We start from the raw sequence: 57671 nt of genomic DNA, 5'->3' as shown, positions 1-57671 counted from the left end.
GCTGGCGCTGGCGGGGGCCGTCGCGGCGGCAGCGGTGTGGACGGCGTGCGCGCTCAGCTCTCGGCGGGGGTGATCGGTTCACCTCACCCCGAGAGGGCCGCACGCCACCCCGAGAGGGCCGTGCGTCACTTCCAGAGGGCCGCGCGTCACCCCGAGCAGGCCGAGCGCTGCGCCTCCTGCCACTCGCACACCGGGCAGAGCGTGCTGCCCTTCCGCGACTCCGGGTACTCGGTCGGCGCGCGGCACAGCACGCACTCGGCGAAGGGTTCGTCGGGCGCCGGCCCGGCCGGCGCCGGCGTGTCCCGCGGTGCGGCGCCGCCGTCCGTCCCCGGCCCGGAGCGCCCCGTACCGGCCGCCGCCTCGCAGTAGTTCTCGTCCGCCATGGGGCCAGCCTAGAGCCCTCTAGCCGCGCGCTCCCGCCGCTCCCGCCGCCGCCCCCGCGGCCCCGATCTGCTCGGAGACCCGGACGAACCGGAACCCGCGCTCGCGGAGCTTCGGGATGATCGTGCGCAGGGCGCGCTCCGTGGCGGGCGCCGCACTGCGGGTGCAGTGCATGACGACGACCGAGCCGGGCCGCACCCCTTCGAGCACCTGCCGGGCCACCGCGTCGGAGTCCGTCGCGAAGGCGTCGCCGCTGACCACGTCCCACTGCACGGCGGTGACGCCGCCGGGGGCCAGCGCGCGCAGGGCCCGCTGGTCGTAACACCCGCCGGGGAAGCGGAAGTACGGCACCGAGCGCCGGACGCCCGCCGCGCGGAACGCGGCGAAGGCGCGCTCCACGTCGGCGTGCATGCGGGCGGCCGGGACGGACGGCAGGCCGTAGCAGCTGCCGGTGAAGGCGTGGTGGCTGTACGAGTGGTTGGCGACCTCGAAGAGCGGGTCGCGTCCGATGTCCTTGGCCTGCGCGGGGTACTCCTCGGCCCACCGTCCCGTCATGAAGAACGTCGCCGGCACCTTCAGGCGCCGCAGCGTGGCGACGAGCGCCGGGTTGTCGAACCGTTCACCGCCCGCCGCGCGCCGCCCCTGGTCCGAGGTCATGTCGGCGTCGAAGGTGAGGGCCACGGTGCGCCCCAGGGTCCGGGACCCGTTCTTGAACACGGGGGTGAGCCCGGCGGGTCCAGGCGCGAGGGTGGGCGGCGCGGACGGCGCGATGGTGGTCGCCGCGGGGGTCCGGGCGGGGTGACCCGGGTGACCGGGCGGGGCGGTGTCGCCGGCGCAGCCGGCCAGGGCGGCGGTCAGGGTGCCGAGGGCGCAGAGCGCGGCGCATCTCCGTACGAGAGTGATCACCGGAAGAAGATATATACGGGAATGCCGTAAATCGGGTAAATGGGCCAAGGGTCGCGCTGTCTCACCGCATCGCCGGGCCGCTGCCACCCGTCCGCACCGAGTCGCAGGGTGGCGCCACGACGAGGCGGACGGAGGGCGCGGGCCGGGGGAGTCCGGCGCCGCCGCTCACGAAGGCGGAGGTTCGTGAGGCCGAGGTTCGTGAGGGCGAGGTTCGTGAGGCCGAGGTCCGTGAGGCCGGACTCGGGGGTTCAGGACCGCGTGGGAGATCTGGGACGCCGAGTGCGGGGTGATCGAGGCGTGCAAGACCGCCGGTGCCGCCCCGGGTGCGCGCCTACACCCACCCCTCCAGTGACGCCATGAACCCGTCGAAGTCGTCGCGGTGGATGGTGTGCCCGGCGCCCAGGACCGTCCGTACCTCGAAACCGCGCCGCGTCAGCTCCTTCTTGAGCGCCTCGTCGACGACGACGCTGGGGTCCGCGACCTGGACGAGCGAGGGGACCACGGGGGCGACCGGGGTGAGGTCGCCCGCGCCGGAGAGCGACAGCGCGGTGTCCGGGTCCCAGGCGGCCAGCGTGGCGACCTCGATGTCGACGTCGGCCTCGTCCCAGCGCGGGTTGAACTTCGCTATCACCCGGCCGGGGACCCGCTGGAACTCCACGAACGTCGCGGGGTCGGCGGAGCCCTCCGTGCCGAACCTCCACGCCGGGTCCGAGTAGACGGCCCGCGCGGGCGCGAGCCGCTCGGCCGCGAGGGAGAGGGCGAGGCCACCGAGCGAGTGCCCGAGCGCCAGCTCCGCGCCGGCCGGCAGCGTGTCGACGAGGTCGTCCGCGAAGATCTGCGCGCCGTACGCGCCGCGTCCGCTCGCGCCGTGTCCACGCAGGTCGACGCCGATGACGCGGTAGCCCTTCGCGGCGAGGGCGGGCCCCACGAGCCGCCAGGTGCGGTGATCCGACATGATCCCGTGGACCAGGAGGGCGACGCGATCGCCGCTGCCCCACTCGTGGGTGTGCAACTTCATGGTGATGGTGCCTTTCTGGTTGCGGGTTGCGGGTTGCGGGTTGCGGGTTGCGGGTTGCCAGCTGCTGGCTGCGGGCTGGTGTCTGCGCTTCTTGCTCGTCGAAGCATGGCGCGAGCCGGTCCCGGCCGTCGCACCCACCCGTTCTGAATCGAGTGCTCCAAAACGTGCTAGCGTCCTCACCCGTCAGTTCTGAAGCGGTCGCTCCAAAAGAAACGGGACGGCCGTACGTCGCCATCGGGAGGACCGCTTCCATGCCGCTTGCGGTGTACATAGTCGGGCTCGGCATCTTCACCCAGGGAACATCGGAGTTCATGCTGTCCGGCCTGCTGCCGGGCATGGCCGACGACCTCGGGGTGTCCGTCCCCGACGCCGGGCTGCTCATCTCGGCCTTCGCGATCGGCATGGTCGTCGGCGCGCCGCTGCTCGCCGTCGCCACCCTGGGCTGGCCGCGCCGCACGGCGCTCGTGTCGCTCCAGGCGGCCTTCGTCGTGGCCCACGTGGTCGGCGCCCTCGCGCCCGGCTACGCGGCCCTGTTCGTCACCCGCGTCGTCAGCGCCCTCGCGTACGCCGGGTACTGGGGCGTCGCCGTGGCCACCGCGGTGGCGCTCGTCCCCGCGGACGCCAAGGCGCGGGCGGTCGCGGTGGTGGCCGGCGGTCTGACCCTCGCCACCGTCGTCGGCGTCCCCGCGGGCACGCTGCTGAGCCAGCACTCCGGCTGGCGCGCCGCGTTCTGGGCGGTGGCCGCCGCCACCGCGGTCAGCCTGGTCTGCACGCTGCTCGTCGTCCCCGGCGGCCGGGGCGCGGGTGAGCGGCCCTCCGTCAAGGCCGAACTGCGCGCCATGGCCCGGCCGCAGCTCTGGCTCTCGTACGCCGTCACCGCCTTCGCCTTCGGCGCGGTCATCGTCACCTTCAGCTATCTGGCCGCCCTGCTCACCGACGTGAGCGGGGTCCCCGAAGGGTGGGTGCCCGCGGTTCTCGCCCTGTTCGGTGTCGGCGGGATGGCGGGCATCGCGATCGGCGGCCGCACCGGCCAGACGCGGCCCCTCGGCACGCTCGGCCTGGGGCTCGGCGCGCTGGCCCTCTTCTCCGCACTGCTCGCGCTCGCGGCGCACGTGACCGCCGTGGTGATCGTCCTGGTCTTCCTGCTCGGCCTCGCCGGATACGTCACCAACCCCGCCCTGCAGTCACGGGTGTTCACCCTCGCGCCGGGCGCCCCGACGCTGGTCGGCGCGGTCAACACGGCCGCGTTCAACGTCGGCAACACCGTCGCCCCGCTGCTCGGCGGCCTCGCCGTCGACGCCGGGTACGGCTATGCCTCGGTGGCCTGGGCCGGTGCCGCGCTGGCCGCCGTGGGGGCGCTGGGCGTGCTGTGGGCCGCGCGGCTGCGGCGGGTCGAGCGGGACCGGCCGCCGCTGATCGGCATCGAGGTGGCCGGAGCCGTCGAGCAGGTTTTGTAAGACAGTTCCAAAACCTTTACTGTGGACGCATGGCCAGACCACGAGAGTTCGACGAGGACCGTGTCGTCACCGCGGCCATGGAGACGTTCTGGCGCCACGGGTACGAAGGCACCTCCACGCGGGACCTGTGCGACAGCACGGGTCTTGGCCCCTCCAGCCTCTACAACACCTTCGGCGGCAAACGGCAGCTCTACCTCCGGGCCCTGCGGCGCTACTACGACACCGCCACCGCCGAGCAGGTCGCCATCCTGCGGGGCGCGGGCCCGGCGAAGGAACGGCTGCGCGCCATGATGATCCACGCCGTGGACGCCGACCTCGACGCGACGGGCACACGCGGCTGCTTCGCGATCAACGCGGCCGTCGAGCTCGCCGGACTCGACCCCGAGGTCAGGGACGCCGTGCGGCACAGCTTCGACCGGGTCGAGAACGAGCTGTGCACGGTCGTGGAGGAGGGCCGCCGCGCGGGCGAGGTCCGCTCCACGGGTGACGCGCGGACCGTGGCCCGCCGGGTGCAGAGCACGTACTACGGCCTGCGCGTCCTCAGCCGCGTACAGGACGACCGCGCGGTCCTGCTCGCCACGGTGGACGGGGCACTCGCCGACCTGTGAGCCGCCGGCGCCCCGCCGACGCCGGATTCCTCTTCCGTGCCGCTCGCCGCGGCCGCCGCCCCGCCCGCCCCGCCGCGAGCGGAACGGACAGCTGCTCGGAGCCCTCTTCCAGGATGGGCCGAGGCGCCCCCGGGAGCAGCCGCGCCCCACACGCCGACGTTCCGCTCACGCGCGCTGTCGCGGATCGGCCCCGGCTGTCTCCGGATATGCCCGGCATGGCGTATCACCTGCTCGTTTATCAGGTGTTGATTGGACACAGAGACGCTCCGCAGGTCCCCGTCCGGCCCGGACCGACACATGGTCCGGCGCGGACTCCACGGAAGTGACGGAGGTATCCCCATGAAGGCTGTCCGTTCCCTCAAGAAGAAGATCACCGGCGAGAAGAGCCTCAAGTCCTACGCCTGGTACATCTGGTACTAGACCGGCCGGCCAGGCACCGCGCGCATCCCGCGCGGATGCACATCCCTTAGGGACGTAACGCGCCGTCGAGGCCCGCGTCCGGTGTGCCCCCACGGGCCCGCCGGGCACGGGCCTCCCGCTCTGGGAGATCCCCGATGTCCATATCCGGTACCGACCGGCTCGCGCGGACGACCGTCTTCACGCCGCGCCTCGACGCCCTGCTGCGCGACCACCGCGGCCAGGACCTGTTCCGCCTGGACGACGACACCGTCGGCGTCGCCGGGCCCGCCCTGACCGACCAGATCCTCGCCGCGCGTCTGGCCACCGACCGCGAACGCCCCACCTTCAAGCCGCTGCAGGGCCGTTCCATCCCGCGCACCGAGGCGTCCACCGTCATGCAGGCCATCGGCCGCGACGTACGGGCGGCCCTCAAGAAGCCCGTGCCGGGAGACGTCGACCTCTCGGGGGAGTGGCCCCACGTCGGCCACGTGTACCTGCGCGACCTCATCCTCGGCGCCGACCCGTACCGGCTGCGCATCCTCATGGACCGCACCCTGGAGCTGACCCCCAAGCTCACCTGGACGGTCATCGCCGCCGGCGCAGCCCTGCCCGGCAGGCCCCGCCCCGGCGCCCCCGTCACCAGCATCGCGGGCCTGACCGCGAAGGCCGCGACCTACGGCGACCGCCGCTACGCCATGGGCCTGTACCGGCGGGCCGCCGCCCCGGTCTGCTTCACCATCTCCACGCTCGTCGCCAACGCGTACTGGCTCGGGGCGCCGTTCGACGAGGACACCCCCAACGAGCACATCCTGTACGAGGCGATGCGGCTGTTGCCGCCCTCCTGGAACCTCCTGCGCAACGCGTCCCCCGAGTACTGCGCCCTCGACGACCGCATCGGCACGGCCGACGACATCCTGATCCTGCCGCTGCTCAGCCACCGCGACCCCGGACTCTGGGACGACCCCGACGACTTCCGCCCCGGACGCTGGGCCGACCTCGACCCCGACGACCACCCCGGCTACCTCCCCTTCGGCCACGCCTCCGAACGCTGCTGGGGGCGGCACATGGTGATGCCGCTCGCCGGGATGCTCCTCGACATCCTGCGCGCCGACGGGGCGACGGTCGACCCGCGTCAGACCACCGCGAAGGTGCCGCTCGCGGGGCTGCTCGGCGTCGACAAGGTGCGGCTCGTGCGGCAGCCGCGCTGACCGGGCCTCAGCCGGCCGCCGCGTCGCGACGGAACAGGGCCGTCCAGAGGAAGGGCTCGCCGAAGAGCTCCGACGCGGGCGGCTCCTCGCGCATGCGGCGCACCTCGACCTCCGTCAGGTCGGCGAAGATCCGGCGCAGCGCGTCCGCGGTGTAGGCGAGGCCGCCGTGCAGCCGTGCCTGGCGGTAGAAGTCCGCGTCGGGCAGCTCGGACCCCATGCCCGCCTCGCCGGCCGCGAAGCAGGTCAGCGCGTAGTGGCCGCCGGGCGCCAGGCACCGGTCCAGGAGCGCCAGGTAGCTGACGCGGCGGTGCGGCGGCAGGTGGTGGAAGCAGCCCGAGTCGTAGATCAGGTCGTAGGGGCCCGCCAGGGCGGTCTCCGTGAGCGCGAAGGCGTCGCCGAGGTGGAACCGTACGTCGGCCCCCGCCTCGCGGGCGCGCTCCGCGGCCCAGTCGAGGGCGGCCGGTGACAGGTCGACGGCGTCCACCTCGTGGCCGAGGGCGGCGAGGTGGAGGGCGTTGCGGCCCGGGCCGCAGCCGAGGTCGAGGGCGCGGCCCGGTGTGACGATGCCCCGGTCGGCGTACGAGACGAGGTTCTCGTCCGGCTTGGCCGCGAAGAACGGCACGGGCCTGGTGCGGTCGCTGTAGAAGCCGTCCCACCAGGAGGCCCCGTCGGCGCTCCAGCGGTCGGCCTCCGGAGCGAACAGTCCGTCCAGGAGCCGCAGTACGTCGTCGACCGTGCGGATGTCGCGATCCATCAAGTCCCCTTTCCCCAGGGGGGAATTGTAGGCTGGGGGACCTGCGAAAGCCCAGCTCAGAGGCGTTCTCCGGGTATCCCCGGGAAGCCGTCTGCGGGCTCCTGGCGGCGGCTCGCCGGGGCGCCGGACCCTGCCGTCCACCCCCTCCTCGCAGAGGCGCCCGCGCGTCGGGGAACGCCGTCAAGGGGCCGTCCGGCGTCCCGCCGACGTGACTTTGCGGGCGGGGCCGGAACGCGTGTTCACCGGAAGTATCCCCAGAAGTAATCGCGGCTGGTTTGATGTCCGAGCGTCCGAACAAGGGCCGCTCCCGCACCGGTCGGAACAGCGGTCCCGCCCCCCACCCTCCTCCACCACCAGGAGTCTCCGTGCCGCACTCAGCGCTGCGCAGGACCCACGCCGCCGCGGTCACCTCGGTGCTCGCCGCCGCCACGCTCGCCGCCGTCGCCCCCTCCGCGACCGCCGACGCCGCCGCTCCTCCCTCGCTCAAGGTGCTCACGTACAACACCTTCCTGTTCAGCAAGACGCTCTACCCCAACTGGGGCCAGGACCACCGCGCCACGGCGATACCGGCCGCGGACTTCTTCCGGGGCCAGGACGTCGTCGTGCTCCAGGAGGCGTTCGACAACTCCGCGTCCGACGCGCTGGCGGCGCGGGCCGCGGACCGCTATCCGCACCAGACGCCCGTGCTGGGCCGCGGCAAGAGCGGCTGGGACGCCACCGGCGGCGCGTACTCGGCTGTGACGCCGGAGGACGGCGGCGTGACGGTCCTGAGCAAGTGGCCGATCGTGCGCAAGGAGCAGTACGTCTACAAGGACGCGTGCGGCTCCGACTCCTACTCCAACAAGGGCTTCGTCTACGCCGTCCTCGACGTGAACGGCGCCAGGACGCACGTCGTCGGCACGCACACCCAGTCCACCGACCCCGGCTGCGGCAGCGGCGAGGCGGCCTCGACGCGCGCGCGGCAGTTCAAGGAGATGGACGCGTTCCTGGACGCCAAGAACATCCCGGCGGACGAACAGGTCATCGTCGCGGGCGACTTCAACGTCGACTCGCACAGCGCCGAGTACGCCTCGATGCTCACCGACGGCGGCCTCGCCCCCGCCGACAGCCGAACGGGCCACCCGTACTCCTTCGACACCCGGGACAACTCGATCGCCTCCGAGCGCTACCCCGACGACCCGCGCGAGGACCTCGATCACATCCTCCACCGCAAGGGCCACGCGCGCCCCGCCACGTGGCACAACGACGTGATCAAGGAACAGAGCGCCCCCTGGACGGTGTCGAGCTGGGGCAAGAAGTATACGTACACGAACCTGTCGGACCACTATCCGGTGACCGGCGGGTGAGCATGCGCGAGTTCGACGTCCACCAGGCGGAGCGCCTGGTGGACGGGCCGACGTGCTACGAGGAGCAGGCCGAGCGGACCTGACCTCGGGACCTTCGGCTTCACCGATCCGCTCGGCGAGATGACCGACGAGGAGCGGGCGGAGCGGGCGAAGGGACTCGATGGGCTCTTCCGACGGCTCGACGCGCTGTGGGACGCGGGGCGCCTGCCTCAGAGGTTCACCGTCTCCTGAAGTCGTCGGCGGTTCTCCTCGACGTCGAAGGACGCCTTCGGGTAGTGCGGGTCCAGGTCCTCCAGGTGGTCCAGGAGGAGCCTGCTGATGGCCCAGTTGCGGTACCACTTGCGGTCGGCGGGGATCACGTACCAGGGGGCCGCCGTCGTCGAGCAGCGTTCCAGGGCGATCTCGTACGCCTCCTGGTAGGCGGCCCACAGCGCGCGCTCGTCGATGTCGCCGGGGTTGAACTTCCAGTGCTTGTCGGGGTTGTCGAGGCGTTCGAGCAGGCGGCGGCGCTGTTGGTCGTAGGAGATGTGGAGGAAGCACTTGACCACGGTGACGCCGTCGTCGGCCAGGGACTTCTCGAAGCGGTTGATCTGGCCGTAGCGGCGGCCGAGTTGGCTGCGCGGGACCAGCTCGCGGACGCGGGCGATGAGCACGTCCTCGTAGTGCGAGCGGTCGAAGATGCCGATCTCGCCGGGCTGCGGGAGCGCCTTCATGATGCGCCAGAGGAAGGGGTGGTTCTGCTCCTCCGCGGTGGGTGCCTTGAAGGCCTTGATGCGGCAGCCCGACGGATTGAAGAGGCCGATGACGTGCTTGACCGTGCCGCCCTTGCCGCTGGTGTCCATGCCCTGCAGGACCAGCAGGACGCGGCGGCGGTCGCCCGCCGTGCTCGCGGCGTACAGGCGTTCCTGGAGGTCGGCGAGGCGTTCGCCCATCCGGGCGGTGTCCGCGAGCCCCGCGCGCTTGCCTGCGGGGCCCGCGGGCGTCGCGTCGGCCGGGTACGAGGCCAGGTCGACGCGCTCGCCCTCGGGGACGCGCAGCAGCTCACGAAGGGAGGCGGGAGCCTTCTTCCCGGCCTTGGCGTCGGGCTTCGGGCCGTTCTTCGGGCCGTTCTTCGGGCCGGACGTGGCGCCGGACTTCTTGGCGTGCTTCGTGCTGCCCTTGCCGTCCTTGCCGGCCTTTTCCCGCTTCTTCGTGCCCTTCTCGGACTTCGCCACCGCGCACCCCTTCCGGTCGTCTCCCCCGATCGTGCGACCAGGGCCGAGGGGGCGCTACTTGTGCCAGGGCCCCGTCACCGCGAACGTCGTGCCGGGCGTGTAGCAGTTCACGTACATCGTGTCGTGGTCCGGCGAGAAGGTGACACCCGCGAACTCGCCCCACTCGGGCTCCTCGGGGGTGCCGATGTTCTGCCGGCCGCGCGCCATCGCGTACACCTCGCCGCCCCGGGTCAGGCCGTACACGTGCTGGGCGCCGCCGCCGTCCTCGCACACCATCAGGCCGCCGCTGGGCGCGAGGCAGATGTTGTCGGGGGACTCGCCGGGCAGCTGGATGTCGGTGCTCGGGCCGAACACGATCACGAGGGTGAGGCGGCGCCTGGACGGTTCGTACCGCCAGATCTGGCCGAAGTGGTCGCCCGCCGAGCCCTCCGCGCTGTGGGCGAAGGACGACACGAAGTAGACGGACGAGCCGCCCCAGTAGCAGCCCTCCAGCTTCTGCGCGTGCGTGATGCCCTTCTTGCCGAAGTCCTGGTGACGGATGGGGGTCTGCGCGGCCAGCGGGTCCGGTACGTCGACCCACTCGATGCCGTCGAAGGACGTGCCCGTCTCCTGGACGGAGGACAGGTCGGGCACGCCGGGCACCCGCATGGCCTGCAGCCTGCCGCCCGCGCGCAGCGACCCGCGGCCGCCCTCGGGCTTCTTGGGCAGGAAGCGGTAGAAGAGGCCGAACGGCTTCTCGAAGGCGTCCTCGGTCTCGTAGACGACACCGCGCCAGGGGTCGACGGCGATCGCCTCGTGCTGGAAGCGGCCCATCGCGGTCAGCGGCACCGCTCCGGTGCGGCGCGGATCCACCGGGTCGACCTCGAAGATGAAGCCGTGGTCCTTGGTGTAGCCGTTCGTGCCGGCCTTGTCCTCGGTCTCCTCGCAGGTGAGCCAGGTGCCCCAAGGCGTGGGCCCGCCCGCGCAGTTGACGGCGGTCCCGGCGATCGCGACGCGCTCGCCCAGGACGTTGTTTCTCCGGTCGAGCGAGAGCGCCGTACAGCCGCCCTTGCCCCCCGGGTCGTACGTGAGGCCCTTCACGGTCGGCACGCCGATCTTGCCGGTGACGCGGTTCTCGTGGTTGCGCACGAGGTGGACGCCGCCGTTCCGGCCCCGGAAGGCGGCCATGCCGTCGTGGTTGCTGGGCACCTTGCCCTCGCCCGACCGCAGGTCGTCGCCCTCACGCGAGAGGACCTTGTAGCGGAACCCCTTGGGCAGGTCGAGCAGGCCCTGGGGGTCGGGGACGAGGGGGCCGTAACCGGCCTTCCCGTGCGCGGCGGCGGTGCCCGCGAAGAGTTCCGACAGCGCGCCGGTGAAGGCGATTCCGGCGCCCAGGGCACCGGTACGGGCAAGAACCTGACGTCGTGTGGCAGTCATGATGGGCAACCTCCTGCTGGCGGACAGGAATGTGACCGGATGTGTGTACCACGCGCCTTGGTGCACGGGAACCACGCGCGTAGCTTCCGTTTCGCGTGCCGTCCCGCGTCCCCGCCGCAGCGGGGCCGCCGCTCCTCCCCGGCCGGCCCTACTCGCCCACGAGCCCCTTGGCGTCCCGCGCGAGCGCCGTGAGCCGCGAGATGGCCCGGAAGTACTTCTTCCGGTACCCGCCGTTCAGCATGTCCTCACTGAAGAGCCGGTCGAAGGGCACGCCGGCGGCGAGCACTGGTACCTCTCGGTCGTACAGCCGGTCGGCGAGCACCACAAGGCGCAGAGCGGTCGACTGGTCCGGCACCGGCGTCACGTCGGTGAGGCAGACGGCGGCGAGCTGGTCGGTCAGCGCGCCGTACCGGCTGGGGTGGACCTTGGCGAGGTGGCCGAGGAGGTGCGGGAAGTCGTCGAGCGAGGCGCCCGCGGTCGCGTACGCCGCCTTGGTGACCTGCTCCTGGGAGTACGGGGCCGGCGCCTCGGGCAGACCGCGGTGGCGGTAGTCGTCGCCGTCGATCCGCAACGCCTTGAAGTGGGCGGACAGGCCCTGGATCTCGCGCATGAAGTCTGTCGCGGCGAACCGGCCCTCACCGAGCTTGCCCGGCAGCGTGTTCGAGGTCGCGGCGAGCGCCACGCCCTTCTCGACGAGCTTGGCGAGCAGCGAGGAGACCAGGACGGTGTCGCCCGGGTCGTCCAGCTCGAACTCGTCGATGCAGAGCAGCCGGTGGCCGCCGAGGGTCTGCACCGTCTGCTGGAAGCCGAGCGCGCCGACCAGGTTGGTGAGCTCGACGAAGGTGCCGAACGCCTTCTGCTCGGGCGCGGCCGGGGTCGCGTGCCAGAGGGAGGCCAGCAGGTGGGTCTTGCCGACGCCGTACCCGCCGTCGAGGTAGATCCCGCGCGGCCCCGCCGGGGCCGCGGGCTTGGACCGCGCGAACCAGCGCTTCTTGCCGGCCCCGGAGGCGTGCGCGCCGCCGAGCCCTGCCGCGAAGCCGCTCAGGACGCGGACGGCCTCGGTCTGGCTCGGCTGATTCGGGTCCGGGATGTACGTGTCGAAGCGGACCGAGTCGAAGCGCGGCGGCGGCACCATCTCGGCGACCAGACGGTCGGCGGGGACGTGGGGCTCGCGGGCGCACAGGGAAAGGGGGGCCGTTTCGGCTATGGGGCCGGGACCGGGGGTGGTGGTGGAGGGCGACACGGTTCCCCAGCTTAAGGGGCGTGCAAGACTGCGGATATGCGACGCCTGTTCCCTGTGACCGACCAGACAGCCGATCGGAAGGCCACCCGCACGGAGGACCGGACATCTGACCGGACGGACGACCGGACACCTGACCGGGGGGACCACCGGGCGGATGGGACGGCCGGCCGGGAGTGGGGCCTCGACGAGCTCGCCGAGGCCTACGCCTACCCGGCGGGGGAGGCGACCTGGCTGCGCGCCAACATGGTGTCCACCCTCGACGGCGCGGCCCACCACGAGGGCCGCACCCAGCCGATCTCCGGCGCCACCGACATGCGGATCTTCGGCACCCTGCGGGGCCTGGCCGACGCCGTCGTCGTGGGCGCCGAGACGGTCCGCAAGGAGGGGTACCGCCCGGCGCGCCCGCAGGATGCCTTCGCGCGGCGCAGGGATGCGGCCGGTCAGCCGTCGGCGCCCGCCGTCGCCGTGGTCAGTGCGAGTCTCGACCTGGATTTCTCGGTTCCGCTTTTCGCCTCGCCGGTGACGCCGACGCTCCTGGTGACGGGGGCCGCCGCGCCCGCCGACCGGATCGCCGCGGCGCGGAAGGCGGGCGCCGTCGTGGTCCTCGCGGGCGAGGGCGCGACCGTGGAGCCGGAGCGGGTGGCGCCCGCCCTGGCCGAGCGGGGGCTGACCCGGCTGCTCACGGAGGGCGGGCCCCGGCTGCTCGGCCAGTTCGTGGCCGCCGGAGCGCTGGACGAGCTCTGTCTGACGGTGTCGCCGATGCTCACCGCGGGCGACGCGCAGCGGATCACCGGGGGGCCCGCGCTCGCGGTCCCGGAACGATTCGTACTGGCATCCGTACTGGAGGAGGCCGGGTTCCTCTTCACCCGCTACCGTCGTACCTGACAATCGGCGGAATCAGCCGTTCCGTTTGGCTTCGGCTGGGCACACTAGATCTCGCAGACCCCGTGCGGCCACGGGGCAGGATGGTTTCCGCAAGGGCCTCAGCACGGCCCACGGATGAGAAGGGCGCCTGGCGTGTTCACAAGCGTATTGATGATCGAGAAGGCCCTGACGTCCGCCGACGTGGAGTTCGTCACCACCTTGCACGGGGACGAGCCCGTGGCCTTCCACGTACTGCTCCAGCCCAGGGGCGATCAGGCGGACCGGCTGCTGCGTGCCATCGACGACGTCGCCCTGGGCGAACTGGACGAGGCGGCGCGCGAGGGAGAGACCCCCGAGGGGCAGGACGCGACCGGCCCCGGCGAGCAGGCGCTGCAGGTATCGCTGAGAGCGCTGCACGTGGCGGGCTGCGAGGCACAGGGGCGGCTCATCGAGGACCATCCGCTCGACGCACTCAAGACCCTGGTCGAGGAGGCCGACGCCGACGAGGTGATCGTCCTGACCGACCCGCACTACGTGGAGGAGTTCTTCCACCGGGACTGGGCCTCACGGGCGCGCCACAAGGTGGGGGTGCCGGTCCTCAAGCTCTTCTCGCACAGCGTGGCGGACGAGGAGTAGACGCTCCGCCCGGCGGGCGGGCGCGCGGTACGGCCCCGCGCCCGCCCGCCGGGCGCGGGCCGGCCGGGCGAAGGCAATAGGCTGGGGCCTGCTCGCACGTCGTACGGACGACGTGGCACCCGTCGTCACACCAGGGGAGACACACGCATGGCACCCGGCCTGCCCCAGTCCATGGCCGACATGGACCGCCCGCACTTCATCGGCATCGGCGGCGCCGGAATGTCGGGCATCGCGAAGATCCTCGCGCAGCGCGGGGCCAAGGTCGCGGGCAGCGACGCCCGGGAGTCCGCCACCGCCGAGGCGCTGCGCGCGCTCGGCGTCACGGTCCACATCGGGCACGACGCGGCCCACCTCGCCTCCGACGCGACCTGCGTCGTCGTCTCCTCCGCGATCCGCGCGGACAACCCCGAGCTGGCCCGCGCCACCGAGCTCGGCATCCCCGTCGTGCACCGGTCGGACGCCCTGGCCGGCCTGATGGAGGGCCTGCGCCCGATCGCCGTCGCGGGTACGCACGGCAAGACCACGACGACGTCGATGCTCGCCGTCACCCTCTCCACCCTCGGCCTCGACCCGTCGTACGCGATCGGCGGCGACCTGGACGCGCCCGGCACGAACGCGCTGCACGGCGCCGGCGACATCTTCGTCGCCGAGGCCGACGAGAGCGACCGCAGCTTCCACAAGTACGCGCCCGAGGTCGCCATCGTCCTGAACGTGGAGCTCGACCACCATGCCAACTACGCGTCGATGGACGAGATCTACGAGTCGTTCGAGATCTTCGCGGGCAAGGTCGTCCCCGGCGGCACCCTGGTCATCTCGGCGGACCAGGCGGGCGCGGTCGAGCTGACCCGGCGCCTGCGCGAGGTGTCCAGCCTGAAGGTCGTCACGTACGGCGAGTCCGAGGGCGCCGACCTGCGCATCCACAAGATCACCGCGCGCGGCCTGACCAGCGAGGTCACCGTGATGCTCGACGGCAAGCTGCTCACCTTCACGGTGTCGGTCCCCGGCCGCCACTACGCGAACAACGCGGTCGCGGCTCTCGCGGCGGGCGTCGCGCTCGGCATTCCGTCCCGGCAGCTGGCCGCGGCCCTGAAGTCGTACACCGGCGTCAAGCGCCGCCTGCAGCTCAAGGGCGAGGCCGCGGGCGCCCAGGTCATCGACTCCTACGCGCACCACCCCACCGAGATGACGGCCGACCTGGAGGCGATGCGCTCCGCAGCGGGCGACTCCCGCATCCTCGTCCTCTTCCAGCCCCACCTCTTCTCGCGCACCCAGGAGCTGGGCAAGGAGATGGGCCAGGCCCTCGCCCTCGCCGACTCCTCCGTGGTCCTGGACATCTATCCGGCCCGCGAGGACCCGATCCCCGGCATCACCAGCGCCCTGATCATCGACGCGGCCCGCGAGGCGGGCGCCGAGGTGACGGCCGCGCAGGACAAGGCGCAGGCCGTGCGGACCATCGCGGGAATGGCGAAGCCCGGTGATCTCGTTCTCACCATGGGAGCGGGCGACGTCACGGACCTCGGCCCGCAGATCTTGGCCCACCTGTCGAAGTAAGGGGATCTCACCCATGTCGTACGACGTCGAGAAGCCGGACGAGCAGTGGCGCGCGGAACTGACCCCCGCGGAGTACCAGGTCCTGCGCCAAGCCGGCACGGAACCGGCCTTCGTGGGTGAGTACACGGACACCAAGACCAAGGGTGTCTACTCCTGCCGCGCGTGCGGCGCCGAGCTCTTCACCTCCGGCGAGAAGTTCGAGTCGCACTGCGGCTGGCCGAGCTTCTTCGACCCGAAGGACACGGACGCGGTCGAGCTGATCGAGGACACCTCGCACGGCATGGTGCGCACGGAGGTGCGCTGCGCCCGCTGCGGCTCACACCTCGGCCACGTGTTCGAGGGCGAGGGGTACGCCACCCCGACCGACCAGCGGTACTGCATCAACAGCATCTCGCTGCGGTTGGCGGCGGACGAGGGCTGAGGCAGCCCTTCCTCCCTGTGGGCACGGCGGCGGGGTCGCCGTCGCCGTGCCGAAATACGTCAGGCGCGTAATGCTCCGGAGTGGGGAGTTGCGGCCCGATAGGTGCCCTTAGAGGCTATGGTCTCCGCAGCCGAGCCGAACGACGATGGCATACATATGAGTGCGCCCATGGCGGTGGCAGCAAGGGTGACCATAAGGAGCGGCGAGACGGTCTTCTGGTCTCCCGCGTTGTGCTTTCGTGCCATTTACTAGCGTGCTCCTTGTTGCTGAGTGGACGGAGGGGCGGCTTTGTGTCGCCCCGCCGGGATCCTGTCCCACTGGTAATCCTGGGCGCAACCGATTCGCCGAGTTCTCCGTCCGGAAATTTCCGAGCGCCCGATCTGATGGAGCGCCGATCCTCAAGCGGAGCGTCCCGCGTTCGGTTGTGGAGCCTGGGATTCCGATTCGATACCGGCGAGAGTCGCTCGCGCCCGCGCCGCTTCGTCGGCCGCTCCCGCGCTGTCGGCGGCGGCCACCGCCGCCGCGAGATGCCGGGCAGCGGCGGCCGGCCGGCCGAGCCGGTGCTCGGCCGCCCCCAACCCGTGCAGGGCCAGCGCCTCTTCGTGGGTCGCGCCGATGCTCCTGGCCAGTTCCAGCGCACGCGTGTGATGTTCGGCGGCCTCGTGGAAGCGGGCTGCCGAGCTCAGGGCGCTGCCCATTCCGTGCAGCGTGATCGAGGCGTTGCGTCGATCCCCGAGGCGGCGGAAAGAGGCAAGAGAATCCCGATACACCTCGAGCATTTCGCCGAGTTCTGAAAGTGCGTCCATGGTGTTGGCCAGATTTACTTGCGCCATGGCGTGTTCGGCGGTGGTTCCCGAGGTTGCGAGTATCTCTCGTGCTTCCTGCAAAGGATTCCGTGCGGATTCTCTGTCCCCTGTGTGCAGAAAGAGATCCGAGATGTTGTTCAGTACGTGTGCCTCTTCGTGTGTGTCGCCGACGGAACGGAATCGCTGGAGAGCGGAATTGAAATGCTCGTGGGCGGCCTTGAAGTTTCCCAGATAGAGATGCGTGATGCCCAGGTTGTTTTCCGAGCGCGCCATGCTCCATGGGTCCCCGGAGCGAGAGCGCAGTACCAGCGATTCCTGTTGATCTGCGAGGGCCTGCGGAAGGCGGCCGAGGTTCCATCGCAGTACGCCTCGCGCGTGCAACACCTCGGCCACCGCGGTGTGGTCGACTGTCCGTGCCGTCCGCAGTGCCTGTCCGAGCGCGGCGAGGGCCCCGTCGTGGTGTCCGCTGCGTGACAGGGCGGCTCCCCTGTTGATCAGCGCGTACACCTCGGCCTCCGGCTCGTCGGCGGTCCGCCAGTACTCCGCGGCGGCCAGATGCATGCTCGGTGCGTCACCCGAGTGTCTCTCCTCGTGGAGGAAGCCCGCCAGTGAGCCGGCGAGCAGTGCCGCTTCGTGCGGTCGGTCGTGCACCCGACAGTCGCGCTCCGCCGCGATGAGACCGGAACACTCCGCCGTGAGCCAGCGCCGCGCGTCGGCAGGGCTGTTCCATGCTGGTATCCGGTATCCGGAATCACGCCTGGGGGAGCTTCTGCGGGGGCGGCGCGGGGCGATGAGCCGGTCCGCCGCGTCCGACGCCTGTACATAGAAATCGATCAGTCGGCGAACCGCCTGATCCCGCTCTGCGGGCGTCAGTTCGGATGCCGCCAACATGCGCGAATATTCGCCGAGCAGATCATGAGTGGTGTACCGCTCGGGGCTGGGTTCCTGAATGAGGTGGGCATCCAGGAGGCCTTCGAGGGCACGTTCCGTGCGGTCGAGCGGAAGATCCGCGAGGGCGGCCGTCGTGAATGCGTCGTAATGCTGGCCTAGGTGGAGCCCGAGAAAACGGAATATGGATCTTCGGTCGCTGCTGAGTGCGTCGTACGAGACCTCGAATGCCCGGGCTATCTCCTCGGTTCCGTCCCTGATCTCCCGCAGCCTCCCGTGTCCGTGAGTGAGGCGATGCAGCAGATGCCCGGTTGTCCACGAGGTGCGGGAGGCCAGGCGTCTCGCAGTGATCTCCACAGCGAGCGGGAGGTAGCCGCAGAGCTGAACGATGGCCCTGACCTCATGGACGCGTGTGGTGCGGTGCTCGCCGGCCAGATTCCGGAACAGTGCGACGGCGTCCTCCTGCGGGAGCACGTCGAGCAGGACCGGTTGTACGCCCGGCAGTCCGGAAAGCCGACGGCGGCTGGTGACGATCATCAGTGACGGGGACGGGCCGGGCAGGAGCGGACGGAGATGGTCTGGATCGGTCACGTCGTCCAAGACGATGACGGCGCGTCGGCGGCTGAGCAACGTGCGCCACAGACCGACGAGGTCGTCGAGTTCATCGGGCACGTCTGCTGAGGGGATGCCCAGCATCCGCAGCAGCGTCGTGAGAGCGGCCTTGGCCGTGAGGGGTGCCTGGCCGGGTGAGTGCGCGCGCAGGTCCAGGTGGAGCTGACCGTCGGGGAAGAGTGATTCCAGGGTTCGTGCGGCGTGCAGGGCCAGCAGCGTCTTTCCGACGCCGGCCATGCCCGAGATGGTCTGCAGTGCGATGACGGTGCTGGCAGGGCGCCTCGCCGCCTGCAGGATGGCCGCCAGCTCCTCCCGGCGCCCGACGAGTTCCGCGTGCCGGGGCAGGGTGTGCGGGGTGGGGGCCTGCGGCTCCCTGCGGGGAAGCAGCTCGCTCAGAGGGGCTCCTTTCAGGACGAGGCGGTGCAGGTGGGTGAGGGTCTCGCCGGGATCGGTACCGAGGTGCTCACGCAGGTGACCGCGGACCGACTCGTACACGTGCAGGGCGTCGGCCTGCCGACCGCAGCCGTACGTCGCGGTCATGAGCTGTGCTGCCAGAGTCTCGTCACCGGGGTGCCGGTCGAGGAGGGCGGCCACCTCCGGCACCAGTTCGGCGAATCGACCGCGGCGGAGTTCGACTCCGAACCGTGTCACGTGGGCGGCCAACTGCTTCAGGGAGAGGGCTGAGCGGACGTTCTCCGCCCATACGCCGCTCAGCCCGGCGAGCGGCTCGCCGCGCCACAGGCCGGCCGCCTCCCGCAACAGGTCCAGAGCCGCGACGTCGTCCGTTCCGTCGGCGAGCGCCCGTGCGCGGAGGGCGAGTTGCTCGAAGCGGTGGCAGTCCACTCGCTCCGGGCTGATGTCGAGCAGGTAGGTGTGGGCTCGCTGCACGAGCATTCCGCTGCTGCCCGCGGCCCGGAGACGCCGGCGGATGCGGGCGGCATAGGTGTGCAGCCCTGCGCGCGGCTTGGCCGGTGGGGAGTCCTCCCACAGCCGGTGCACCAGGGTGTCCAGCGAGACCGGGCGGCCTGCGTCCAGGGCCAGTGCGGCAAGGACCAGGCGTTCTTTCGTGGAACCGAGGAGATCGACACGCCCGTCGCATTCCAGCGCGACGGTTCCCAGGACACGAATGTCGATCTCCACCAGTGCCCCCGTCCGTCGTCGGTCGGCCTGTGTTCCGAATAGGCGTCAAAGAATCGCATGAGGTCAATATCGTTCAAATAGCAACGCAAGTTGGTTCGTCTTATTGGCTTGTTCTGATGTGAATGTTCAGATCGGTGCGACGTTCGGTCTGACGCGAACACGGGGTGGGTAGGCCTCCTTGCGACGTGGGGCCGGGCACTGAACAGGGGGGGGTGGCGTGATGGACCAGGTGACGGCCCTGGAGCTGAGGGCTGCCCTGGCGGTGGCGGTTGCGAGGCCGGAGGCGGTGCGCGGGCTTCTGGAGGCGGCACGTACCGCGGCCGACCCCGGTACGGCGGAACTTGTCCGCGCGTGGGCCACGGCACTGCCGGGGGCCGACATCGGAGAGCTGCTGGGTTCTCTCTCCGTCTCCCTGGCCGAACAGGCGGCGCAGCAGCCCGCTCTGGCCGGCCAGCTCCGCGAGTGGCTCGGTGGCACGTCTCCCACCATGGCGCAGGCGGAAGTCGCCAACTCCATCGCAGGCACTGCCCAGGTGCAGGGGCCCGTCATCCAGGCGCGAGGGGTGCACGGCAGTGTCCACATCCATGCCGCAGCATCGCCCGCAGTGCAACGCGCTCGCGCGGCGCCTCGTCAATTGCCGCCTGTGCCGGGTCACTTCACCAATCGGGCACGGGAGCTGGCAGCGCTTGACCGCACGGTGGCCACCCAGCGCGGCGGCCCGGTGCTCGCCGTCATCAGCGGCCCGGCCGGCGTGGGGAAGACTGCCCTGGCCCGCCGCTGGCTGCTGGGACTGGCCGATTCCTTCCCCGACGGGCAGCTCTACGCCGATCTGCGCGGCCACTCCGACGGTGAGCCTGCGCGGCCGGGAGAACTCCTCGGACAGCTCCTGCGCGCCATGGGAGAGGAGCGGCTCCCCGCGGACCTCGGGGAGCAGTCGGCCCTCTGGCGATCGGCCACAGCAGGGGCGCGGGTCGCCCTGCTCCTCGACAACGCCCTCAGCGCGGCCCAGGTCCGCCCCTTGCTGCCGAGCGGCGCCGGAGCATTGACGGCGGTGACTAGTAGAGGCCTGTTGAGCGGCCTGGGCATGGACGGCGCGGCCTTCCATCCGCTGGAGGTCTTCGGGACCCGGGACGCAGTGGAACTGCTCCGTCGCCGGATCGGCCCGGAGCGGGTCTCTCGCGAGCCCGACGCCGCTCTGAAGGTCGCAAGGGCCTGCGCAGGACTGCCCCTCGCCGTGTGTGTCGCCGCGGCACGCGTGGCAGCGCGGCCACGACAGCCGCTCGCGGCCATGGCGGGAGCACTGGGAGCCAGGGGGGCCAGTGCTTTGGACGTGCTGAGAGTAGAAGGGGAATATGCGGTGCGCAGCGCCCTCGACGCGTCATACCGCCTGCTGCTTCCTGAACACGCGCGCGGCTACAGAAGACTGGGCCTAGCGCCGGTACCCGTGCTCAGTGTCGAGGTCGCAGCCGAGGCCTGTGCCCTGGCGCGGGACGAGGCGGACCGGCTCCTCGACGAGCTGACGGAGGTCAACCTCATCGAGGATCTCGGCCCCGACCCGGGCAGTGGTGCGGGAAGGTATCGATTCCACGACTTGGTGAAGGCTCACGCGGCACAGCTCGCCGACGCCGAGGGGCGTGCCGTTGCCGAGGCGGCGGTGCGGCGCGTGGTCGACTACTACCTGCTCGCCGCGACCGAGGCGGAGAGCCTGCTCACGCCCAGCCACCGGATCCTCCCGCGCGCCTACGCCCACCACCCCGCCGGGCACGCGCCGTTCGCTGACGCGCCCGGCGCACTCAGCTGGCTCGACGCCGAACGGGCCAATCTGATGGCCGTGTTGCGCACTGCCGCCGAGCGTGGCTGGGACGACGCGGCCTGGATGCTCACCGACGCCATGTGGCCGCTCTTTCTGCGGCTGCGCCCCTACGAGCTGTGGATCGAGGCTCATGAGATCGGCCTCGCGGCGGCCCGCCGAGTGGGAGACACGAGGGGCGAGAGCCAGATGCTCACCTCCGGCGGCGCCGGGCTGCGCAACGCGGGACGTCACGACGAGGCCGTCGACTGGTTCGGCCAAGCGCTGGAGGTGGCCAGGGAGCGGGCGGCGGCTGCGGAGGAAGGCCGGGACCGTGCTGCCGGCCAGGCGGATCCGGCGGAACGCACGGCCGCTCTCCGGGCCGAGGCCCAGGCTCTGCACGGTCTGGGGCAGTCGCACCGGCTGGCCGGACGGCTGTCGACGGCCGCAGGGTACTTCCGGCTGGCGCTGCCGTTACGTGAGGCGATCGGCTATCGGCGTGGCGCCGCCCTGACCCGAATCTGTCTGGGCGATGTCGCGGTGGCCGAGGGGCGACCTGCTGAGGCAGTGCCCCACCTGGCTGCCGCCCGGGCCGCGCTGCTGGGCGAGAACGACCCCTATGACGCGGCCCGAGCACTGGCCCTGCTCGGTCAGGCGGAACTGCGGTGCGCGGGTGAGGACGCGGCCGCAGTCGAGCGGGCGGAAGAACAACTGCTGGGGGCGAAAGCCGAGTTCGAGGCCACCGGGTCCTTGCACTGGCAGGGCCGAGTCCTGGAGATCCTCGGAGAGTCCGCCGAGGAACGAGGCGAGCCCGACCGAGCCAGAGCCTGGTACGCCCAGTCCCTGGCCCGCTACCGGACTGTCAGCGCCCCTGACGCGCATCGACTGGAGGGGCGCTTGCGGGCCGAGGGCTGAGGCCCGGTTCATCGGTCACAGCGGATTCACCTGCCCACCGCGCGGGCCGGTCCACCGCCAATGCTGCGTACCATTCGCGCACGAGACCGACAGCATCACGGTGTGTCAGTCCCGTTCCGCCCATCGGCGGCACGATCTGCGTATCGCCCCGGCGAGCGAGGGACGCCCAGTCACCGCACGTGCGGCGCACCACCACCAGTACGCACCCGGGGTAGCGCTCCAGAATCCTTATGGCCAGACGTGTCGCCAGTGGGCACGGGCGCGGACGGTCCGCGTAGAGAACGTCGGCGCACTGCCGCCAGGTCTCACCCGTACATAAGCCGGTGACCGGGCAGCGGCGAGGGCAGTCGAGGCAGACGATCACGGGTTCCTCCGGTCCCACGGCCGTGCTCATGCGGGTAACTCTCCGGTGGCGTCGACCTTCGTCCAGGGATCGGGGACGGGCAAGGGCGGCAACGCCGCCTCGAAGGCGGGCTCGCCGAGTCCGAGGATCCGGTACATCAGCCGCCGCATCCTGCGGGCGAACCGCCCGGGCTCCGAGGAGATGCGTCTCCCTATCCGTTCGTACTCCGTGTCGGGGTACTCGGCCCGCGCATAGGCGAGCTGTTCCGGCAGAGGATGGGCGGGGGAGAGAGCCGGCGCGACCTTGGCCAACTCGGCTGCAGGCGAATCGGGGTTGACGTCGCTGTGGGGGAAACGTGCCAACAGGACGGCCGCGCGGGTGAGCGTGGCGTACAGCGTGACCGAACCGTGGTCGCCGATCACCCAGTCGGCCGCGATCAGCGGCACACGCCAGTCGGTGTCCGGTGGCAGCACGATGATTCCCCGTCGTGCGGCGGCTGCCAGCCATGACCGCACTTGCCAGATGCCGTGACAGGCCCAGACGTTGGGGTGCACCAGGACTGCCACGAGGTGACGCTCCGGGTCGAGTTCCGTCACGAGGCGCGGCAGGAGGGTGTCCAGGCGGTTGAACGACGAGCCCGGCCCCCAGGTTGAGGAGACGAGAACCAGGCGCTGGCCGGGGTGCAGGCCGAGGGCGGCCCGGTAGCTTGCCCGCCGCGGGAGGCTCGCCACCAGGCGGTCGTGACAGGCGTCTCCCACGACCTCGCTGATGGGCAGCGCCTCCGGGCAGGTGCGGGCCAAGGTGGCCAGTTCTTCGTGATGAGCCAGCGCCAGCGCCTTTGGGATCACCTTTCCCTGCCATGTCAGGTACTGGCGGCCCAGCTCCCCGACCGTCCGGGGTGCCCCGGGGTCGCGGTCGTCCGTGGTGCGCGACAGCTTGATGTGTCCCGCGCCGTGGGGCATGCGCAGCAGCGGGCCGCGCAACCGTTCGATCCCCTGGGAGCCGGCCGCGAGCACGAGGTCGAACTCCGTTCCCTGTGCCTCCTGCCACGGCAACACCGTGCCGCCGAGCGTGCGCAGCAGGCGCTCCGCCCCGGCGTTGAAGGCGTGGGGTGCGATCGTGAAGTGCGTCTGGACCCGCAGGTCCGACTCCAGCAACGGGAGCAGATCCCGCAGTCGGCTGCCGTACACCTCGGTGTGTACGACGACGAGAACACGCTTGCAGCCGACCAGGGTCAGCCACTGCGGGGCATACCCGGATCCAGGGCGGACCCCGGATCCGGGTAACGCTGTCACTGACGTCGAGGTACTCTCAGCCGCCATTGTTTCCCCCATGGTTGTCGAGCGGTGATGGGCAGGACGTGCCAGGTCGGGGGATGCCCAGGAACGTCGGCGGAAAGCTTGCCCGCTGCTTGCGGAATCCTTGCACCGGTGTGCACCGGGCAGGGAGACAAGGTCAGAACGTCAGCTTCCAGCTGTTGATGTAACCCGTGTCCTGCGCCGCCACGTCCTGGACCCGCAGTTTCCAGGCGCCGTTGGCCGTTTCGGTGGACGCGTTGACCGTGTACGTCGCGATGACGTTGTCCGCCGAGTCGCTGCTGCTGGAGTTCTTCAGGCGGTACGCCGTGCCGTCGGGTGCGAGCAGGTCGACGACCACGTCTCCGCGCCAGGTGTGGCGGATGTCGACGTCCACCTTGAGGGTCGCGGGGGCGTTGCCCGTGCGGCCCGTCACGTTGACGGTCGAGGTCACCGCGGCGCCGTTGTCCGGGATGGTGACGTCCGTGGTGTTCTCGTAGGAGTCGCCGGGCGGGACCGGGGTGTCGTCCGTGCCGAGGGCCCAGACCGCGTGGGCGATGGCGTCGCTGTTGCGGTCCAGGGCGGTGTCGTTGATGTTCGACGTCGAGTCGCACGACGAGTGGTAGCAGCGGTCGAAGGCCTGGCCCGACGTGCCGCCCCACTTCTGGGCCTGCGCGCTGGACTTGGCGCGCTCGGCGCCGGAGAACAGGCCGCCGACCGGGATGCCCACGTTCTTGAACGGGGAGTGGTCCGAGCGGCCGTCGCCCTCGGTCTCGATCTCGGTGGGGACGCCGAGGCCCGCGTAGTAGTCCTTGAAGGTCTTCTCGATCGTGGGGTCGTCGTCGTAGACGAAGTAGCCCGGGTTCGGCGAGGCGATCATGTCGAAGTTCAGATAGCCGCTGACCTTCGAACGCTCCGCCGTTGGCAGGTTGTTGACGTAGTACCGCGAGCCGACCATGCCGAGCTCCTCGGCGCCCCACCAGGCGAACCGCAGGTGCTTGGCCGGCTTGAGCTGGGCGCGCGAGACGGCGAGCGCGGTCTCCAGGATGCCGGCCGAGCCCGAGCCGTTGTCGTTGATGCCGGGGCCCGCGGACACGCTGTCGAGGTGCGCGCCCGCCATCAGGACCTTGTTCGGGTCGCCGCCGGGCCAGTCCGCGACGAGGTTGTAGCCGGTCGCGCCGCTGGAGGTGAACTGCTGGACGCTCGTGGTGAATCCGGCCGCGTCCAGCTTGGCCTTCACGTAGTCGATGGAGGCCTTGTAGCCGGGCCGTCCGTGGGCGCGGTTGCCGCCGTTGGCCGAGGCGATGGACTGGAGCTGGGTCAGGTGCGCCTTGACGTTGGCGACCGGGATGTCGGGCGCCGCGAGCGTGGGTGAGGGAGCGGCGGCGGGGGAGGCGAGCGCCGTGGGCGCGGCGGTGGCGAGCAGCCCGGCCGCGGCGAGGACGGCGAGGCCGGCGGTGGTGCGTCCGAGGGCCCCGGGCATGCCGGGTCGGGCGGGTCTGGAGAGTCTCATGTGGGGCTCCGTATTCCGAACAGCGAGAGGGACGGAACGTGCGAGGCGCCCTGCGACGCGGGTGTCGCGGGGCGCCTTTGGAGCTGTGCGTTGCCTGATGTTGAAGCCGGGCCGACCCACCGTCAAGAGCGGAAACCGGTCACAATGCGGTCAGCCATGTTCGTATTGCGGACGGCTCTCCTTCGCCCGCCGGCGTCAGAAGAAGACCCCGCACCTCAGCAGCACATTGGCGTACGGCCGCGCCTCGCCGGTGCGCACCACCAGACGGGCCGCGGCCGAGCGGGCCTTGAGGTCCTCGTGCGGCACGAGGTCGAGCGCGGGCAGGCTCTCCCGCAGCAGCCGCGCCACCGCCGCATTGGCCTCCCGCACCTCCTGCGCCGCCGTGCCGCCCTCCACCACCAGCTCGGCCAGCAGACCGTCGAGGACCTCCGCGAAGGAGGGGACCCCGGCGCGGAACGCCAGGTCCACCACGCGCGGGCCGGGCGGGATCGGCATGCCCGCGTCGCAGATGAGCACGGTGTCTCCGTGCCCCAACTCGGCCAGCGCGCCCGCGAGATGGCGGTTCAGGATGCCGGACCTCTTCACGAGGACGAGCCCTCCGGCGCGAGCTTCGCCAGCTCCGCCGCGGTCGGGTAGGAGTCCTGCGCGCCCTTGCGGGTGACCGCCGCCGAGCCCACCCGTACCGCGTAGGCCGCCGCCGTCGCCAGGTCCTCGCCGAGGCCCAGGCGCCAGCCGAGCGCGGCGGTGAAGGCGTCGCCCGCGCCCGTCGTGTCCACCGCGTCGACGCGCGGGCTGGGGACCCGGACGAAGGACGCCGAGGGGTCCGACGACTCCGGCGCGCCCTCCGCGGTGAGCGCGCCCTCGGCGCCCAGCGTGATCACGACCGAGCGGGGGCCGAGTGCGAGCAGCCCGCGCGCCCACTCCTCGGGCGACTCGCCCGCCGTGTCGCCGAGGATGACCCGGGCCTCGTGCTCGTTGACCACGAGCGGGTCGCAGGCCGCGAGGACCTCGTCCGGCAGCGGGGCGGGCGGCGAGGGGTTGAGGACGAAGCGCGCTCCGGGCCGCAGACCGCGCGCCACCTCGGCGACCGTTTCCAGGGGAATCTCCAGTTGGCTGGAGACCACCCGCGCCGCCGCGAGCAGGCTGCCCGCCGCCCGGATGTCCTCGGGCGTGAGGCGGGCGTTCGCGCCGGGCGCCACCACGATGCTGTTGTCGCCCGACGGGTCGACCGTGATCAGCGCGACGCCGGTCGGCGCGCCGCCCACCAGGACGCCGACGGTGTCCACGCCGGCCGCGCGCTGCGCGTCGAGCAGCAGTGCGCCGTGGGCGTCGTCGCCGACCCGGGCGAGCAGCGCGGTGCGGGCGCCGAGCCGGGCCGCGGCGACGGCCTGGTTGCCGCCCTTGCCGCCGGGGTGGGTGGCCAGGTCGGAGCCGAGGACCGTCTCGCCCGCGGCGGGGCGGCGCTCCACGCCGACCACCAGGTCGGCGTTGGCTGAGCCCACGACCAGCAGCTCGTAGTCGTCGTTCATGTGCTGTTCCCTGCTTTCGTACGGTGCTGACGTGGCGCGCGGGCCGGGGGCCGTTACGGTCGGCCGGGCGGGCCCCGGGGCGGGCCGTGGTCCGGGCCGGGGTCCGGGCCGGGGTCAGGAGAAGTCCTTCACGTTCTTCGCCGTGACGACCTTCACCGGGACCTTCACCATCTCCTGGACCTTCTTGTCCTGCGAGGCCCGCACCGCGTTGCGCACCGCGATCCTGCCGAGCTCCTTGGGCTGCTGCGCCACCGACGCGTACAGCGTGCCCGACTCGACCGCCTTGAGGCCGTCCGGGGTGCCGTCGAAGCCGACCACGGGGACGCTCTTGCCGGCCTTGCCGCCGAGCGCCTTGACCGCGCCGAGCGCCATCTCGTCGTTCTCGGCGAAGACGCCGTTCACGCCCTTGTTGGACTGCAGCAGGTTCGTCATGACGTCCAGGCCCTTGGTGCGGTCGAAGTCCGCGGGCTGCTTGGCGACGACGTCGATGTCCGGGTACGCCTTGATGCCCTCGGCGAAGCCCTGCCCGCGCTCGCGGCTCGCGGAGGTGCCGGGCGTGCCCTGCAGGACGACGACCTTGCCCTTGCCGCCCAGCTTCTCGGCCAGCGCCTTCGCCGCCAGCTTGCCGCCGGCGACGTTGTCGGAGGCGACGAGCGTCGCGGTCTTCGCCTTGTTCACCCCTCGGTCCGCGGCGACCACCGGGATGTCCTGCTGGTTGGCGCCGCGCACGGCGGGGCCCGCCGCGTCGGAGTCCACCGGGTTCACGATGATGGACTGCACGCCCTCGCCGGTGAAGTTCTGCAGTTGGTTGGTCTGCTGGGACGCGTCGTTCTGCGCGTCCGTGACCGTCAGGTCGATGCCGGACTTCCTGGCCTCGGCCTGCGCGCCCTCCTTCATCTGGACGAAGAAGGGGTTGTTCAGGGTCGAGAGCGACATGCCGATCTTCGGATTCGTGCCGGAGGAGCCCGAGTTGAAGAAGGACACCGCGCCGACCACGGCCGCCACGACCACGGCGGCGAGCGCGTACCTGACCGCCTGCGGACCCTTGCCCCCGGCCCCCGCCGTTCCCGACGAGGCCCCGGGCGTCGCCCCGGCCCGCCGCCGCAGTGTGTCCAGGAGGACGGCGAGCGCGATGACGACGCCGATGACGACCTGCTGCCAGAAGGCGGACACGGACAGGAGGTTGAGGCCGTTGCGCAGCACCGCGAGGATCAGCGCGCCGATCAGCGTGCCGGACGCCTTGCCGACACCGCCGGCCAGGCTCGCGCCGCCGATGACGACCGCGGCGATCGCGTCCAGCTCGTACCCCTGGGCGGCCTGCGGCTGCGCGGAGACGAGGCGGGAGGCGAGGACGACGCCCGCGACGGCCGCGAAGAGTCCGGAGAGCGCGTAGATGACGATCTTCTGGCGCTTGACCCGCAGCCCGGACAGGCGCGCGGCCTCTTCGTTGCCGCCGATCGCGTACATGGAGCGGCCGATGAACGTACGTCCGAGGACGAGCGCCGTGACGAGACCCATCGCGACCATCACGATCACCGGAACCGGCAGCCAGCCGCCGATGGTGTCACCCAGGTGCGAGACCGAGTCGGGGAACGCGATCGGGCTGCCCTGCGAGATCACCAGGGAGAGGCCGCGGGCCACCGACAGCATCGCGAGCGTCGCGATGAACGGCGGGAGCTTGCCGTACGAGACGAGCAGGCCGTTGACGAACCCGCAGGCTATGCCGGTCGCGACGGCGAGCACGATCGCCAGCCAGACCGGCAGGCCCTGCGAAGTCGCCGTCCAGGCGAGGACGGTGGCCGACAGCGCGGCCACCGAGCCGACCGACAGGTCGATGCCCGCCGAGACGATCACGAACGTGACGCCGAACGCGAGGATCGCGGTGACCGCGGCCTGCACGCCCACGTTGAGGAGGTTCTGGGTGGTGAGGAAGTCGCCGGAGAGCAGCGACATCGCCACGACCAGGACGATCAGGGCGCTGAGCGCGCCGTTGTCGAGCAGGACACGGCGGAGCGTCGGTGCGCCACCCGCGTCGCGCTTCAGGGTTTCAGTGGCCACGGGAGCCCTCCGCTGTCTCGTCTTCCACTTGCTGTACTGCTGTGTCGCCGACGGCCTCGCCGTCTGTGTCGCCGGCCGTGCCGTCGGCCGTATCGTCGGCTGTGTTGCTGACCGCGAGGGCCATCACCGCGTCCTGGGTGGCTTCGTCCGCCGTCAGCTCGCCGGCGATCCGGCCCTGCGCCATGACCAGGACCCGGTCGCTCATGCCGAGCACCTCGGGCAGATCGCTGGAGATCATCAGGACCGCGTGCCCGGAGGCCGTGAGTTCGTTGATCAGCTGGTAGATCTCGACCTTCGCGCCCACGTCGATGCCGCGCGTCGGCTCGTCGAGGATCAGCACCTTGATGTCGGCGAGCAGCCACTTGCCGATGACGACCTTCTGCTGGTTGCCGCCGGACAGGGTGCGCACGTGCTGACCGAGCCCGGCCATCCGCACGCCCAGCTGCTCCGCGATCCGCGCGGCCGCCCGCTGCTGCCCCTTGAGGTCCACGAGCCCGGCCCGGGTCGCCGAACGCAGCGTCACCAGCCCCAGGTTCTCCCGCACGGACGCGTCCAGGACCAGCCCCTGCCCCTTGCGGTCCTCGGGCACCAGGCCGATGCCCGCGCCCATCGCCGCGTTCACGTCGTGCCGCGGCAGCCGTTCGCCGTGCACGTCGACGGTGCCCGCGTCGTAGGGATCGGCGCCGAAGACGGCGCGCGCCACCTCGGTGCGCCCCGCGCCGACCAGGCCCGCGAGGCCGACGACCTCGCCGGCCCGCACCTCGAAGCCGACGTCGTGGAAGACGCCGTCGCGGGTGAGGCCCGCCACGCGGAGCAACGGCGGTCCCGTGTCCGGGCGTTCGCGTGGATACTGCTGCTCGATGCTGCGTCCCACCATCAGGCGGACCAGCTCGTCCTGCGGGGTCGAGGCGGGCACCTGGTCGACGCTGCGGCCGTCGCGCAGGACGGTGACGCGGTCGCCGAGTGCCGCGATCTCCTCCAGGTGGTGGGTGATGAAGACGATGCCGACGCCGTCCGCGCGCAGCGTGCGCACGATCCCGAAGAGCTTGTCGACCTCCTCGGAGGTGAGCACGGCGGTCGGCTCGTCCATGATGAGCACACGCGCGTCCAGGCTCAGCGCCTTGGCGATCTCGACCATCTGCAGCCGGGCGATGCCCAGTTCGCGGACCTTGGCGCGCGGCGACACCCGGACGCCGACCCGCCGCAGCAGCGCCTCGGCGTCGGCCTCCATCTTCTTCCGGTCGACCAGGCCGAAGCGGCGCGGCTGACGGCCCAGGAAGATGTTCTCGGCGACGGTGAGGTCGGGGACGAGGTTGAACTCCTGGTAGATGGTGGCGATGCCGAGCCGCTCCGCGTCCTGCGCGCCGTGGATGCGGACCTCGCGGCCCTCGGCGAGGATCCGTCCGCTGTCGGGGCGGTAGGCGCCGGAGAGCATCTTGATGAGGGTGCTCTTGCCCGCGCCGTTCTCGCCGAGCAGGACGTGCACCTCACCTCGGCGCAGGTCGAAGTCGACGGAGTCGAGCGCGACGACGCCGGGGAACGTCTTGCGTATTCCCTCGATGCGCAGCAACTCGTCCTGGTTGCTCACGGGTTGCTCCTTCGTACGGAGGTGTCCTCGCCGCAGGAACGCCGGACGACGAGACGGGCGGGCAGGGTCACGGACCGCGGGCTTCTGCCCTCGATCCGGTCGATCAGCGCGTGCACGGCGGCCCGGCCGAGGTCGGCGGTGGGCTGGGCGATCGCGGTGACCGGCGGGTCGGTGTGCACGAACCACGGGATGTCGTCGAAGGCCGCGAGCCCGATGTCGTGCGGGACGCGCAGGCCGTGCGCGCGGATCGCGTCGAGGGCGCCGAGCGCCATCAGGTTGTCGGCGGCGAAGACGACCTCGGGCGGCTCGGGCAGGGCGAGGAAGCGCTCGGTGGCGCGTCGCCCGCTGTCGGCCTGGAAGTCGCCCTGCCCGATGTACGCGTCGGGCAGCGCGATGCCGTACGCGTGCAGCGCGTCCCGGAAGGCCTCGACGCGCTCGCTGCCGGTGGTCGTGGCGGCCGGGCCCGCGATGATGGCGAGCCTTCGGTGGCCGAGCCCGTGCAGGTGCGCGACCAGGTCGCGCACCGCCCGCCGCCCGTCGGAGCGGACCACGGGCACGTCGACGCCGGGGATCCACCGGTCCACGAAGACCATCGGGGTGCCGGTCCGCACGGCGTCGAGCATCAGCGGGGAGCCGCCGTCGGTGGGGGAGACCAGGAGGCCGTCGATCCGCCGGTCGAGCAGGGTCCGTACGTGGTGGTCCTGGAGTTCGGGGCGCTCGTCGGCGTTGCCGATGATCACGCTGTAGCCGAGCGCGCGGGCGGCCTCCTCGACGGAGCGGGCCAGCTCGGTGAAGTACGGGTTGAGCACGTCGCTGATGACGAGGCCCAGGGTGCGGGTCTGGTCGGTGCGCAGGGAACGGGCGACGGCGTTGGGCCGGTAGCCGAGTGCCTCGACTGCGGCGAGGACGCGGGTGCGGGACGCGGGGCTGACGGAGGGGTGACTGTTCAGGACGCGCGACACGGTGGCAACGGACACGCCGGCCTCGGCCGCGACGTCCTTGATGCTCGCCGAGCTCGGGGTCATCGTCGGTCCACCTCCTTGTGGAATCGATTACACGAGGGATTGGAAACGATTACACGGGCCGTGACAAGAGGGGTCGGGCAACTGCGGGCCGAGTGAGATCCGATCGTGATGTTCTGCGGGGACGCTTCGGGGACGCGGCGCGGTGCGTGGCTTGGTGCGGTGCGGTGCGGTGCGGTGCCTGGCTTGGTGCGGTGCGTGGTGCATGGCTTCGTGCGCGGTCGGTGCGCGGTTGCTGAGCGTCGGTGAGGGGCGGTCGGGGCCGGGTGCGGTCGCGCGCGCTCGGTCGAAGGCGGCGGGAGGCGGCGTCGGGCGCCCGGACGGCCGCCGTAGGCTGGCGCACGGATCCACGACGGCGCGGGGCACCGGTACGGGTGACGGCGCGGGACACCGGGACGCATACGGACACGGGAGAGCGTGGGGGGCCATGCAGGAGAACGAGCTTCGTTACGCACTGCTGGGGCCGGTCAAGGTGCACGCGGCCGGCCGGGAGCCGATCCGGCTCGCGCCCCAGCAGCGCGCGATCCTGGCCATGCTGCTGGCCCGCGGCGGCCGGGTCGTCACCGCCGGCGAACTCGTCGAAGGCGTCTGGGGCGGCCCGGCGCCGGCCCGCGCCCTGTCCACCCTGCGGACCCAGATCGGCCAGCTGCGGCGCAGGCTGGAGCCCGGCCGCCCGTCCCGCGCGCCCGCGGCGGTCCTGCTCTCCGCGCCCGGCGGTTACCGGCTGCGGGTCGCCGACGGCGCCTGCGACCTGGACCTCTTCCACCAGTACGTCACGGACGCCGAGCGTGCGGTCCGTGCCGACGACCCGTGGGGCGCGCGCCGCCTGCTCGGCGCGGGCCTCGACCTGTGGCGGGGCGAGCCCCTCGCCGGTGTGCCCGGACCGCACGCCGACCTGCTGCGCGCCGCGCTCACCGAACGGCGGCTCACCGCCCTGGAGACCAGGGTCCGCCTCGACCTGGAACTGGGCGCGCAGGCCGAGAGCATCCCCGAGCTGACCCTTCTCGTCGCCGAGCACCCGCTGCGCGAGGCGCTGCGGGCCCACCTGATGCTCGCCCTCTACCGCGGCGGCCGTCAGAGCGAGGCGCTCGCCGCGTACGCCGACGTGCGCCGCGTGCTCGACGAGGAGCTCGGCGTGGAGCCGGGGCCCGAACTGCGGGAGCTGCATGGGCGTGTCCTGCGGGCCGACCCGTCGCTGGGCGCCGCCTCGTACGGTCCGCTGCGCCAGGACCCGGTGCGGGCCACGGCCCCGACCGCCGCGGCCGGTACGCCCGATGGGCCCGGGCCCGCCGCGTACCGCGTCCCCACCCCGGCCCAACTGCCCGCGCCGCCCGCCGACTTCACCGGCCGCACCGAGGCGACCGACCGGCTCGTCGCCGCCCTGGGCACCGAGGCGCCGCAGGTCGTCGTCTCCGCGGTGGCCGGGCTCGGCGGGGTCGGCAAGACCGTGCTCGCCCTGCACGCCGGGCACCGGATCCGCGACGGCTACCCGGACGGGCAGCTGTACGTGGACCTGGGCGGCGCGTCGGCCGTGCCGGTCGAACCCACCGAGGTGCTCGCCCGGTTCCTGCGCGCCCTCGGCATCGGCTCCGTGCCGGACGGGCTCGACGAACGGGCCGCCCTCTACCGCTCCGTGCTCGCCGGGCGGCGTGTCCTCGTCCTCCTCGACAACGCGGCGAGCGCGCGGCAGGTCGCCCCGCTGCTGCCCGGCATGCCGGGCTGTGCGGTCCTCGTGACCAGCCGGGCCCGCCTCCCCCTGCCGACGGCCGAGTCCTTCGAACTCGACGTCTTCACCGAGGAAGAGGCCCTCGCGCTGCTCGCCGGGATCGTGGGCGAGGAACGGATCGCCGCCGAGCCCGGGGCCGCCGCCGCGCTGGTCGCCGCCTGCGGGCGCCTGCCCCTCGCGGTACGCATCGTGGGCGCCCGGCTCGGGCAGCGGCCGTCCTGGTCGATCGCCTCCCTCGCGGACCGGCTCGCCGACGAGCGGCGCAGGCTCGCCGAGCTCAAGGTCGGCAGCATGGCGGTCGAGGCGAGCTTCCGGCTCAGCTACGACCAGTTGCCACCGGCCCTGGCCAGGGCCTTCCGCCTGACCGCGCTCATCGAGGGCCCGGTGTTCCCGCTGCCGATGGCCGCGGCCGTACTCGACCGCTCCGAGCGGGAGACCGAGTCCCTGCTCGAGGAACTGGTCGACGCGGGCCTGCTGGAGGCCCCGGCCGCGGGCGGCTACCGCTACCACGACCTGCTGCGCCTGTTCGCACGGGCGCGGGCGGAGGAGGCGGGGGCCGGTGGTGACGGTGACGGCGGGGCTTTGGATGCCGGTGGGGAAGCGGGTGCCGGTGGGGAATTGGGTGCTGGTGGGGGATTGGGTGCCGGCGGGGCTGCGGGTGCCGACGGGGCTTCGGGCGCCGGGGGCGCGGGGGTCGGGCCTGAGGGTGGGATGTCCGGTGGTGGTGGCGGGGCGTCGCGTATCGGTTCGGGGGACTCGGGCGGCGAGGGTGCGGGGGTCGGGCCTGAGGGTGGGATGTCCGGTGGTGGGGCCGGGGCGGTCGGTGGTGGTGGCGGCGAGTGGGGTGGTGGGGCAGCGGCTTCGGGGCGTGGGGGTGCGGAGCCGGGCCGTGGTGGCGGGGGGCTGCGACCCGGTGGCGGTGGCGTAGACGCAGACGGTCCTGGTGAGGTCGAGCGGGCGTTCGGGCGGCTGGTCGACCACTGTGTGGCCGTGGTCCGAGGGGCCTATCGGCTCGCCCGGCCCGGCAGCACCACCCCCGACGAACTGAGGGCCACCCGCGCGGACGGCCTCGCCTTCGCGGATGCCGCCGCCGGTCAGGAGTGGGTGCGGCGCGAGCTCGACACCCTGCTCGCCGTGTTGCGCGAAGCCGTGGCCAGGCCCGGCGTGCCGATCGCGCCCGCCGTGGACCTGCTGCTCGCCCTCGACCCGTTCGGGGAGGCCGACTTCCTCTGGCCCCGGCTGAACGGCCCCGCCGCCGCGCTCGCCGAAGCGGCCGCCGCCAGTGGCGACACGGCCGCCGAGATCCGCGCCCGGTACATGCTGGGCGGCGGGCTCTGGCAGGTCGGCGACGAGGACCGGGGCCTCGCCGAGGTGAACCGGGCGCTGGAGCTCAGCCGGGCCACCGGCGACGAGGTGCTGCTCGGCCAACTCCTCAACGTCGCGGGCCTGGTGACCGACCAGGGACCCGAGGCCGGGCTCGCCCTCTTCCTGGAGAGCGCCGCCGTTCACGCCCGGCGCGGCAACCTCTGGGGCGAACTGGAGACGCAGGCCAACACCGCCTCGGTGCTGCGGGCCCTGGGGCGCGTGCCCGAGGCGCTGGACCGCCTCACCGCGGCGCTGGCCCGCGCGAGGCCGCTGGGCTGGACCGTCGTCCGCGTCTACTTGCAGGGCAGCCACGCCCGCACGCTGGCCCAGCTCGGCCGCCCCGCCGAAGCCGTGGCCAGTTACACCGAGGCCCTGACCGGGTGCCGCCTGACCGGGTCCGGGTACCTCGAACTGCTGGTGGAGCAGGGCCTCGCCGAGGCCGAGCAGGCGCTCGGACACACCGGCCCGGCCGCCGCCCACCTGGAGCGCAGCCTGGCCGCCGCCCAGCGGCTCGGCAGCGACCGGCTGCAGGCCGACGCGCTGCTCCAGCTGGGCCGCACCCTGGCCTCGGCCGGCCACACGGGGCGTGCCGAGGTGTGCCTGCGGACCGCGGGCGACCTGTTCGCACGCCTCGGGCTGCCGGTGCCCGGGGCGGACGCCTGACGCGGCAAAGCCCGGGCGCGGGTCACCCGAGCGTCTCCAGGCGCAGCGACTTGAGGCCGTTGATGAAGTGCGAGGCCAGGCGCCGGGGCGGTGCCGCGAGCCGCAGTTCCGGCAGGGCGCGGACCGATTCCTCGTAGAAGACGCGCAGTTGGAGCCGGGCGAAGTGGGCGCCCAGGCAGACGTGCGGCCCGTCGCCGAACGCCACGTGCGGATTGGGGGAGCGCGAGAGGTCCAGGCGGTGCGGGTCGGTGAAGACCCGCTCGTCCCGGTGGGCGGAGGCGTGGAAGACGACGACCTTGTCCCCGGCGGCGATGCGCGTCCCCGCGAGTTCCGTGTCGCGGGCCGCCGTCCGACGGAAGCTGAGCACCGGCGGGTGGGCGCGCAGCAGTTCGTCCACGGCGCCCGCGACGCCGACCGCGCCGGCGCGCAGCCGCGCGTACTCGCCGGGGCTTCCGGCGAGCGCGAGCAGGCCGCCGGGTGCCGCGCCGCGCACGGTGTCGTTGCCCGCGACGGTGAGGAGGAAGAAGAACATCTCCAGTTCGGGTCCGGTGAGTTCGGGGTCGGTGGCGAGGGCCGTCAGCACGTCGTCCGCGGGGGGTCCCGCGTGCCGGCGCTTGTGTGCGGCCAGCGTCTGCGCGTACGCGAACATGTCGCGCAGCATCGCGGGCGAGCGCGGATTCAGCGGCTCGCCGTCGGGTCCGAGTACGGGAGCGGCGGCCTCGTCCGGGTCCTGGTAGCCGATCACCCGCCGTGTCCAGTGCAGCAGGAGACCCCGGTCGGCCGGCGGGACGCCGAGCAGGTCGGCGAGGTTGAGCAGCGCGTAGTCGTCGGTGACGTCGGTGACGACGTCGAAGGTGCCGTCACCGGCGCGCCCTCGCGCCACGGCGTCCGCGAGGAGCGTACGGGCCCGCTCGCGCGCCCGCGCCTCGAAGCGCTCGATCCGGCGCGGCGTGAACGCGCGGCTGACCAGCCTGCGCAGCCGCCCGTGGTCGGCGGGACCCGCGCCGTCCGCCCCGGCCGGGTCCTGGTTGAGCATCATGCGCCGGATGAACGGCAGGTCGTCGGGGGCGGGATCGCGGATCTGGGTGGCGCCCAGGCAGGAGGAGTACGTCGACGCGTCCTTGAGGACGCGCACCACGTCCGCGTGCCGGGTGACCGCCCAGAAGCCGGGACCGGCGGGCCAGCCGAGGATCCCGGGCTCCTCCTGCCACGCCACGGGGTGGTGATCGCGCAGCACGCGGTAGCGGTCGTACGGGACGCCTTCGGCGTACAGGCGGGGGTCGAAGACGTCGGGCACGGGGACACCGGGCACGGGCGGTGTGCGCGGGGGCGCGTCGCGCAGGCTCACGCGGCGCCGCCCAGGGAGCCCCCGGCGAGCCCGCCCATGTCCGTGGCGTCGTCGCCGATCGCACAGTCGGCGCGCAGGAAGTCCTCCACCGTACGGATCAGTTCGAGGGGCACCTCGTCCATCGCGTAGTGCCCGGACCCCGGCAGCTCGGCGAGTTCGCCCTGGGGGTACCAGCGCAGCCACGTGCCGCGCATCAGGTCGGCGGAGAGCGCCGGGTCGAGCGCCCCGGTGACGGCGAGCGCGGCCACGGGCGAGCCGTCGACCTCGGTGTGGAAGTCCTCGCCCGCCCAGGAGTCCAGCCAGGCCCGGAAGGCCTTCGCGTCGCTGACCGCCAGCGAGCGGCGCACCATCCGGTCGAGCCAGGCCCTCGGCCGTACGCCGCCCGTGGTGATGTCGAGGATGGTGCGGCGGTTCTCCGGGGCGTGCGCGGCGGCGGCGAACAGTTCCCACTGGTCGGCGGGCAGCGGAAGCCCGGAGGCGGGCACCGGGGAGACGCCCACGAGGCGGCGCACCCGGTGCGGTGCCGCGGCCAGCACGCGCTGGGCGACCGCGGCCCCCATGGAGTGCCCGATCAGCGAGAACCGCTCCCAGCCGAGCCGGTCGGCGAGGTCGAGCACGTCGGCGCCGCCCTCACTGGTGGTGTACGAGCCGACGGCGTCCCTGGCCTCGCCGTACCCGCGCAGATCCACCAGCGCGTACTGGAACGCGTCGAGGTCGAGGTCCGCGAGCACCGGCCCGTACGCCGACCGGTCCGCGAACCAGCCGTGGACCGCGACCACCTTGTGCGGTCCCTCGCCGAGCAGGGTGTGGGGGAGCAGGAAAGGGCTCACGTCGACTCCGATCGCCGGCCGGGTCCGGGCCGCCGCCGTGCGGTGCGCGGCCCTGCTGTGCGAAACCGTGACCACGGTGTCCCCAACCACGGGCCCGCGCAAGGGCGCACGCCGGGCGCTCCGCGCCCGACCGGTGCGGATGAGGCGCGTCGGGACGGGGGTGAACTTGGCGGACGGCCTGCGGCCGGGTGCCGCGGGTGGTCAGAATGTGGCATGGCCATCCGACGCCTCAGCTACCGGCTCGGCCAGGAGCCGAACACCGGAATCCTCCGTCCGACCCCCGCGGACACCGACGTGTCCGAGCAGCAACGGCACGACATCACCGGCGAGTTGAGCGACGTCGTCGCGCGCGTCATGGGAGCGGGGACCGAGCTGAGCTACAGCCTGCTGCCGGACGGCGGCCGGCTCCTGTGCGCCGCCCTCCCGGGACAGCGCCTGGAGGCACTGCACCTGAGCGCCGACACCCCGGGTCCCGGGCCCGTGTGGCCCATCGACACCTGGCGCTCCACGGCCTGGGAACCGCCGACCGGCGAGGCGGGCGGGGCGGATGAGGCCGGTGAGAGGCTCGGCGCCGGATTCGTCGAGTCCGAACTTCCGGTGCCGGAGGCGCACTTCGACCGCGAGATCCTCGTCGAGTTCGCGCGGGCGCGCGCCGATCGCGTCGCGCCCTTCCTCGCCGATGTGCGCCGCCTCTTCGACGACCCCGCCGGGCGGCAGATCGTCCTGGTGGAGGAGGACTCCGAGGCCGTGGCCCGCTGGGTGGCGCTCGCCTGCGCCTCACTGCCCGAGGCGTACGTGCCCGCACTGACATTCACCACCTGGACCACCGACCCGTGCCGGGCCCCGCAGCAACTCATCGGCATCGGCCCCGACGCGGAGTTCGACCGCTCCGACGACGCGACGCTCGAGTATCTGTACCGCGTGCACGACAGCACGGGCGGTCCCGAGAGCCCGCCCGTGGAGCCCGACGCCTGGGCCAGACTGACCGCCGAACGCTGGCTCGCGGGCAATCCGCCGCGCCCCGCACCCGGCGGGACGGCCCGGCCGGAAGGCCCCTTCGCGCTCATCCCGCTGATCTCCGGAGGCGCCACGGAGAGAACCGGTACGGGCACGCTCTCCGGCGCCGAACTCGCGGGACTCGGCGGCGCGTCCCTGCGCGCCGTCATCGACGCCCTCACCACCACCGTGCGCAGGGGCGAGGCCGACGCCCGCACCCTCGACGAGCTCGACCGGCTCTGCCGCGGACTAGACGGCGACCACGCCCTCGCCGCCCGGCCCCTCGCCCTCGCCCTCGTCAAACACCGGCTCGACGCGTCCCGCGGCCGCGGCACCCTGCCCGACCTGGCCGCCTTCGAAGGGCTTCCGCTCGGCCAGGACGCCTGGCGGGAGCTGCGCGAGGAGTACGGCGGCCGCGCCGACGACGCCCTGCGCGCCCGGCTCCGCGACCCCATCGACACCTGGACGGAGCCACTGCGCCTCGCCCTCGCCGTCGGGGCCGACGACGGCCCCGGGCTCGCCGACGCCATGAACCGTCTCGCGGACGCCCTGCTCCACCCCGAGCGGGCCCGCGACTGCGCGCGGGCCACCCAGGTCCTGACCGAGCTCGACCAGGTCCCCTTCACCCGACGCGTACTGCGGCTGCTCATCGCCGAGTTCACCGAGCGCAAACTCGACCGGCTGCGGGACCTCGCCAACTCCCCCCAGGGCGACTGGCTGCGCCACCACATCGAGGACGCGCCCCTCACCGTCCGCCTGGCGGCCGCCGCCGCGCACTGGAGCGGCCCCCCGGACCGGCTGCGGGGCGCCCAACTCTTCCGGCGGCTCACCGAACTCCTCGGCACCCAGAAGGTCGAGGACGTCAGGACGCTGAGGCTGCTGTGGCGCATCGTGTGGCGCAACGACCCGCCGGACCGCGCCGAACAGTCGTGGGTGGCCCGCACCTGCACGCCCCGCCTCATCGTCGAGGCGGACCTCGGCCGCCGGGTCATGGGCTGGCTCAAGGAACCGGACCACTGCGACCTCGAACTCGTCGACTTCGCACGCAAGATGCGCGACGACGGCAAGCTGGGCGCCCAGGACCGCGACACCGCCGACCTCCTCGTCACCGCCCAGGACCTCGCCGACGGCAGGCTGCCGCTGAGCAGGGCCTCGGTGGGCCGCCTCAGGGAACTGAACCGCAAGGTGTCACCGCTCGGCCTCGCCCTGCGCAAGGGCGTCGACGAGCGGGTGGGCCGCGCCCTCGCCGGGGCCAACCCGCTCGACCTGTGCGAGGCGCACGGCCTGCAGATCCTCGTCGCCGCGGGCCCCGACCTGCTCGGCACCTACCGCGCCCAGGTCCTCGACGCGGGACGGTGCGACCGCATGGTCCACGAACTGCCGGGAAAACCCGCCGAGCTGGCCGCGTACTACCACATCTGGCGGCCCCGGAGACGGCACAACGTCACCGCGGAATGGCGCACCGTCGCCGCCGAACTGCTCGACCAGGCCCTCGCGCCCGTCCTCGCGCACCTCGACCACCACCACCTCGGACAGGTGGCCACCGTCCTGCAGCGCGAGGGACAGGACGTGCAGGAATGGACCGCTTGGCGCCACCGGGTCGCCGAGCGGGGGGCCCACTGACCGCCGCACACCACCGTCGTCAACCACCGGGACGCGGGCACGCCGACCGTGGCCGCCCGCCCCTCCCCACGAAAGGACCAGCGTGAGCGACACCAGCGAGACCGTCGTCGACAACTTCCCCGGCGGCAGTATGGCGAGCCGCCCCGTGCACTTCATCTGGATGCTCGACTGCTCGGGGTCCATGGGCGTGAACGGCAAGATCGGCGAGCTGAACTTCGCCATCCGCGAGGCCATCCCCGAAATGCAGCAGGCCGCCCAGTCCAACCCCGCCGCGTCCCTGCTGGTGCGCGCCATCACCTTCGCCAGCGGGGCGAGCTGGCACGTCAGCGACCCCACCCCGGTCGACCAGTTCTCCTGGGAGGACGTGCACATCTACGGCGGCACCGACATGGGCGCCGCGTTCAAGCTGGCGGCCGGCGCCCTGCAGACCCCGCCGATGCCGCAGCGCGCCCTGCCCCCGGTGCTCGCCCTCGCCTCCGACGGCCAGCCCACCGACGACTGGCGGGCCGGGCTTCGCGCCATCGACGGTACGCCGTGGGGCAAGCGCGCCGTCCGCGTCGCCGTCGCCATCGGCGACGACGCGGACAAGAGCATGCTCAAGGAGTTCCTCGGCAACCCCGAGCTGGAGCCCCTGCAGGCGAAGAACCCCCGCCAGCTCGCCGCCGCCATCCGCTGGATGTCCACCGCGGTCGTCAAGGACGCCTCCACCCCGAAGGTCGACGACGGCACGAAGCCCGCGACACCGATCGACGTGCCGTCGCTGACCAAGGGCGAAGACGACATCTGGTGACCGGACCGGAGACGACGACCAGATCCGGCCCCGCGGCGCCCACGCCGTGGGAGCTGCTCAGCGGCGCGGTCAAGGGAGTGGCGAAGAAGTACAGCCAGGACCGCAGCGTGGCCCTGTCCGTGGCCGGGGGCCGCGCGGTCGTCCTCGCCGTCGCCGACGGGCACGGCAGCGCCGCGCACTTCCGCAGCGACCTCGGGGCGCGCTGGGCGGTCGAGGAGTTCGCCGCGTACGCGCTGGCGTTCGCCGTCGAGGCCGCGCGCGTCGGCGACGACGCGGCGGGCTGGCCCGCGCTGCGCGAGGAGGCACGCCGCCTGCCCCAGCAGGTGGGCCACCGCTGGCACGAGCGCGCCCTGCTGCACGAGGCCAACTCGCCCGCCCACGGTGCGCGTTCCCTCGCCACAGCGCCCCGCACCGGCCCCCGCGAGCGCCCGGCGGCCCCGGACCTCGCCGCCTACGGCAGCACCCTCATCGGCGTCGTGCTGACCGAACACACGCTGTTCTGCTGGCAGTTGGGCGACGGCGACATCGTGCTCGTCGACGGCCGCGGCACCCCGCACACCCCGCTCTCCACCGGACCCGACATGGGCGACGAGACCGACTCGCTCTGCGAGCCCGAGCCCTGGCGCAAGATGCGGGCGCACTGGCAGCCCTTCACCGGCGGCGCGCCGCCGTGCGTGCTGCTCTCCACCGACGGGCTCTCCAAGAGCTTCGCCGACCACCAGGGCTTCCTGGACTTCGCCACCGGCCTCGGCGACCGCGCCGCCGACCAGGGGGTGGCGGCCGTACAGGCCCAGCTTCCCGACTGGCTGGCGCGGGCCGCCAAGTTCTCCGGGGACGACACGACCCTCGTGGGCGCCATAGCGGTGCCCCCACCGAGCAGCGACGAACGTTAGGGCAGAGAGGAACAGAATGGTGAACGGCATGCTCGCCGCCGGAAAGACCCTGGTGGCCGAGTCGGGGGAGAAGCTCAAGGTCGCCGAGCTCTTCGGCTCCGGCGGCCAGGGCGAGGTCTACCGCGTCCAGACACCGACCGGGGACCGCGCGGTCAAGTGGTACTACCCCCAGCTCGCGGACGCCCGCCAGCGGGAGATCCTCGAAGGCCTGATCGCCAAGGGGTGGGACGACCCCCGCTTCCTGTGGCCCCGCTCCATCGTGATGGACCCGCAGGGCAAGCAGCCCGGCTTCGGCTACCTCATGGACGTGCGGCCCGCACGCTTCTGCGACCTGCCCGCGCTCTTCCGCCGCGACCCGTCGGTGGCCTCCGCGACGATGCGCACCCTGGTGACCGTGGCGCTGCACACCGTGGAGGCCTACCGCGCCCTGCACTCCCGGGGCATCGCCTACCGCGACATCAACTGGGGCAACATCTTCTTCGACCCGGTCACCGGCGACGTCCTGGTCTGCGACAACGACAACGCGGTCGTGGAGGGCGCCGAGGCCGCCGTCGCGGGCACCATGGACTTCATGGCGCCCGAGCTGGTCCGCGGCGACAAGGGCAAGGAGCCCGGCACCCAGAGCGACCTGCACTCCCTGGCCGTACTGCTCTTCCTGCTCCTGATGAACGACCACCCGTTCAACGGCGCCCAGGCCCTCAGCATCCGCTGCATGGACGAGGCCGCCAAGCGCAGGCTGTACGGCACCGACCCGGTGTTCGTCTACGACCCCACGGACACCCGCAACCGCCCGGTGCCCGGCGAACAGCCCACCGTCGAGGCGACCTGGGGCGCGCTGCCGCAGATCCTGCGCGACCTGTTCGTCCGCACGTTCACGGACGGCCTGCGCAATCCCGCGCTCAGGGTGCGCGAGTCGCAGTGGCGCGACGCGCTGAGCCAGGTGCTCGACGCCATCACCCAGTGCGGCAAGTGCGGCAAGCAGAACCTGACCCAGCCCGACGGCGCGCCCCCCAACTGCTGGAAGTGCCGCACCCTCCTGACCCTGCCGCCCCGCCTCGAACTGGTCACCGGCACCGGCACGCTCCGCACCCGGCGCGGCATCCGGCTCGCCCCGAGCGCCCGCGTCTACGCCCACCACCTGCGCGACGACCCCGACCGCCACGACTTCACCGCCGTGGTCGGCGAAGTCACCGAACACCCGCAGCAGCGCGGCAGGTTCGGGCTCACCAACCGCACCACGACCGTGTGGACGGCACGCAAGGACGACGGGACCGTGCGCGACGTGGACCCGGGCAAGACGATCGCACTGCGGTCGGGGCTGCTGATCGAGTTCGGCGGCGGGACGGAGGCCGTGGTCAAGGAGTAGCCACAGGGCCGCGGTGGGGGCGCGCGGATGCCGATTGACGCGACGGGTGGCCTGTGCGAGCCTCCCGGTGATCCATCGCAGGGGAGTCCGCCGGGAGGGCGCCATGTCCAGCACGGCAGCGCCACCGGGGGTGCTCTCCGCCCGCTACCGGGCCTGCACGCTCGCACTGAGCAGCACCTTCGTCCTGGTCGCGTTCGCCGGACTCGCGCTGAGCACGGTGATGCCGATCGCCGTCCAAGACCTCGACGGGCTCGACCTGTACGCCCTCGCGTTCGGCGGATTCCTCACCACCGGCGTCATCGGCACCGTACTGGCGGGCGGCTGGGCCGACCGGCGCGGCCCCGCGCCCGCCCTCTGCGCGGGGCTGCTCTGCTTCTCGGGCGGCGCCCTGCTGTCCGGGGCGGCGGCCACCACGGCCGTCTTCCTGCTGGGCCGTTACGTCCAGGGGCTCGGGGGCGGCGCGGTGACCGTGGCGCTCTATGTGGTCGTCGGCCGCGCCTACCCCGCCGTGCTGCGGCCGCGCATGTTCTCGCTGATCACCGCGTGCTGGATCCTGCCGTCCATGGTGGGCCCGCCGGTCGCGGGAGCCGTCGCCGAACGCTTCTCGTGGCACTGGGTGTTCCACGGGATCGCCGCCCTCGGCGTGCTCGCCCTCGTCCTGCTCGCCCGCCCGCTGTCACGGCTGCGGCCCGGCGGCGGGGAGGAGGACACCGAGGGGGGTGAGGGCGAGGGGAGTGCCGGTCCCGCGGCCGGGCTGCGGCTCGTGCCCGCGCTCGCGGTGGCGCTCGGCGCGGGTCTCCTGCAGTACGCGGGCACCCCGTCGGCCCCCTTCCGGCTGCCGGCGGCGGCCCTCGGGCTTGTCCTCCTGGCCGCCCGGCTGCGGACGCTGTTGCCCCCGGGCACCCTGCGCGCACGGCGCGGCATCCCGGCGCTGGTGCTGCTGCGCGGCGTCGCGGCGGGCGCGTACTTCACCGTCGAGACCTACATCCCGCTGATGCTCGTCAACGAACGCCGGTGGTCGCCGGGGACGGCGGGCATGTCGCTCACCGGGGCGGCGCTCACCTGGTTCGCCGCCTCCTGGCTGCAGGGCCGCCCGCGACTGCGGTGGCCGCGCGAGCGGGTCGTCCTCGCCGGCGCGCTGATCCACGGCGCGGGTGCGGCCCTGACGCTGAGCGGCACCCTGCGCGCCATGCCCGCGGTGACCGTCGCCGCCGGCCTGGTGGTGGCCGGCTTCGGGATGGGGCTGCTGCTCCCGGGCGTCGGGGTCCTCACCCTCGAACACTCGCCGACCGACGAACAGGGCCGCAACTCCGCCTCGTTGCAGCTGTCCGACAGCCTGGCCAGCGTGCTGCTCGTCGTCCTGTGCGGCGCCCTGTTCAACCTGGCGCACGTACGCGCCGGGGAGGACACCGCGGCCTTCGCCGCCGTGTTCGCCACCGCCTTCGCGGTGGCCGCCGCGGCAGGTCCGATAGCCCGCAGGATCGCGCTGCCGCAGACGGAGGAGAAGAAGAACCTCGCGCCTCTGTGAGCGGCTCCGAGGCCTCGGGTGACTTGGGTGTCTCAGGCGCCTCGGGTGCCTCGGGCGCCTCAGACAGTCACACCGGCGAACTTGTCCGGATCGCCGTACCCGTGATCGCGGGTCCAACTCCCCAGCTCGATGTGGGCGTTGAAGGGCTCACCGTCGTCCCGCGTCATCTCCGGCCGGGGGTGGTCGAGATGCAGCAGCGCGTCGTCGTAACGGCGGAACGGCGCGGCGGCGCCGAGCCGGGCGACCACGTCGTCGTCCTCGCCGCCCCAGCCCTCGTACCGCTCGTCGAAGCCGCCCACCGCGTGGAAGACGTCGGTGCGCAGCCAGACGCAGCCGCCGGGCGGCTCCCGCAGCAGCAGGCCGCGCAGCACCGACGGGGGCACGTCGGCGGCGCCCGCGTCGTTGCGCAGCCCGACGGCGCACAGCGTGGACGGCGCGTCGAGCGAGAGCGACCAGCGGAACGGCAGATGGGAGCCGTGCCCGTCGTCGCGAAGGCGTGCCGTGTTGCGGGCGACGAAGTGCCGGTCGACGAGGATGTCGGCGTCCAGGACGCACACGTACGCGGCCTCGCCCCCCGCGTCCCGCGTCGCCTCGACCACGCCGACGTTGACCGCCCACGCCTTGTTGAACAGGCCGTCCTTGCGGGCGAAGACATACCGGTCCGCGACGCCCGCCAGGGCCTCGCGGGTGCGGGGCTCGCTGTCGGTCTCCACCACCGTGACCCGGTGGCCGGGCCCGCCCTCCTGGTCGGCCAGGGCGCGCAGGCAGGCGAGCAGGTTGCGGGTCCGTGTCCCGCCCGCCCGGTCCCGGAAGGGGATCACCACCTGGACGCCCGCGGCGTCGGTCCGCGACCGGGCGACGGGTGCCGCGGACGGGGTGGGCGGCGCCGGGGTGTAGTCGGCGCCGAGGTGGTAGTCGATCCAGATGTGCCGGTCGGCCTCCGTCACCGCGGTCGCCAACGCCGCCCGCCGCACGGGGTGTTCGCCGAGAGACGCGGACAGTTCCGCGCGCAGGGCGAGCTGCGCCCCGGCGTGGGTGGGGTCGGTGAGGACCTTCTCGTACGCGGCCCCGGCGGCCCCGGCGGCCCGGGCCGTACCGGTGTCCCCGGCGACGAAGGCGGCGAGCGCGGCGTCGACCGTGCGGTAGTGGTGCTCGCTCTTGGCCCAGTAGTCGGCGGCGATGGCGGGCACGGCCGGGTCGTGGGCCAGCACGGCGTAGGCGGTGAGGCGTTCGGCGAGCCGGTCGATGGCGTCGGGTTCGGTGGACTCGGTCGGTGTCGGCACAGGTCTGCTCCTGTCGGCGGCGGTCGGTGAGGTCGTACTCCGTCGTCCGCTGTTCGCGGACACCATGGTGCGGGGCGCCGATGAGGCTGGTCGGGAGCATCGGAACCGAAGGGGCGGATCCGTTTGCCGAATCCCCCCAGTGCCGCTGTTCCAGGATGTCGCCGAATTCGCTGTGACCCTAGGAACGGGTTTACCGGGCTGTCAATGGACGGGAAGGAACGGCCCGCTGCCGGAACTTCTCGTAAAGAGAGCCGAGCTCTTTTCCTTGGGGATTCCGGGCGTGCGAGTGACCCGGGTGACGGACTGCCGGACTCCGTGTGGAGCGGCGGGCCGTCACCCGGGGATTCCCGTGGTCCGCTCAGTGGCGTCGGTCGAGCGAGCCGCGGCCACGCGTCCGTGAGGCCCCGTTCATCCGCTCCTCGACGACTCCGTTCGCACGCCGCCCCGCCGCCTTCACCGGAGAGCCGGTGAGCACCTCGGTGAGGAGCGTCTTGAGCGGGTTCGGCTCGGCCTCCACCAGCGGCCAGCGCGGGTCGACCGGAGTGGTGTGCCCGTTCGCGGCGGCCTGCGCCTGGACCTTGACGACCGGGCTGGCGATGTCCTGCACCAGCGAGAGCCGGTTGGGCAGCATGCCGTTGGTCTCCGCGATGAGCTTCTGGGCCGTGGGGCCGCTGATCCGGGACACCCAGTCCGTCGCGAGTTCCGGCTGCTCGCTGCGGGCCGACACCGCGACGTTCGAACCGCCGAGGAAGACACTGCCCGGCCGGTCCTTCGAGAGGCCCGGCACCGGGAACATGCCCAGCTTCCCCTTGAGCTCCGGATTGATCCGCTCGGCGTCGGCCAGCTCCCAGGGCAGCCCGACCAACTGCCCGACCTGCCCCTTCGCCAGCTCCTCGTACTGCAGCGGGTGCGCCTCGTCCTGGTCCTTCGGGGCCTGCGAGAGCGACTGGAGCGTGCGGTAGTACTTCAGCGCCGACGCGGCGCCGGAGCCGGTGAGCCCGCCGTGCCAGCGCCCGCCGTCGTACGTGGCGAGCCGGCCGCCCCGGTCGTGCAGCAGGCCGGAGAGCACGTACCAGTTCTGGCCCGGCAGGTAGAGCGGCTGGAAGCCGGGATCGCGCCGCTGCGACCGGTCGAGGGCCCGCGTGGTGCGCAGCCACTCCCGCTGGTCACGGGGCACCTTGAGCTTGGCCTTCGCGAACAGGTCCTTGCGGTAGATCACGACGCGGGACGCGGCGTACAGCGGCACCCCGTACTGCCGCTCCTGCCAGCTGCCCGACTCGCGCAGCGACGGGATCCACTCCTTGGAGCCCAGCTCGTCGGCGCGCGCGCTGAGGTCCTCGAGCAGGTCCGCGGAGGCGAGCGAGGGCGTCGTGGTGGTGCCGGCCTCCACCACGTCGGGCGTCTCGTCGGAGGCGAGCGCGGTTTCGAGACGCTCCTGGATGCCGACCCAGCTCTGCAGCTCGACGTCCACCTCGACACCGGGGTGCGCGGCCTCGAACTCGTCGACGAGCCGGTCCACCACGGGGGCCGGCACCGAGCCCCACATCAGCCACACCCGCAGGCGCTGGGGTGCCTCGTCCGCCGGTGCGGCCGACGCGTTCGGGGCGAGGAGGGTCAGCAGCACGGAGGCCGCGAGCGCTCCCACGTATCGGACACGTCTGGTACGTCTGGTACGTCTGATCATTCGGTTCCTTGTCGAAAGAGGGCAAGGGGGCCTCGAGGGGCCGTCAGGAGGCCGGCTTCTCCGCCCGGAGCGTGAGGTACATGGGGACGGCCCTTCGCGCCGAACAGACCGCGGGGTCCTGGAAGTTGTCCGGCACGGGACGCCCCTCGGACAGCCCGGTGAGGGTGAGCCCGGCCGCCAGCAGGTCACGGACGTACGACTCGACGGTCCGGTGCACCTTGCGCACCGAGGAGTCGAGCCACTCGCAGGCGCGCGCCCCCTCGTCGAAGTAGCCGCGCACCCGCATCTCGGACGGCACGCCGTCGCGGAAGTCACCGTCGTAGGCGCAGGTCACCACCGGATGCTCGGCGGACAGGACGAACCGCCCGCCGGGCGCCAGGGCCGTGCGGACCTCCCGCAGCAGCGCCGGGAGGTCGTCCAGGTAGTGCACCACCATGCGGGCGGTGACCAGGTCCCACGCCCCCGGCTCACGGCACGTCCAGGTGCTGAGGTCGGCGCGCTCCAGCGTGTCCGGGGCCAGCCGTTCCGCCGCTGCCGCGAGCATCCGCTCACTGCCGTCGATGCCGTGGTAGCGGGCCGCGCCGGCCCGCAGCGCCGACTGGCCGAACGTGCCGTCCCCGCAGCCGAGGTCGAGCAGCGCACGCCCCCGCAGATCACCGAGGAAGGACAGGACGTACGGCGCTTCGAGGGTGGCGTTCCCCTCGTCGGTGACGGTCCGGGTCTCCTGGTAGCGCGGGAAGACCTCGGCCGCGTCGTAGAAATCGGGTCCGTAGTCGAAGGCCGCGGTGGACATGGGTATCTGCCTCTTCCTGTTCTGCCCGGCGGATGCGGTTCGTCGTCCGGCGGACGCGGTTCAGTGGGACACGTGGTAGACGCGGCCGTCGTACGAGCCGGCCAGGAAGCGCTCCGAGGCGGCGTCGTGGAACAGCGAGGAGATGCCCGCGGTGGTGACCCGGGTGATCGTGCTCCAGGACTCCTCCACCACGTCGTAGACCGCGACCAGGCCGTGGTACGAACCGGTGGCGACGTACCGTCCGTCGGAGGAGGCGGCGACGCACTTGATGGAGTGGTCGTGCGGCGTGGCGACCACCGTGGGCTCGAAGCCGCGCCACAGCCGCAGCTTGTAGTCGCGGCTCACGCTGGCGAAGTCGCCGCCGGACAGCGGCGCGCAGCCGTTGGCGATGCGGTCGTGCGCCTCGGGGACGTGGTGGACCTGGGTCAGGTCGTCGATGGAGAACCAGGTGGTGCTCGCGTCGGCGCACACGGAGAAGATCCGGCCGTCGGAGACGGAGACGCCCTTGACGGCGTTCTGGTGCAGCTGGAGCGTCGCCTCGTGCCGGACGGAGCCGTCGGCGGCGACGGAGAGGACGATGCCCTCACCGGTGTACGCACCGATGACGACGTGCGGGACGCCGTTCCGTTCGAAGGCGGCGCCGCAGTTCAGCGGCGAGCGGTGCTGGTACAGCACCTCGCCGGTCAGCGCGTCGAAGACCTTGCCCATCTGCCCGCCGGTGAACACCCGCCCGGCGGCCGGGGTGAGGAAGTTGCACAGGCTGCCCGTCTCGCTGTGCCGCACCCCGTCGATCCACAGCACGCCGGCGTCGCCGATGGTCAGCGTCCGGCCCTCGGCCACGGTGACCGCGTTGACGCAGGGGGTCTGCTCCACGCCGTCGAGGTCCCACTCGCCGGCGCCGATGCGGTACGTCGCGTACGAGGAGCCGAACGTGGCGAAGGCGAGGGTGTCGCTGTCGAGGAAGGCGCAGGAGCGCGGCCAGACGTCGGAGGGCAGCGAGGCCTCGGCGACCTGGGTGAGGTCCTGGGAGGTGTCCCACACCCGCAGGGTGCGGTCGTAGCTGAGGCTCACGAGGAGGTCGCGCTCGGCGTTGTAGACCAGGCGCTTGATGCCGGCCTCGTGGGCGGGGCGGGTCTCGGTCCGCTCACCGGTGATGACGATGATCTCGCCCTCGTCGTTGCCCGCGTAGATCACCCCCGCGCGGGTGATGGCGACGGTGTCGGTCTCGACGCCCGCCAGGTCGACGTCGCCGATCATGCCGCCGCTCCCCAGGGACCAGCGCTTGATGGTTCCGTCGTCGCTCGACGACACCAACTCGTCGGCGCCCGCGACCCATTCGACCGAGATGACGTCCGCGGTGTGCCCCTCGAACGTGGTGACCAGCGTGCCGGTGAAGTCGTACACGCGGACGTTGTGGTCGCGGGACGCGGTGGCGATCAGCTCCTTCGTCGGGTGGAACACCGACATCTCGACGTCGTCCTTGTGGTCGGAGAGCACCGCGACCAGGTTCAGGTCGGGGAGCGACCACAGGCGGGCCGAGTAGTCGCTGGACGAGCTGACGAGGAAGCGGCCGTCGGGGCTGAACGACGTCTGGTTGACCAGGTGGTCGTGGTTGACCCGGGTGAGCGGCTGCTTGGTCGCCGCGTCCCAGAGGATCAGCTGGTTGTCGTAGCCGGCCGTCGCGACGTACCGCGTGCCGTGGGTGGCGACGCCGCTGATGGGACCGTAGTGGCGAATCATGGGTTGTTCCTCTTCCTCGTACGGGGCGGCTGATGCAGGGCGCAGAGGTGCGGGAGATGGGTCAGGAGACGGTGCGGTCAGGAGGTGGTGAGTTCTTGGGCGCGCGGGCTGCCGAGCAGGTCGGGCGCCAGCCGTCCGGTGAACCGGTAGCCGAGCCCGCCCAGCGCGACGAGCGCCGCGAGGACGGCCCACAGGACCGCGGTGTGCCGCTCGACCAGGGCCCCGACGAGCGCGGGCCCGGTCACCGCGGACAGCGTCCAGGTGAGGTTGAACAGGGCGAGGAACCGGCCGCGCGCCCGCGGCGGTCCCGCGGTCGCGGACAGCGCGACGGCGGCCGGGGTCGCGGTCATCTGGCCCGCGGTGAACAGCGCGACCGCCACGATCACGATCGCGATCACCGTCCGCCCGCCGGCGGCAGGCACCGCGGCGAGCAGCGCGACGGCGCCCAGGATCAGGACCGCCGCCCAGGAGATGACCCGGCCGCGCCCGACGGCGACGAGCCGGCTGGTGACGTACGTCTGGCCCCCGACGATGAGCAGCGAGCTGAGCATCAGGGTGGTGGACGGCAGCCAGGCGGGCAGGTCCTGCACCTCCACCAGGTAGACCGGCAGGATGACGGTGGGGATGAGCCAGCCGAAGGTGAGCGCGGCCTGGGAGGCGAGCAGGCAGAGCAGCACCCGGTCACGGAGGATCGTTCCCCAGCCCGCCTCCTCGGCCTCAGTGGGGGTCGGGCGGGCGTCCGGTTCGGCGGGTGGCCGCGGTGCCGCCTCCGCCTCGTCCGCGTGCGGCCGCGGCCGACGCGGCTCCGCGGGCCGCAGGAACAGCAGGGCCGTGAGCACGCTCGTGCCCGCGTTGAGGACGACGATGAGCACGGGCGCCCCGGACCAGCCGGTGGCCAGGACGGAACCGCCGACCGCGCCGCCGAGCGCGATGCTCGCGTTCTTGCCCGCCGCGGTGAAGGCGTACCAGCGGTCCAGCTCGGCGCCCTGGGCGAGGTCGGCGACGAAGGCCGGCCAGGACGCCCAGTACAGGCGCTCCGCGGCGAGCACCACGAGCATGCTCGCCACCAGGGCGGGCAGCGAGTCGACCAGGAGGTAGCAGAGGTAACCGACGGCGGCCAGCACGTTGTTGGCGACGAGGCAGGCGCGCGGACCCCAGCGGTCCACGGCGCTCCCCGCCACCGGCGCGAAGGGGATCGACAGGAGCGTGGCCACGCTCGTCCCCCAGCCCACCTGCGCCACCGTGAGGTCGGTGCTGAGCAGGAAGAAGAGGAACGACAGCGGGATGAACATCCCCACGCCGAAGGTGTCCAGGGACGTGGCCACCACGATGCGCCCGTGCCCTGTCAGGTCAGGGAGCCCCAGCCGTCGGCGCCACTGCCCGGCCGCGCTGTCCGGGGGCGCTGGGGACGTCATGCCTTGGCCGCGCCCGTCAGTACGATGCGGTGGCCCGCCTGGACCTTGGCCTCGATGTAGCGCCGGTTGCTGTTGTGCAGGAAGACCCCGGTGGGGATCGACTCCTTCACGGAAATGCCGCTCGCGGTCAACTGCAGAGCTTTGTCGGGGTTGTTGGTGAGGAGGCGGATGGCGGGGACGTCGAGCGCCTTGAGCATCTGGGCGGCGACCCGGTAGTCCCGCAGGTCCGCCTCGAAGCTCAGCTCGCGGTTGGCCTCGAAGGTGTCCAGGCCCCCGTCCTGCAACAGGTAGGCATCGAGCTTGTTGTACAGGCCGATGCCCCGGCCCTCCTGCCGCAGATACAGCAGGATGCCGCCGTTCTCCGCCAACAGGGTGATGGCTTCCTGGAGTTGGGGGCCGCAGTCACAGCGTCCTGACCCGAAGACGTCCCCGGTGAGGCACTCGGAGTGCACCCGCACCATCGGGGCGGGCGTGGGGGCGTCGCCGAAGATCAGCGCCAGGTGCTCGCGGCCGTCGTGCAGGCCGGAGAAGGTCGTCATGCGGGCCGTCACGGGACCGGCGCCGGTGTCCACCGGCACGGTCACTTCGGCACGGACCGCGCAGTGCGGCACGTCGGTCCGGGGGGTCTCGCCGGCAGGTACAGCAGTGGTCATCGCATTCTCCATACGGTGTCGTGCTGGTCATGTGCGGGGAACCGTCCGGTCACGCGGCGTCCGCGAGTGACGGGTCCTGCCAGATCCGGTGGGCCGCGGGAAGGGAGGCGAGCCGATCGGCAGGGAGCGGGCGCGGCGGCCCGCCGGTGCGGCGGTCGTCGAGGCCCGCGGTGAAACCACGTCCGGCCAGGGTCGTCAGCATGGCCGCGTGCTGCTCGGTCCACCGGCGCTGCGAGGCGGGCAGCGCCGTGCCACCGAGGACCAGGCTGCGCAGTGCCACCCGTACGAGCCGGGGCGGCGGCGGGCCGTGGAGGTGGGTGGTGTGTGCCCCCAACAGGTAGGCGCAGTACCAGATTTCCTCGCACAGCCAGAACAGGCCGTCGGGGGTCTGCACCGCGGTGCGCGCCGCGTTCCAGTGCGCGAGGCTGCGCTCGGCCATGCCGGTCTCTTCGAGGTACGTCCGCAGGGGGACGAAGCGCGGCTCGCCGTCCGGGAGCTCGTGGGCCCCTCCGGCCCCTCCCCGGCCGGTGAGGACGACGTGGGCCCGCCCGCGCAGCCGGTGGACGAGGACGTCGGGCAGCCGGATCCGGCCGTCCGCCGGACCGGTTCCGGCACCCCCCGCCCCGGTCCTGACGGCGCTCGTACGGTGCCCCGGACCGGCCACGTCGTCGGCGAAACACGCCGAGTGCCGGGGCCCGTAGGCGTCGTTGCCGATGAGGCTGGGCTGTCCCGCGTGCTCGACCAGGTGCGGCACGGAGATCAGCACCTGCCGTCCCCGCGCGGCCAGTTCGCGGGCGAGGACCACGTCGTCGGGTTCGGGCCGCGCCTCGTCGGTGTGCGTGGCCGACAGCAGGGCCGTCACGTCCCGCCTCGGCAGGAGCAGGGCAAGCGTCGGTATCCACTCGCCGGGCACGGCGGGCACCCAGCGTTCGGCGCCGAGCGCGGCGGCCCGGGTCGCCGCCCCGTTCCACGAGTCCCAGTTCGCGTAGAACGCCAGGGGCGTGTCCGGGTGTTCGCGGACCGCCGACTCGACGCGCTCGACGAAGTCCTGGCACAGCTCCACGTCGTCCTGGAGCACCAGGTGGTGGGTCGCATCGGGGCGGATCGCGCCCCAGGCGGCCCACGCGGTGCGCAAGGTGGTGGGCGGGCCGTCCGGGCGCGGGTCGTGGGCGACGTCGGTCCGCCACCGGCGCAGCGCGTGCGCCAGCTCCGCGGCCTCGGCCTTCCTGCGGGGATGGGCCATCACCGCGGCACTGATCACGACGCGGGACGCGGTGGGCGCGGCATCGGTGAGCTCACCGGTCATGGGGGCGCACCTCCGGTCCCGCGCTCCCGGCCTCCGTGACGGCGCGGACGCTGTGCCAGCCCCGCTCGCCCCGCGCCCACTCCCAGAGCGCGCGGTACACCGACACGGAACCGACGAGGTGCCAGGGCACGACCAGCGCCCAGGCGAGGCCGTCCGCGCGGTCGCGGTACTCGGCGCTTCGGCGTGCGCCCAGGACGCACAGCGCGTCCGCGAGCAGCAGGCCCGCGGCCGCCTTGCGGGCCCGCGGGGACACCGCGGAGGCGGCGACGAGAGCCGGCAGCGCGGCCCTGGCGGCGAGGCTGCCGACGGTGACCGCGCCCAGGACCCGTCCGCGTGCGGAGAGTCCGGGCCAGTTCACGGCGACGGCCCGCAGTTGTCCGCGCGTCCAACGGGCCCGCTGGCGCAGGGCCGCGCCGACGTCGTCGGTGGCGCTGACGCCGGACGGCGTGCGCAGGAAGCCGGTGCGGACGCCGTGGGCCATCAGCTGCAGCGACCAGTGGTAGGACTCCTCGACGTCGTCCGAGCGGATGGGACGCACCCGGTCCCAGGTGGACGCCCAGGCGTAGACGGAACTTCCGGCGACCACGTGCACCCCGGCCGCCCGGGCCAGTCCGCGCACGGAGGCCTGCCACACCGCGTCCTCGGCCGCCTTGACGCGGGCGGCGAGCCGGTCCCCGCGCTCGCTGACCTCGTCGGCCTGCACCAGCGCGTGGTCCTGCTCCAACGCCCAGACGGCTTCGGCGGGTTGGCCGGGTCCGGGGACGACATCCGCGTCCACGATGGCGATGACCTCGCCGTCGGCGTGCGGAAAGGCGTGGTTGAGCGCGGTGCCCTTGGGACTCATGCTCGCAAGGCGCAGGATGTCCCAGTCGAGGTCGGGCCGGTCCACGGCCGCCCGTACCCGTACCGCCCGTTCGAAGTCCTCGGCGCCGCCGGGCCCGTCCTCGACGAGCCACCGCACCTGGAGCAGTTCCGGGGGGTAGTCCAGCGCCGCGACGGCGCGCGCCGAGCGGGTGAGCGTGGCTTCCGTCTCGCGGTAGAAGGGCATCAGCAGCGTCAGCCGCCGGGTGGGCCGCCACCGCGCGGGCGGCCGGTCCGCCGCGTACGGGGACACCGGCCAGGTGGGCACCAGGATGTCGGTCATACGCGCGCCGGCTTCACGTACGCGGGCAGGGCCCGTGTCGCCCGCACCGTCGGCACCGGAAAGTCCACAGAAGGACTTCTGCGTAAGCGAGAAGAAGGCACTTTCATTTCCTTCCGCGAGAGAAGAAATGCTTCGCCGACAAAAAGAATAGAAATGCGAAGGGGGTCGTGAAAGAACCGGCGCGACCCATGAAAAGGCAAAGCCGTCCCCCAGTGCCTCGGCAATCTAGCACCACGGTTCAACTTCCTGTCAACCATGAATGCGGGGCGGAGGGGCACCTCGACCTGGCCGCCTGAACGGCAAGTTGGGCAACTGCGGCGGAAGTCGGGCGGCCGCCCCGCTATTTCGCAACAACAGTTCAAAAAGAATCTGCTTCACTGTGTCCGAGGCGCGACCGTGCAAGGCGAAGTTAAACGTGCCTATGTTTTCCGTTTTGTTGCTCCCGTGCCGGTCGACCTCCAAGGAGCCCGCGCCATGCCCCTGCCTCATGTGCTGCTCTCGGCCGCCGTGTCGTTGGACGGATACCTCGACACACGCCCCGGTGAACCCCGGTTGCTGCTGTCCGGGGACGAGGACTTCGAGCGGGTCGCGGAGGAACGCGCCTCCAGTGACGCCGTTCTGGTGGGGGCGGGAACACTGCGCGCCGACAACCCCCGTCTGCGGGTGCGCGCTCGAGATGCGCACAAGCATCCCTTGAAGGTCACCCTCACCCGCGGTGGAGACCTCGACCCGGCGTGGCGGTTCTGGCACCACGGCGGACGCAAGGCCGTGTACGCGGTCGGGGCCCGGGCGCGGGCGCGGGCCGAGGCGGCCCTCGGCGATCTCGCCGAGGTGTACGAGGTGCCGGACACCGGCACCTGGGAAGCGGTTCTCGGCCATCTCCGCACGAGCGGAGTGCGGCGCCTGATGGTCGAGGGCGGCGGGCAGGTGCACACCGAGCTGCTGCGGCAAGGTCTGGCCGACGAACTCCAACTCGCCGTCGCACCCCTCATCGTGGGCCAGACGGACGCGCCGCGCATGCTGGGGCCCGGGCCCTATCCGGGCGGCCCGCTGCACCGGCTCACCCTGGCCGAGACCCGGCGGATCGACGACGTGGTCCTGCTCAGGTACGCGCTGAACCGGCGCCCCGGCACCGACGCCAGGGCGACCGCGGCGGATCTGGCCTGGCTCGCGGAGGCCTGCGAACTGGCCACCCGGTGTCCGCCCTCGCGTACCGCGTTCTCCGTCGGAGCGGTCGTCGTCGCGGCCGACGGGGAAGAACTGGCCCGTGGACACTCCCGGGAGGGCGGCGACGCCCACGTGCACGCCGAGGAAGCCGCGCTCGCCAAGCTCACGGACGGCCCGCGACTGCGCGGTGCGACGGTCTACAGCAGCCTGGAACCCTGTGCCAGGCGGGCGTCGCGTCCCCGCTCGTGCACACGGCTCATCCTCGACGCCGGGATCCGGCGGGTGGTGACGGCCTGGCGCGAGCCCGACACGTTCGTCGTCGCGGCCGACGGCGCCGAACTGCTGCAGGCGTCCGGTGTGGTCGTGGCGGAGGTCGCGCGGCAGGCCGGGGCCGCGATGGCGCCCAACGCGCACCTCTTGGCACGGGAGACCGCCTGACCATGAAGTCTGTCCGATCGAGCGGAGGAGAAGCGATGTCTGTGGAACCGGTGGACTGGGTCGAGGTCCCGGCCGGGCTGTTGCTGCGGGGCACGTCGGCACAGGACGTGGCGGAAGTCGCCCGCCGCTATGCGGACACCGGGGTTCCGGAGGAGTGGTACCGGAAGGAGGCGCCGAGAGCGGAGATCCGCGTGCCGGCGTTCCGCATCGCCCGTACCCAGGTCACGGTCGGTCAGTGGGCGCTCTTCGCGGCGGCCACGGGCCGGCCCGCCCCCCAAGGTTCCTCTGACCACCCGGTCATCGGCGTCAGCTGGGAGGCGGCGACGGAGTACTGCCGGTGGCTGGGCAAGGAGCTGGGCGAGCCGGAGGTGCGGCTGCCCACGGAGGACGAGTGGGAGCGGGCCGCCCGGGGCGACGACGGCCGGGAATTCCCGTGGGGCTCGGAGTACCGCACCGGCCTCGCCAACATGTTCGACCTCGGCGTCGGCACCACGATGCCGGTCGGCTCGTTCCCCGAGGGCGCGAGCCCGTTCGGCGTCCTGGACATGGCGGGCAACGCCGACGAGTGGACCGCCACGCTCTACGCCCCCTACCCCGGCGCGCCCGCCGGGGTGCCCGGCACCGAGGACTGGGCGTTCGACCCGCATGTCACCCGGGGCGGCGCCTTCCGCCACGACCGCGACCTGGCCCGCTGCGCCCGCCGGCACGGCGCCTACGAGGAGGACTTGACGGCAATCGGCGTCGGCCTCCGCGTGGCGGCACCGGCGGGGCGGGCGGAGGGAGGCGGCGCCTGACGCCGCCGACCGGTGGAGCGTCGCCGGGGACACGCCCGCGCAGGCGCGTGTCCCCGGCTTCGGAACCGGCTCGGCGCCGTACGCGTCCGCGCCGCCCCGGTCGTCGCGGGACGTGCTGCCCACCCCCGCCCGAGACGTCCCGCGCTACCCACCCCGCGGGCGTCGTCGCCAGCGTCGCCACCACGCTCGCCACCACGTCGGCGCGGGCGGTGCGGGGGGCGGCGGGGGCGGTGGGGCCGCGGGGAGGACCGCGCGGGCCGGGTCCGTGTCGATGGACACGGCGTCGGGGCGGGGCAGCGGTGTCACGGTGATGACGCACTCCGCCGCGGACACCGGCAGGTCGACGGTCCGGCCCGCCCGGTGCTCGCTGCGGGCCACGCGCCGCTCGCCGCCGCGCTGTCCGTCGGTCCAGACCGCGTGGACCAGGACCGCGGGCTCCGGCCAGTCGAAGAGCAGCTCGGCGCGGTCCGCCGCGACCCTTCGTACCGTCAGTTCCCTTATGGCGGCGGGGTGTTCGATGACCACGCTCGGCCCCGACACGGCCCGCTCGCCGAGCACGCTCACCGCCGTGACCCGCACACGCCGCTCGGGCTCCGGCGTCAGTTCGGCGAGCGACTCGGCGCCGGCCGCCGTCGCGGGGATGCGGTCCAGATGGCGCACCAGAGCGGAGACGTCCGTGCCCGGCGCGACCGGGCCCGCCGTCCACGGCAGGAGCAGGCCGTCACCCAGCTCGGGGCGCCGCCACGCGATGGTCACCCGGCCGCCGTCCGGGTGCCGGCGCACGGCGAGTTCCTCCACCGGAGAAGGCCACTGCTCGGCGCGGGCGGTGACGGCGACCCCGCGGGACCACACCAGGTCGCCGTCCGGATCGCGGTATCCGCAGCGCACTTCGTACGAGTACGTCCCCGGGGCGAGCGGCACGTCGACCGCCCGGTCGTGCGCGCAGGGTACCCGCACCAGGGAGGACGCCCCCCAGCCGCCGGATTCGGCGCCGGTCCCCGACCGGGTCACCCGCACCTCGGCCGCCGTCGGGTCCGTCCGCCAGTCGAGCCGCACCCCGCCCGGCACGACGGTGCCGCGCAGCTCCGTCACCACCGGCGTGAGCAGTACGGGAGCGGTCACGCGGGGCACTCCGGCGATGTGTTCGCCGCGCAGCGGGACGACGGCGTAACGCAGGGCGCGGCCGACGGGGGCGTCCGCGTCGAC

At 72.7% G+C, this 57671-nt stretch carries 45 protein-coding genes (2 of these 45 cut by a window edge); 19 read left to right on the top strand and 26 right to left on the bottom strand.

What is annotated here, in order from left to right:
- Positions 1-73, top strand: the final stretch of a protein-coding gene (locus tag ACZ592_RS16685; RefSeq protein ID WP_471582269.1) for an ABC transporter. It extends 596 nt beyond the left edge of the window; only the last 73 of its 669 coding nucleotides appear in the window; its start codon lies off the left edge, out of view; it ends in the stop codon at positions 71-73.
- Positions 74-146: 73 nt separating this feature from the next.
- Here the strand turns inward: ACZ592_RS16685 and ACZ592_RS16680 are convergent, their stop codons facing one another.
- The 3 genes from ACZ592_RS16680 to ACZ592_RS16670 all read right to left on the bottom strand — a co-directional run bounded on the left by ACZ592_RS16680 (position 147) and on the right by ACZ592_RS16670 (position 2305).
- On the bottom strand, positions 147-383 hold the full coding sequence (locus tag ACZ592_RS16680; protein ID WP_471582268.1) for a hypothetical protein: 237 nt from the start codon (positions 381-383) through the stop codon (positions 147-149).
- Positions 384-402: 19 nt separating this feature from the next.
- Positions 403-1287 (bottom strand): polysaccharide deacetylase family protein, encoded by an 885-nt coding sequence (locus tag ACZ592_RS16675; protein WP_471582267.1) that lies wholly within the window; start codon positions 1285-1287, stop codon positions 403-405.
- A gap of 331 nt (positions 1288-1618) precedes the next feature.
- Positions 1619-2305, bottom strand: a complete 687-nt coding sequence (locus ACZ592_RS16670; RefSeq protein ID WP_471582266.1) for an alpha/beta fold hydrolase — start codon at positions 2303-2305, stop codon at positions 1619-1621.
- 251 nt (positions 2306-2556) lie between these two features.
- Here ACZ592_RS16670 and ACZ592_RS16665 point away from each other — a divergent pair, with 251 nt between their 5' ends.
- From ACZ592_RS16665 to ACZ592_RS16650, 4 genes are all read left to right on the top strand, one after another.
- Entirely contained in the window at positions 2557-3762 is a 1206-nt protein-coding gene (locus ACZ592_RS16665; protein WP_471582265.1) for a Cmx/CmrA family chloramphenicol efflux MFS transporter, read from the top strand.
- A 29-nt stretch (positions 3763-3791) separates the two neighbouring features.
- The gene (locus ACZ592_RS16660; RefSeq protein WP_471582264.1) at positions 3792-4370 is read left to right on the top strand and encodes a TetR/AcrR family transcriptional regulator; all 579 of its coding nucleotides are present in this window, start codon (positions 3792-3794) and stop codon (positions 4368-4370) included.
- A gap of 297 nt (positions 4371-4667) precedes the next feature.
- On the top strand, positions 4668-4790 hold the full coding sequence (locus ACZ592_RS16655; RefSeq protein WP_471582263.1) for a tryptorubin family RiPP precursor: 123 nt from the start codon (positions 4668-4670) through the stop codon (positions 4788-4790).
- Positions 4791-4924: 134 nt separating this feature from the next.
- The gene (locus ACZ592_RS16650) at positions 4925-5977 is read left to right on the top strand and encodes a cytochrome P450 (RefSeq protein ID WP_471582262.1); all 1053 of its coding nucleotides are present in this window, start codon (positions 4925-4927) and stop codon (positions 5975-5977) included.
- A gap of 7 nt (positions 5978-5984) precedes the next feature.
- Here ACZ592_RS16650 and ACZ592_RS16645 read toward each other — a convergent pair whose 3' ends face one another.
- Positions 5985-6731, bottom strand: coding sequence for a class I SAM-dependent methyltransferase (locus tag ACZ592_RS16645; RefSeq protein ID WP_471582261.1), 747 nt, complete (start codon positions 6729-6731; stop codon positions 5985-5987).
- 365 nt (positions 6732-7096) lie between these two features.
- Here ACZ592_RS16645 and sph point away from each other — a divergent pair, with 365 nt between their 5' ends.
- On the top strand, positions 7097-8077 hold the full coding sequence (sph, locus tag ACZ592_RS16640) for a sphingomyelin phosphodiesterase (protein ID WP_471582260.1): 981 nt from the start codon (positions 7097-7099) through the stop codon (positions 8075-8077).
- 209 nt (positions 8078-8286) lie between these two features.
- On the opposite strand, the gene ACZ592_RS16635 is transcribed toward sph, so the two are convergent.
- The 3 genes from ACZ592_RS16635 to zapE form a co-directional block, all read right to left on the bottom strand.
- Entirely contained in the window at positions 8287-9117 is an 831-nt protein-coding gene (locus tag ACZ592_RS16635) for a PPK2 family polyphosphate kinase (protein WP_471582469.1), read from the bottom strand.
- A 228-nt stretch (positions 9118-9345) separates the two neighbouring features.
- Entirely contained in the window at positions 9346-10707 is a 1362-nt protein-coding gene (locus ACZ592_RS16630; RefSeq protein WP_471582259.1) for a PhoX family protein, read from the bottom strand.
- Positions 10708-10855: 148 nt separating this feature from the next.
- Positions 10856-11950 carry a cell division protein ZapE gene (gene zapE, locus ACZ592_RS16625; RefSeq protein WP_471582258.1) on the bottom strand — a complete coding sequence of 365 codons (1095 nt, stop codon included), beginning with the start codon at positions 11948-11950 and terminating at the stop codon, positions 10856-10858.
- A gap of 36 nt (positions 11951-11986) precedes the next feature.
- Between zapE and ACZ592_RS16620 the strand changes: the two genes are divergently transcribed.
- The 4 genes from ACZ592_RS16620 (at position 11987) to msrB (ending at position 15422) form a co-directional block, all read left to right on the top strand.
- A complete protein-coding gene (locus ACZ592_RS16620; RefSeq protein ID WP_471582257.1) occupies positions 11987-12835 on the top strand; it encodes a pyrimidine reductase family protein in 849 nt (282 codons plus the stop codon).
- A gap of 132 nt (positions 12836-12967) precedes the next feature.
- Complete coding sequence (locus ACZ592_RS16615) at positions 12968-13450, top strand: indole-3-glycerol phosphate synthase (protein WP_471582256.1); 483 nt, start codon at positions 12968-12970, stop codon at positions 13448-13450.
- 147 nt (positions 13451-13597) lie between these two features.
- Complete coding sequence (murC, locus tag ACZ592_RS16610; protein ID WP_471582255.1) at positions 13598-15001, top strand: UDP-N-acetylmuramate--L-alanine ligase; 1404 nt, start codon at positions 13598-13600, stop codon at positions 14999-15001.
- A gap of 13 nt (positions 15002-15014) precedes the next feature.
- The gene (gene msrB, locus ACZ592_RS16605) at positions 15015-15422 is read left to right on the top strand and encodes a peptide-methionine (R)-S-oxide reductase MsrB (protein ID WP_471582254.1); all 408 of its coding nucleotides are present in this window, start codon (positions 15015-15017) and stop codon (positions 15420-15422) included.
- 398 nt (positions 15423-15820) lie between these two features.
- Here msrB and ACZ592_RS16600 read toward each other — a convergent pair whose 3' ends face one another.
- The gene (locus ACZ592_RS16600) at positions 15821-18868 is read right to left on the bottom strand and encodes an AfsR/SARP family transcriptional regulator (RefSeq protein WP_471582253.1); all 3048 of its coding nucleotides are present in this window, start codon (positions 18866-18868) and stop codon (positions 15821-15823) included.
- A 220-nt stretch (positions 18869-19088) separates the two neighbouring features.
- Between ACZ592_RS16600 and ACZ592_RS16595 the strand changes: the two genes are divergently transcribed.
- A complete protein-coding gene (locus ACZ592_RS16595; protein ID WP_471582252.1) occupies positions 19089-21572 on the top strand; it encodes an ATP-binding protein in 2484 nt (827 codons plus the stop codon).
- 390 nt (positions 21573-21962) lie between these two features.
- Here the strand turns inward: ACZ592_RS16595 and ACZ592_RS16590 are convergent, their stop codons facing one another.
- From ACZ592_RS16590 to ACZ592_RS16560, 7 genes are all read right to left on the bottom strand, one after another.
- Positions 21963-23210: a hypothetical protein gene (locus ACZ592_RS16590; RefSeq protein WP_471582251.1), complete on the bottom strand. Its 1248-nt coding sequence runs from the start codon at positions 23208-23210 to the stop codon at positions 21963-21965.
- 160 nt (positions 23211-23370) lie between these two features.
- Positions 23371-24693: a M28 family peptidase gene (locus tag ACZ592_RS16585; RefSeq protein ID WP_471582468.1), complete on the bottom strand. Its 1323-nt coding sequence runs from the start codon at positions 24691-24693 to the stop codon at positions 23371-23373.
- A gap of 225 nt (positions 24694-24918) precedes the next feature.
- On the bottom strand, positions 24919-25308 hold the full coding sequence (gene rbsD / locus ACZ592_RS16580) for a D-ribose pyranase (protein WP_471582250.1): 390 nt from the start codon (positions 25306-25308) through the stop codon (positions 24919-24921).
- On the bottom strand, positions 25305-26252 hold the full coding sequence (locus ACZ592_RS16575; RefSeq protein ID WP_471582249.1) for a ribokinase: 948 nt from the start codon (positions 26250-26252) through the stop codon (positions 25305-25307). The genes rbsD and ACZ592_RS16575 overlap by 4 nt, the downstream gene beginning before the upstream one ends.
- 114 nt (positions 26253-26366) lie before the next feature.
- Positions 26367-28310 (bottom strand): ABC transporter permease/substrate-binding protein, encoded by a 1944-nt coding sequence (locus tag ACZ592_RS16570; protein ID WP_471582248.1) that lies wholly within the window; start codon positions 28308-28310, stop codon positions 26367-26369.
- Positions 28300-29898 (bottom strand): sugar ABC transporter ATP-binding protein, encoded by a 1599-nt coding sequence (locus tag ACZ592_RS16565; protein WP_471582247.1) that lies wholly within the window; start codon positions 29896-29898, stop codon positions 28300-28302. Before ACZ592_RS16565 ends, ACZ592_RS16570 begins: the two co-directional genes overlap by 11 nt.
- A complete protein-coding gene (locus ACZ592_RS16560; RefSeq protein ID WP_471582246.1) occupies positions 29895-30923 on the bottom strand; it encodes a LacI family DNA-binding transcriptional regulator in 1029 nt (342 codons plus the stop codon). Before ACZ592_RS16560 ends, ACZ592_RS16565 begins: the two co-directional genes overlap by 4 nt.
- A gap of 424 nt (positions 30924-31347) precedes the next feature.
- Between ACZ592_RS16560 and ACZ592_RS16555 the strand changes: the two genes are divergently transcribed.
- The gene (locus ACZ592_RS16555) at positions 31348-34674 is read left to right on the top strand and encodes an AfsR/SARP family transcriptional regulator (RefSeq protein ID WP_471582245.1); all 3327 of its coding nucleotides are present in this window, start codon (positions 31348-31350) and stop codon (positions 34672-34674) included.
- Between the two features lie 22 nt (positions 34675-34696).
- On the opposite strand, the gene ACZ592_RS16550 is transcribed toward ACZ592_RS16555, so the two are convergent.
- Positions 34697-36022, bottom strand: coding sequence for a cytochrome P450 (locus tag ACZ592_RS16550; protein WP_471582244.1), 1326 nt, complete (start codon positions 36020-36022; stop codon positions 34697-34699).
- Positions 36019-36852, bottom strand: a complete 834-nt coding sequence (locus ACZ592_RS16545; RefSeq protein ID WP_471582243.1) for an alpha/beta fold hydrolase — start codon at positions 36850-36852, stop codon at positions 36019-36021. The genes ACZ592_RS16550 and ACZ592_RS16545 overlap by 4 nt, the downstream gene beginning before the upstream one ends.
- A 213-nt stretch (positions 36853-37065) precedes the next feature.
- On the opposite strand from ACZ592_RS16545, the gene ACZ592_RS16540 reads away from it, so the two are divergent.
- From ACZ592_RS16540 to ACZ592_RS16520, 5 genes are all read left to right on the top strand, one after another.
- The gene (locus ACZ592_RS16540; RefSeq protein WP_471582242.1) at positions 37066-39471 is read left to right on the top strand and encodes a GTPase-associated protein 1-related protein; all 2406 of its coding nucleotides are present in this window, start codon (positions 37066-37068) and stop codon (positions 39469-39471) included.
- A 130-nt stretch (positions 39472-39601) separates the two neighbouring features.
- Complete coding sequence (locus tag ACZ592_RS16535; protein ID WP_471582467.1) at positions 39602-40261, top strand: vWA domain-containing protein; 660 nt, start codon at positions 39602-39604, stop codon at positions 40259-40261.
- On the top strand, positions 40258-41154 hold the full coding sequence (locus ACZ592_RS16530; protein ID WP_471582241.1) for a protein phosphatase 2C domain-containing protein: 897 nt from the start codon (positions 40258-40260) through the stop codon (positions 41152-41154). The genes ACZ592_RS16535 and ACZ592_RS16530 overlap by 4 nt, the downstream gene beginning before the upstream one ends.
- Before the next feature lie 16 nt (positions 41155-41170).
- Positions 41171-42520 carry a protein kinase domain-containing protein gene (locus ACZ592_RS16525; protein ID WP_471582240.1) on the top strand — a complete coding sequence of 450 codons (1350 nt, stop codon included), beginning with the start codon at positions 41171-41173 and terminating at the stop codon, positions 42518-42520.
- 103 nt (positions 42521-42623) lie between these two features.
- Positions 42624-44048 (top strand): MFS transporter, encoded by a 1425-nt coding sequence (locus tag ACZ592_RS16520; protein ID WP_471582239.1) that lies wholly within the window; start codon positions 42624-42626, stop codon positions 44046-44048.
- Positions 44049-44107: 59 nt separating this feature from the next.
- Here the strand turns inward: ACZ592_RS16520 and ACZ592_RS16515 are convergent, their stop codons facing one another.
- The 8 genes from ACZ592_RS16515 to ACZ592_RS16480 form a co-directional block, all read right to left on the bottom strand.
- On the bottom strand, positions 44108-45331 hold the full coding sequence (locus tag ACZ592_RS16515) for a glycosyltransferase family 2 protein (protein WP_471582238.1): 1224 nt from the start codon (positions 45329-45331) through the stop codon (positions 44108-44110).
- Between the two features lie 358 nt (positions 45332-45689).
- Positions 45690-46976: an extracellular solute-binding protein gene (locus ACZ592_RS16510; RefSeq protein WP_471582237.1), complete on the bottom strand. Its 1287-nt coding sequence runs from the start codon at positions 46974-46976 to the stop codon at positions 45690-45692.
- An 82-nt stretch (positions 46977-47058) separates the two neighbouring features.
- Entirely contained in the window at positions 47059-47808 is a 750-nt protein-coding gene (locus tag ACZ592_RS16505) for a class I SAM-dependent DNA methyltransferase (protein ID WP_471582236.1), read from the bottom strand.
- A 60-nt stretch (positions 47809-47868) separates the two neighbouring features.
- Positions 47869-49548, bottom strand: a complete 1680-nt coding sequence (locus ACZ592_RS16500; protein WP_471582235.1) for a WD40 repeat domain-containing protein — start codon at positions 49546-49548, stop codon at positions 47869-47871.
- Positions 49549-49625: 77 nt separating this feature from the next.
- Positions 49626-50963: an MFS transporter gene (locus tag ACZ592_RS16495; protein ID WP_471582234.1), complete on the bottom strand. Its 1338-nt coding sequence runs from the start codon at positions 50961-50963 to the stop codon at positions 49626-49628.
- Positions 50960-51616, bottom strand: coding sequence for a GTP cyclohydrolase II (locus ACZ592_RS16490; RefSeq protein WP_471582233.1), 657 nt, complete (start codon positions 51614-51616; stop codon positions 50960-50962). The genes ACZ592_RS16495 and ACZ592_RS16490 overlap by 4 nt, the downstream gene beginning before the upstream one ends.
- 49 nt (positions 51617-51665) lie before the next feature.
- Positions 51666-52922 (bottom strand): hypothetical protein, encoded by a 1257-nt coding sequence (locus tag ACZ592_RS16485; protein WP_471582232.1) that lies wholly within the window; start codon positions 52920-52922, stop codon positions 51666-51668.
- A complete protein-coding gene (locus ACZ592_RS16480) occupies positions 52912-54066 on the bottom strand; it encodes a glycosyltransferase family 2 protein (RefSeq protein ID WP_471582231.1) in 1155 nt (384 codons plus the stop codon). Before ACZ592_RS16480 ends, ACZ592_RS16485 begins: the two co-directional genes overlap by 11 nt.
- Before the next feature lie 474 nt (positions 54067-54540).
- Here ACZ592_RS16480 and ACZ592_RS16475 point away from each other — a divergent pair, with 474 nt between their 5' ends.
- Positions 54541-55671 (top strand): dihydrofolate reductase family protein, encoded by a 1131-nt coding sequence (locus ACZ592_RS16475; RefSeq protein ID WP_471582230.1) that lies wholly within the window; start codon positions 54541-54543, stop codon positions 55669-55671.
- 35 nt (positions 55672-55706) lie between these two features.
- Positions 55707-56465 (top strand): formylglycine-generating enzyme family protein, encoded by a 759-nt coding sequence (locus ACZ592_RS16470; RefSeq protein WP_471582229.1) that lies wholly within the window; start codon positions 55707-55709, stop codon positions 56463-56465.
- A gap of 144 nt (positions 56466-56609) precedes the next feature.
- On the opposite strand, the gene ACZ592_RS16465 is transcribed toward ACZ592_RS16470, so the two are convergent.
- A protein-coding gene (locus tag ACZ592_RS16465) for a hypothetical protein (protein ID WP_471582228.1) crosses the window boundary here: on the bottom strand, positions 56610-57671 show its 3' portion. Its footprint extends 1053 nt past the window's final position; 1062 of the gene's 2115 nt are visible here — the last part of the coding sequence; its start codon lies beyond the right edge, outside the window — the gene reads right to left on this strand; it ends in the stop codon at positions 56610-56612.

It is taken from the genome of Streptomyces sp. NPDC040622 (assembly GCF_055593965.1).
Note: the sequence above shows the minus strand (reverse complement) of the source record. Positions and strands in the feature narration are given on the sequence as shown.

What these genes read in the sequence shown, in the direction of transcription:
- ACZ592_RS16500 (WP_471582235.1), bottom strand. Translation starts at nt 49,548, where the DNA reads ATGATTCGCCACTACGGTCCCATCAGCGGCGTCGCCACCCACGGCACG.
- murC (WP_471582255.1), top strand. Translation starts at nt 13,598, where the DNA reads ATGGCACCCGGCCTGCCCCAGTCCATGGCCGACATGGACCGCCCGCAC.
- ACZ592_RS16540 (WP_471582242.1), top strand. Translation starts at nt 37,066, where the DNA reads ATGGCCATCCGACGCCTCAGCTACCGGCTCGGCCAGGAGCCGAACACC.
- ACZ592_RS16470 (WP_471582229.1), top strand. Translation starts at nt 55,707, where the DNA reads ATGTCTGTGGAACCGGTGGACTGGGTCGAGGTCCCGGCCGGGCTGTTG.
- ACZ592_RS16655 (WP_471582263.1), top strand. Translation starts at nt 4,668, where the DNA reads ATGGTCCGGCGCGGACTCCACGGAAGTGACGGAGGTATCCCCATGAAG.
- ACZ592_RS16665 (WP_471582265.1), top strand. Translation starts at nt 2,557, where the DNA reads ATGCCGCTTGCGGTGTACATAGTCGGGCTCGGCATCTTCACCCAGGGA.
- ACZ592_RS16680 (WP_471582268.1), bottom strand. Translation starts at nt 383, where the DNA reads ATGGCGGACGAGAACTACTGCGAGGCGGCGGCCGGTACGGGGCGCTCC.
- ACZ592_RS16490 (WP_471582233.1), bottom strand. Translation starts at nt 51,616, where the DNA reads ATGACCACTGCTGTACCTGCCGGCGAGACCCCCCGGACCGACGTGCCG.
- ACZ592_RS16645 (WP_471582261.1), bottom strand. Translation starts at nt 6,731, where the DNA reads ATGGATCGCGACATCCGCACGGTCGACGACGTACTGCGGCTCCTGGAC.
- ACZ592_RS16560 (WP_471582246.1), bottom strand. Translation starts at nt 30,923, where the DNA reads ATGACCCCGAGCTCGGCGAGCATCAAGGACGTCGCGGCCGAGGCCGGC.
- ACZ592_RS16485 (WP_471582232.1), bottom strand. Translation starts at nt 52,922, where the DNA reads ATGACCGGTGAGCTCACCGATGCCGCGCCCACCGCGTCCCGCGTCGTG.
- ACZ592_RS16555 (WP_471582245.1), top strand. Translation starts at nt 31,348, where the DNA reads ATGCAGGAGAACGAGCTTCGTTACGCACTGCTGGGGCCGGTCAAGGTG.
- ACZ592_RS16480 (WP_471582231.1), bottom strand. Translation starts at nt 54,066, where the DNA reads ATGACCGACATCCTGGTGCCCACCTGGCCGGTGTCCCCGTACGCGGCG.
- ACZ592_RS16630 (WP_471582259.1), bottom strand. Translation starts at nt 10,707, where the DNA reads ATGACTGCCACACGACGTCAGGTTCTTGCCCGTACCGGTGCCCTGGGC.
- ACZ592_RS16525 (WP_471582240.1), top strand. Translation starts at nt 41,171, where the DNA reads ATGGTGAACGGCATGCTCGCCGCCGGAAAGACCCTGGTGGCCGAGTCG.
- ACZ592_RS16620 (WP_471582257.1), top strand. Translation starts at nt 11,987, where the DNA reads ATGCGACGCCTGTTCCCTGTGACCGACCAGACAGCCGATCGGAAGGCC.
- ACZ592_RS16595 (WP_471582252.1), top strand. Translation starts at nt 19,089, where the DNA reads ATGGACCAGGTGACGGCCCTGGAGCTGAGGGCTGCCCTGGCGGTGGCG.
- ACZ592_RS16520 (WP_471582239.1), top strand. Translation starts at nt 42,624, where the DNA reads ATGTCCAGCACGGCAGCGCCACCGGGGGTGCTCTCCGCCCGCTACCGG.
- ACZ592_RS16670 (WP_471582266.1), bottom strand. Translation starts at nt 2,305, where the DNA reads ATGAAGTTGCACACCCACGAGTGGGGCAGCGGCGATCGCGTCGCCCTC.
- ACZ592_RS16650 (WP_471582262.1), top strand. Translation starts at nt 4,925, where the DNA reads ATGTCCATATCCGGTACCGACCGGCTCGCGCGGACGACCGTCTTCACG.
- ACZ592_RS16475 (WP_471582230.1), top strand. Translation starts at nt 54,541, where the DNA reads ATGCCCCTGCCTCATGTGCTGCTCTCGGCCGCCGTGTCGTTGGACGGA.
- ACZ592_RS16575 (WP_471582249.1), bottom strand. Translation starts at nt 26,252, where the DNA reads ATGAACGACGACTACGAGCTGCTGGTCGTGGGCTCAGCCAACGCCGAC.
- ACZ592_RS16535 (WP_471582467.1), top strand. Translation starts at nt 39,602, where the DNA reads ATGGCGAGCCGCCCCGTGCACTTCATCTGGATGCTCGACTGCTCGGGG.
- ACZ592_RS16585 (WP_471582468.1), bottom strand. Translation starts at nt 24,693, where the DNA reads ATGCCCGGGGCCCTCGGACGCACCACCGCCGGCCTCGCCGTCCTCGCC.
- ACZ592_RS16660 (WP_471582264.1), top strand. Translation starts at nt 3,792, where the DNA reads ATGGCCAGACCACGAGAGTTCGACGAGGACCGTGTCGTCACCGCGGCC.
- msrB (WP_471582254.1), top strand. Translation starts at nt 15,015, where the DNA reads ATGTCGTACGACGTCGAGAAGCCGGACGAGCAGTGGCGCGCGGAACTG.
- ACZ592_RS16505 (WP_471582236.1), bottom strand. Translation starts at nt 47,808, where the DNA reads ATGTCCACCGCGGCCTTCGACTACGGACCCGATTTCTACGACGCGGCC.
- ACZ592_RS16495 (WP_471582234.1), bottom strand. Translation starts at nt 50,963, where the DNA reads ATGACGTCCCCAGCGCCCCCGGACAGCGCGGCCGGGCAGTGGCGCCGA.